Origin of the sequence: Sphaerisporangium aureirubrum (assembly GCF_042658925.1) — a bacterium.
GTDB lineage: Bacteria > Actinomycetota > Actinomycetes > Streptosporangiales > Streptosporangiaceae > Sphaerisporangium > Sphaerisporangium aureirubrum.
The window spans coordinates 1-56602 of the sequence record NZ_JBHSRF010000061.1; the positions used below are offsets into that span (position 1 = coordinate 1).

At 71.1% G+C, this 56602-nt stretch carries 53 protein-coding genes and 2 riboswitches; of the genes, 18 read left to right on the top strand and 35 right to left on the bottom strand.

What is annotated here, in order from left to right:
- Window positions 1–375 precede the first annotated feature (375 nt).
- The 14 genes from ACFP1K_RS29690 to ACFP1K_RS29755 all read right to left on the bottom strand — a co-directional run bounded on the left by ACFP1K_RS29690 (window position 376) and on the right by ACFP1K_RS29755 (window position 12190).
- Entirely contained in the window at window positions 376–699 is a 324-nt protein-coding gene (locus ACFP1K_RS29690) for a DUF2469 domain-containing protein (protein WP_030511723.1), read from the bottom strand.
- A gap of 39 nt (window positions 700–738) precedes the next feature.
- The gene (locus ACFP1K_RS29695; protein ID WP_380759433.1) at window positions 739–1434 is read right to left on the bottom strand and encodes a ribonuclease HII; all 696 of its coding nucleotides are present in this window, start codon (window positions 1432–1434) and stop codon (window positions 739–741) included.
- A 234-nt stretch (window positions 1435–1668) separates the two neighbouring features.
- Window positions 1669–2358, bottom strand: a complete 690-nt coding sequence (gene lepB / locus ACFP1K_RS29700; RefSeq protein ID WP_380759435.1) for a signal peptidase I — start codon at window positions 2356–2358, stop codon at window positions 1669–1671.
- Window positions 2355–3188 (bottom strand): signal peptidase I, encoded by an 834-nt coding sequence (gene lepB, locus ACFP1K_RS29705; protein WP_380759437.1) that lies wholly within the window; start codon window positions 3186–3188, stop codon window positions 2355–2357. Before lepB (ACFP1K_RS29705) ends, lepB (ACFP1K_RS29700) begins: the two co-directional genes overlap by 4 nt.
- Window positions 3189–3376: 188 nt before the next feature.
- Entirely contained in the window at window positions 3377–3742 is a 366-nt protein-coding gene (gene rplS, locus ACFP1K_RS29710; protein ID WP_380759439.1) for a 50S ribosomal protein L19, read from the bottom strand.
- Window positions 3743–3907: 165 nt separating this feature from the next.
- The gene (gene trmD, locus ACFP1K_RS29715; RefSeq protein ID WP_380759441.1) at window positions 3908–4693 is read right to left on the bottom strand and encodes a tRNA (guanosine(37)-N1)-methyltransferase TrmD; all 786 of its coding nucleotides are present in this window, start codon (window positions 4691–4693) and stop codon (window positions 3908–3910) included.
- A 14-nt stretch (window positions 4694–4707) separates the two neighbouring features.
- Window positions 4708–5223: a ribosome maturation factor RimM gene (gene rimM / locus ACFP1K_RS29720; protein ID WP_380759444.1), complete on the bottom strand. Its 516-nt coding sequence runs from the start codon at window positions 5221–5223 to the stop codon at window positions 4708–4710.
- Window positions 5224–5328: 105 nt separating this feature from the next.
- Window positions 5329–5571 carry an RNA-binding protein gene (locus ACFP1K_RS29725; protein WP_380759447.1) on the bottom strand — a complete coding sequence of 81 codons (243 nt, stop codon included), beginning with the start codon at window positions 5569–5571 and terminating at the stop codon, window positions 5329–5331.
- Window position 5572: 1 nt separating this feature from the next.
- Window positions 5573–6040, bottom strand: a complete 468-nt coding sequence (gene rpsP, locus ACFP1K_RS29730; protein ID WP_380759449.1) for a 30S ribosomal protein S16 — start codon at window positions 6038–6040, stop codon at window positions 5573–5575.
- A gap of 193 nt (window positions 6041–6233) precedes the next feature.
- Window positions 6234–7790 carry a signal recognition particle protein gene (gene ffh / locus ACFP1K_RS29735; RefSeq protein WP_380759451.1) on the bottom strand — a complete coding sequence of 519 codons (1557 nt, stop codon included), beginning with the start codon at window positions 7788–7790 and terminating at the stop codon, window positions 6234–6236.
- Window positions 7791–7904: 114 nt separating this feature from the next.
- On the bottom strand, window positions 7905–8465 hold the full coding sequence (locus tag ACFP1K_RS29740; RefSeq protein ID WP_380759453.1) for a GTP-binding protein: 561 nt from the start codon (window positions 8463–8465) through the stop codon (window positions 7905–7907).
- 10 nt (window positions 8466–8475) lie between these two features.
- Window positions 8476–8862: a DUF742 domain-containing protein gene (locus ACFP1K_RS29745; protein WP_380759538.1), complete on the bottom strand. Its 387-nt coding sequence runs from the start codon at window positions 8860–8862 to the stop codon at window positions 8476–8478.
- A 5-nt stretch (window positions 8863–8867) separates the two neighbouring features.
- Window positions 8868–9290, bottom strand: a complete 423-nt coding sequence (locus ACFP1K_RS29750; protein WP_380759455.1) for a roadblock/LC7 domain-containing protein — start codon at window positions 9288–9290, stop codon at window positions 8868–8870.
- Entirely contained in the window at window positions 9287–12190 is a 2904-nt protein-coding gene (locus tag ACFP1K_RS29755; RefSeq protein ID WP_380759457.1) for a sensor histidine kinase, read from the bottom strand. Before ACFP1K_RS29755 ends, ACFP1K_RS29750 begins: the two co-directional genes overlap by 4 nt.
- A 545-nt stretch (window positions 12191–12735) precedes the next feature.
- Between ACFP1K_RS29755 and ACFP1K_RS29760 the strand changes: the two genes are divergently transcribed.
- The 5 genes from ACFP1K_RS29760 (at window position 12736) to ACFP1K_RS29780 (ending at window position 17283) form a co-directional block, all read left to right on the top strand.
- Complete coding sequence (locus ACFP1K_RS29760) at window positions 12736–13731, top strand: ABC transporter substrate-binding protein (protein ID WP_380759459.1); 996 nt, start codon at window positions 12736–12738, stop codon at window positions 13729–13731.
- Window positions 13728–14501 carry an ABC transporter permease gene (locus ACFP1K_RS29765; protein WP_380759461.1) on the top strand — a complete coding sequence of 258 codons (774 nt, stop codon included), beginning with the start codon at window positions 13728–13730 and terminating at the stop codon, window positions 14499–14501. Before ACFP1K_RS29760 ends, ACFP1K_RS29765 begins: the two co-directional genes overlap by 4 nt.
- Window positions 14498–15355, top strand: a complete 858-nt coding sequence (locus ACFP1K_RS29770; RefSeq protein WP_380759463.1) for an ABC transporter permease — start codon at window positions 14498–14500, stop codon at window positions 15353–15355. Before ACFP1K_RS29765 ends, ACFP1K_RS29770 begins: the two co-directional genes overlap by 4 nt.
- A gap of 52 nt (window positions 15356–15407) precedes the next feature.
- The gene (locus ACFP1K_RS29775; protein WP_380759466.1) at window positions 15408–16178 is read left to right on the top strand and encodes an ABC transporter ATP-binding protein; all 771 of its coding nucleotides are present in this window, start codon (window positions 15408–15410) and stop codon (window positions 16176–16178) included.
- 100 nt (window positions 16179–16278) lie between these two features.
- Window positions 16279–17283: a methyltransferase gene (locus ACFP1K_RS29780; protein WP_380759468.1), complete on the top strand. Its 1005-nt coding sequence runs from the start codon at window positions 16279–16281 to the stop codon at window positions 17281–17283.
- 94 nt (window positions 17284–17377) lie between these two features.
- On the opposite strand, the gene ACFP1K_RS29785 is transcribed toward ACFP1K_RS29780, so the two are convergent.
- The 5 genes from ACFP1K_RS29785 to ACFP1K_RS29805 all read right to left on the bottom strand — a co-directional run bounded on the left by ACFP1K_RS29785 (window position 17378) and on the right by ACFP1K_RS29805 (window position 23883).
- Window positions 17378–17974, bottom strand: a complete 597-nt coding sequence (locus ACFP1K_RS29785) for a GTP-binding protein (protein ID WP_347628651.1) — start codon at window positions 17972–17974, stop codon at window positions 17378–17380.
- Window positions 17955–18422, bottom strand: coding sequence for a DUF742 domain-containing protein (locus ACFP1K_RS29790; RefSeq protein ID WP_380759470.1), 468 nt, complete (start codon window positions 18420–18422; stop codon window positions 17955–17957). Before ACFP1K_RS29790 ends, ACFP1K_RS29785 begins: the two co-directional genes overlap by 20 nt.
- Window positions 18423–18445: 23 nt before the next feature.
- Window positions 18446–18868, bottom strand: coding sequence for a roadblock/LC7 domain-containing protein (locus tag ACFP1K_RS29795; protein ID WP_449329163.1), 423 nt, complete (start codon window positions 18866–18868; stop codon window positions 18446–18448).
- Complete coding sequence (locus ACFP1K_RS29800; RefSeq protein ID WP_380759472.1) at window positions 18865–22164, bottom strand: sensor histidine kinase; 3300 nt, start codon at window positions 22162–22164, stop codon at window positions 18865–18867. The genes ACFP1K_RS29795 and ACFP1K_RS29800 overlap by 4 nt, the downstream gene beginning before the upstream one ends.
- A 444-nt stretch (window positions 22165–22608) precedes the next feature.
- Window positions 22609–23883, bottom strand: coding sequence for a glycosyltransferase (locus tag ACFP1K_RS29805; protein WP_380759474.1), 1275 nt, complete (start codon window positions 23881–23883; stop codon window positions 22609–22611).
- 132 nt (window positions 23884–24015) lie between these two features.
- Here ACFP1K_RS29805 and ACFP1K_RS29810 point away from each other — a divergent pair, with 132 nt between their 5' ends.
- Window positions 24016–24627, top strand: a complete 612-nt coding sequence (locus ACFP1K_RS29810) for a TetR/AcrR family transcriptional regulator (protein ID WP_380759476.1) — start codon at window positions 24016–24018, stop codon at window positions 24625–24627.
- A gap of 2 nt (window positions 24628–24629) precedes the next feature.
- On the opposite strand, the gene ACFP1K_RS29815 is transcribed toward ACFP1K_RS29810, so the two are convergent.
- The 4 genes from ACFP1K_RS29815 to ACFP1K_RS29830 are packed head-to-tail and all read right to left on the bottom strand — an operon-like array spanning window position 24630 to window position 28554.
- Entirely contained in the window at window positions 24630–25703 is a 1074-nt protein-coding gene (locus ACFP1K_RS29815; RefSeq protein ID WP_380759478.1) for an ABC transporter ATP-binding protein, read from the bottom strand.
- A complete protein-coding gene (locus ACFP1K_RS29820) occupies window positions 25700–26473 on the bottom strand; it encodes an ABC transporter permease (protein WP_380759480.1) in 774 nt (257 codons plus the stop codon). Before ACFP1K_RS29820 ends, ACFP1K_RS29815 begins: the two co-directional genes overlap by 4 nt.
- Window positions 26466–27392 carry an ABC transporter permease gene (locus ACFP1K_RS29825; protein ID WP_380759482.1) on the bottom strand — a complete coding sequence of 309 codons (927 nt, stop codon included), beginning with the start codon at window positions 27390–27392 and terminating at the stop codon, window positions 26466–26468. Before ACFP1K_RS29825 ends, ACFP1K_RS29820 begins: the two co-directional genes overlap by 8 nt.
- 22 nt (window positions 27393–27414) lie before the next feature.
- Window positions 27415–28554 carry a polyamine ABC transporter substrate-binding protein gene (locus tag ACFP1K_RS29830; protein WP_380759484.1) on the bottom strand — a complete coding sequence of 380 codons (1140 nt, stop codon included), beginning with the start codon at window positions 28552–28554 and terminating at the stop codon, window positions 27415–27417.
- Window positions 28555–28836: 282 nt separating this feature from the next.
- Here ACFP1K_RS29830 and ACFP1K_RS29835 point away from each other — a divergent pair, with 282 nt between their 5' ends.
- Both ACFP1K_RS29835 and ACFP1K_RS29840 read left to right on the top strand, forming a co-directional pair.
- Window positions 28837–29847: a hypothetical protein gene (locus ACFP1K_RS29835; protein WP_380759486.1), complete on the top strand. Its 1011-nt coding sequence runs from the start codon at window positions 28837–28839 to the stop codon at window positions 29845–29847.
- Between the two features lie 37 nt (window positions 29848–29884).
- Complete coding sequence (locus ACFP1K_RS29840) at window positions 29885–30841, top strand: SIS domain-containing protein (protein ID WP_380759488.1); 957 nt, start codon at window positions 29885–29887, stop codon at window positions 30839–30841.
- Window positions 30842–30871: 30 nt separating this feature from the next.
- Here the strand turns inward: ACFP1K_RS29840 and ACFP1K_RS29845 are convergent, their stop codons facing one another.
- The 10 genes from ACFP1K_RS29845 to pafA form a co-directional block, all read right to left on the bottom strand.
- Window positions 30872–31429, bottom strand: a complete 558-nt coding sequence (locus tag ACFP1K_RS29845) for a GTP-binding protein (protein WP_380759542.1) — start codon at window positions 31427–31429, stop codon at window positions 30872–30874.
- A gap of 13 nt (window positions 31430–31442) precedes the next feature.
- The gene (locus ACFP1K_RS29850; RefSeq protein ID WP_380759491.1) at window positions 31443–31802 is read right to left on the bottom strand and encodes a DUF742 domain-containing protein; all 360 of its coding nucleotides are present in this window, start codon (window positions 31800–31802) and stop codon (window positions 31443–31445) included.
- Complete coding sequence (locus ACFP1K_RS29855; protein WP_380759494.1) at window positions 31802–32224, bottom strand: roadblock/LC7 domain-containing protein; 423 nt, start codon at window positions 32222–32224, stop codon at window positions 31802–31804. Before ACFP1K_RS29855 ends, ACFP1K_RS29850 begins: the two co-directional genes overlap by 1 nt.
- Before the next feature lie 81 nt (window positions 32225–32305).
- A complete protein-coding gene (locus tag ACFP1K_RS29860; RefSeq protein ID WP_380759496.1) occupies window positions 32306–35377 on the bottom strand; it encodes a sensor histidine kinase in 3072 nt (1023 codons plus the stop codon).
- A 566-nt stretch (window positions 35378–35943) separates the two neighbouring features.
- Window positions 35944–38307 carry a [protein-PII] uridylyltransferase gene (locus tag ACFP1K_RS29865; protein WP_380759498.1) on the bottom strand — a complete coding sequence of 788 codons (2364 nt, stop codon included), beginning with the start codon at window positions 38305–38307 and terminating at the stop codon, window positions 35944–35946.
- A gap of 4 nt (window positions 38308–38311) precedes the next feature.
- On the bottom strand, window positions 38312–38650 hold the full coding sequence (locus tag ACFP1K_RS29870) for a P-II family nitrogen regulator (protein ID WP_380759500.1): 339 nt from the start codon (window positions 38648–38650) through the stop codon (window positions 38312–38314).
- On the bottom strand, window positions 38647–39957 hold the full coding sequence (locus tag ACFP1K_RS29875) for an ammonium transporter (RefSeq protein ID WP_380759502.1): 1311 nt from the start codon (window positions 39955–39957) through the stop codon (window positions 38647–38649). Before ACFP1K_RS29875 ends, ACFP1K_RS29870 begins: the two co-directional genes overlap by 4 nt.
- A 356-nt stretch (window positions 39958–40313) precedes the next feature.
- The gene (locus ACFP1K_RS29880) at window positions 40314–41255 is read right to left on the bottom strand and encodes a sigma-70 family RNA polymerase sigma factor (RefSeq protein ID WP_380759504.1); all 942 of its coding nucleotides are present in this window, start codon (window positions 41253–41255) and stop codon (window positions 40314–40316) included.
- A 283-nt stretch (window positions 41256–41538) separates the two neighbouring features.
- The gene (locus ACFP1K_RS29885) at window positions 41539–42234 is read right to left on the bottom strand and encodes an SDR family oxidoreductase (RefSeq protein ID WP_380759506.1); all 696 of its coding nucleotides are present in this window, start codon (window positions 42232–42234) and stop codon (window positions 41539–41541) included.
- A gap of 38 nt (window positions 42235–42272) precedes the next feature.
- The gene (pafA, locus tag ACFP1K_RS29890) at window positions 42273–43631 is read right to left on the bottom strand and encodes a Pup--protein ligase (protein WP_380759508.1); all 1359 of its coding nucleotides are present in this window, start codon (window positions 43629–43631) and stop codon (window positions 42273–42275) included.
- A 158-nt stretch (window positions 43632–43789) separates the two neighbouring features.
- Between pafA and ACFP1K_RS29895 the strand changes: the two genes are divergently transcribed.
- The 6 genes from ACFP1K_RS29895 to ACFP1K_RS29920 all read left to right on the top strand — a co-directional run bounded on the left by ACFP1K_RS29895 (window position 43790) and on the right by ACFP1K_RS29920 (window position 50991).
- Window positions 43790–44320: a PadR family transcriptional regulator gene (locus ACFP1K_RS29895; RefSeq protein WP_380759510.1), complete on the top strand. Its 531-nt coding sequence runs from the start codon at window positions 43790–43792 to the stop codon at window positions 44318–44320.
- A 70-nt stretch (window positions 44321–44390) separates the two neighbouring features.
- Window positions 44391–45410 (top strand): ATP-binding cassette domain-containing protein, encoded by a 1020-nt coding sequence (locus tag ACFP1K_RS29900; RefSeq protein WP_380759513.1) that lies wholly within the window; start codon window positions 44391–44393, stop codon window positions 45408–45410.
- Window positions 45411–45456: 46 nt separating this feature from the next.
- Window positions 45457–46215, top strand: a complete 759-nt coding sequence (locus ACFP1K_RS29905; protein ID WP_380759515.1) for an ABC transporter permease — start codon at window positions 45457–45459, stop codon at window positions 46213–46215.
- 217 nt (window positions 46216–46432) lie between these two features.
- On the top strand, window positions 46433–47824 hold the full coding sequence (locus tag ACFP1K_RS29910; RefSeq protein WP_380759517.1) for a DUF4331 domain-containing protein: 1392 nt from the start codon (window positions 46433–46435) through the stop codon (window positions 47822–47824).
- A 150-nt stretch (window positions 47825–47974) separates the two neighbouring features.
- Complete coding sequence (locus tag ACFP1K_RS29915; RefSeq protein WP_380759519.1) at window positions 47975–49501, top strand: tetratricopeptide repeat protein; 1527 nt, start codon at window positions 47975–47977, stop codon at window positions 49499–49501.
- On the top strand, window positions 49498–50991 hold the full coding sequence (locus ACFP1K_RS29920) for a nickel/cobalt transporter (RefSeq protein WP_380759520.1): 1494 nt from the start codon (window positions 49498–49500) through the stop codon (window positions 50989–50991). Before ACFP1K_RS29915 ends, ACFP1K_RS29920 begins: the two co-directional genes overlap by 4 nt.
- A gap of 44 nt (window positions 50992–51035) precedes the next feature.
- Here the strand turns inward: ACFP1K_RS29920 and ACFP1K_RS29925 are convergent, their stop codons facing one another.
- Both ACFP1K_RS29925 and ACFP1K_RS29930 read right to left on the bottom strand, forming a co-directional pair.
- A complete protein-coding gene (locus ACFP1K_RS29925; RefSeq protein ID WP_380759522.1) occupies window positions 51036–51221 on the bottom strand; it encodes a hypothetical protein in 186 nt (61 codons plus the stop codon).
- Window positions 51222–51307: 86 nt separating this feature from the next.
- Window positions 51308–52030, bottom strand: coding sequence for a FadR/GntR family transcriptional regulator (locus tag ACFP1K_RS29930; RefSeq protein WP_380759524.1), 723 nt, complete (start codon window positions 52028–52030; stop codon window positions 51308–51310).
- Between the two features lie 144 nt (window positions 52031–52174).
- On the opposite strand from ACFP1K_RS29930, the gene ACFP1K_RS29935 reads away from it, so the two are divergent.
- Genes ACFP1K_RS29935 through ACFP1K_RS29950 form a run of 4 tightly spaced genes read left to right on the top strand, consistent with a single transcriptional unit; the run spans window position 52175 to window position 56367 of the window.
- The gene (locus ACFP1K_RS29935) at window positions 52175–53521 is read left to right on the top strand and encodes a glutamine synthetase family protein (protein ID WP_380759526.1); all 1347 of its coding nucleotides are present in this window, start codon (window positions 52175–52177) and stop codon (window positions 53519–53521) included.
- A 1-nt stretch (window position 53522) separates the two neighbouring features.
- Complete coding sequence (locus ACFP1K_RS29940) at window positions 53523–54866, top strand: aldehyde dehydrogenase family protein (RefSeq protein ID WP_380759528.1); 1344 nt, start codon at window positions 53523–53525, stop codon at window positions 54864–54866.
- Between the two features lie 21 nt (window positions 54867–54887).
- Complete coding sequence (locus ACFP1K_RS29945; protein ID WP_380759530.1) at window positions 54888–55652, top strand: 3-oxoacyl-ACP reductase; 765 nt, start codon at window positions 54888–54890, stop codon at window positions 55650–55652.
- Window position 55653: 1 nt separating this feature from the next.
- Complete coding sequence (locus ACFP1K_RS29950) at window positions 55654–56367, top strand: gamma-glutamyl-gamma-aminobutyrate hydrolase family protein (protein ID WP_380759532.1); 714 nt, start codon at window positions 55654–55656, stop codon at window positions 56365–56367.
- Window positions 56368–56385: 18 nt separating this feature from the next.
- A riboswitch (glycine riboswitch) is annotated at window positions 56386–56482 on the top strand.
- Window positions 56483–56588, top strand: a riboswitch (glycine riboswitch).
- Window positions 56589–56602 lie beyond the last annotated feature (14 nt).

The following is a 56602-nucleotide window of genomic DNA, read 5'->3' on the forward strand; positions in this document are numbered from 1 at the left end:
ATTGAGCCCTTCCCCTCGACCGTCACACGATGGCTCACTTTGTGCTAGCCGTCGATCGCTGATCGTCACCACTTACACCACTCGGCGGGACGTCACCGTGGAGCACCGTGGGCCCGGCAGGCTCGGGGGTGTCCCTCGCGTGAGAACGGACCTTGCGGGTTTCGCGCGGAGCGCGACCTGTGCGAGGACCGTTTCATCGCTGCCGCACACACCACGGGTTGTCCGCCGTAGGACGGCGCTGAATTCGCCACACTACGTCCCGCCGTACCGGCGCCGGGACGGGTAAGCCACGGCCATGCGCGAGTGCCGGGCGGTTAGTGACGTGCGGCGGCGCGTTGGAGGAGGGGGGGTGAGGCGGGAGGGGTGTGGTGGGGGTTAGGAGGAGAAGCCTTCCTTGGGCATTTCTAGGTCGGGTTTGGCTAGTTCTTCTACGTTTACGTCCTTGAAGGTGACTACTCGGACGTTTTTTACGAATCTGGCGGGGCGGTACATGTCCCAGACCCAGGCGTCTTGCATCTTGACGTCGAAGAAGACGTCGCCGTTTTCGGCGGTGCGGACGTCTAGGTCTACCGAGTTCGTGAGGTAGAAGCGGCGTTCGGTCTCTACGACGTAGGTGAACAGGCCGACCACATCGCGGTACTCCCGGTAGAGCTGCAACTCCATCTCGGTCTCGTATTTCTCGAGATCCTCCGCGCTCATCCCGGCCCTCCCCTTCCTGCTTGCCCCGGTGCGGCCTGGTCAGGCGACACCGGCCCCCACACCATTGTCGCCTATCTCGATGCCCGCTCCCGACCGCATCACCGAGTTCACGGTCACAAAGGAGAACCGATGATGCGGGGTGGGACCGTGGGACGCCAGTGCTTGGCGGTGTGCGGCGGTGACGTACCCCTTGTGCTCGGCGAAGCCGTACTGGGGGTACCGCTCGTCCAGCGAGGTCATCATGCGATCCCTGCTCACTTTGGCGACGATGGACGCCGCGGCCACGCACGCCGAGACCTGGTCGCCCTTCCAGACGGCCAGTGACGGGGCGGGCAGGCCCGGCACCGGGAACCCGTCGATCAGAACGTACCCGAGATCGCAGCCGAGACCCGCGACGGCCCGCCGCATACCGGCGATGTTGCATTTGTGCAGGCCACGGCGGTCGATCTCGTCGGAAGGGATGACGACGACGCTGACGGCCCGGGCACGGGCGACGATCTCGTCGTGCAGGACCTCGCGGCGGGCCGGGGTGAGCAGCTTGGAGTCGGCCAGGCCCTCGATGACGGGGCCGAGCACCACGGCGGCGATCACCAGCGGGCCCGCGCAGGCGCCGCGGCCGGCCTCGTCGACGCCCGCGATCGGGGAGAAACCCCGCCGGGCGAGCGCGCGTTCGTATCCGTAGAGGCCCGAGTCGCGCCGGACGACGCTCGGGCGCGGGCGGTAGAGAACGCTCATAAGGCGGGCGGCTCGGCACCCCGCCGCAAGGGAACCTGCCCGCGTGCGGGCCGGGCCTCGATGCCGTCGGACGACGATTCGAGCACGACCATGCGGCCAAGCCTACGCCCGAATGGCCCCGAGGGGTACGGCTATCGGTACCGGCGCGATGCCTGTGGAGTTCACCGGGTGTCCACCTCGCGGCGGCCTGCCGGGACGGCGCCCTGCCGCCCGCGTACGGCGCCAGGAGAGGGGTCAGGGGATCTTGGAGAAGGCCTCTGGGACCGGGAGGGTGGTCAGGCGGGAGAAGGGCCAGTAGCGGGCGAAGGCCCGGCCCACCACGGCGCTGGTGGCGATGGTGCCCTTGTGGGGGTCGTCCATGTAGGCGCGGGAGTCCTCGGAGGCGGCGCGGTGGTCGCCCATCAGCCACAGGCGGCCGGGGGGCACGGTCACGTCGAACTTGCTCTGGGAGGGGAAGTCCTGGGGGTGGAGGTAGGCGTCCTCGATCAGGGGTGTGCCGTTCACGGAGATGCGGCCCTGCGGGTCGCAGCACTTCACGTGGTCCCCGGCTATGCCTATGACGCGCTTGATGGTGGGGGTGTCGTCCCAGCCCTTGAAGACGACGATCTCGCCGCGGCCGACGTCGCCGGACAGTTTGTTGACGATCACCCGGTCGTTGATCTGCAGGGTCTGTTCCATGGACTCGGACGGGATCCAGAACGAGTCGAGCACGAACAGATGGACCAGGAGGGCGGCGATGACGCCGCTCGCGATCAGCAGGACCGACTCTCGCCAGCCGGACCGGCGTGGCCGGGCGGGCGGGGAGCCGGCGTCCTGAGGGGCCTCCGGCGGGCCCGCGGTCGCCTCGGGCGACGGCGCGGGGGCGCCGGAGGTGGCCTCCGCCGAAGGGGTGGGGTCGTCGGAGGAAGAGTCTGTGACGGTCATTTCTTGGTGTGAGAGAGCTTCTGCTTGACGCTGAAGGGGGCGGGGCGGCGGCGCAGGGCCATCAACGGGAAGGCGCCGGCGAAGCCGAGGAGCAGGGGGGCCGCGTCGCCGGTGGCGGCGGCGGCGTGCAGGGCGGGCTGGGCGAAGGTGTCGGGGATGGAGATGATCGCGGCGCGGGAGAACGGCCAGACGATGACGAAGGCGCGGCCGACGACCTTGTCCATCGGGATGGCGCCGCCTCCGGGGTCGCCCTGGTGGGACCGGGAGTCCAGGGACACCGAGCGGTGGTCGCCCATCACCCACAGGCGGTCCTTGGGCACCTTGATCTCGAAGAACTTCTGGGACGGCTCGTCGTCGGGGTACAGATAGGCCTTCTCGTTCAGCGGCACGCCGTTGACGGTGATGCGGCCCTGCGCGTCGCAGCACTTCACGACGTCGCCTGGCAGGCCGATGACCCTCTTGATGTAGTCCTTCTCGCCGGGCACCACCCCGAAGGCCGTGCCGACCCAGCGGAAGAAGCCCGCCACAGGGTTGGACGGCTCGGGCACCTCGACCTCGGCGGCCCAGGAGTCGACGCCGGAGAACACGACGACGTCGCCGCGCTCGATGTTCCGTGTGTGGTACACGAGTTTGTTGACCAGCACCCGGTCGTTGACCAGCAGAGTCGGCTCCATCGACTCCGATGGGATGTAGAACGCCTGCACCACGAAGCTCTTGATGATCAGCGCCAGGACCAGCGCCACCACCACGAGGACGGGCAGCTCACGCCAGAAGGAGCCTTTTTTTTCCTTGCCGCCCTTGGCTGACGGCTTGGTGTCTTCCGCGACCACGCTCTACCTCGTCTTCGACAGGGCGGCGCGGCCCGCCGTCCCCCGGTCATAGCAAGTCATCGCTGTCGAGCCTAAATGATGTCTCCCGCCCGGCGGGTCGCCGACTCGGCATAGCGGTCAAAGAAACCGTTCCGCCCGTGCAGCAGAATGGCCCGCATCCCAGCTGGGTGCGGGCCACATGCCGGAGCCTACTTGCTCGCGGGCAGTGCGTCGCGCTTCTCGCGGATACGGGCGGCCTTCCCGCGGAGTTCGCGCATGTAGTAAAGCTTGGCGCGACGGACATCGCCGCGGGTCACGACCACGATCTTCTCGATGACCGGGCTGTGCACCGGGAACGTGCGCTCGACGCCGACGCCGTAACTCACCTTGCGGACGGTGAAGGTTTCACGCAGGCCACCGCCCTGGCGGCGCAGCACGAAGCCCTTGAAGACCTGGACACGGGACCGGTTGCCTTCGACGACGCGCACGTGAACCTCAAGCGTGTCACCCGGGCGGAAGGTCGGGATGTCACTGCGAAGGGAGGCTTTCTCAAGCTCCTGGATCTGCGTGTGCATGACGGCGTTCCTCGATTTTGAAAGCGAGCACCCGGAGGTCCGCCCGGCCACGCTCTGGGCATGGCGGCGAGGAAGACGCGGGCACTGGGCTGAATACGTCTCGGCGGCCGGGGCCAGCGGGCCCGGTCCGGCCGCGCCGACCGCAGGGCAGTCGGCAACAGCGATTCAGTCTGCCATATCTTTGGGCGTGAAGCGAAACGAAGCGTCCCGGAGCACCTCGTGATCGTGCTTGTCCAGCGCCCGCGGGTCGAGCCGCTCGGCGAGCTCGGGCCGGTTGGCGACGGTGCGGCGCAGCGCCTCGTCCCTGCGCCAGCGGGCGATCGCGCCGTGGTTGCCGGACAGCAGGATCGGCGGGACCTCGTGCCCGCGCCACACCGGCGGCTTGGTGTAGACGGGGCCTTCGAGCAGGCCGGACATCGCGCCGGGCGCGAAGGAGTCGTCGGAGGCCGAGTGGGCGTTGCCGAGCACGCCGGGCAGCAGACGCCCCACGGCCTCGACGATGACGAGCACCGCGGCCTCTCCCCCGGCCAGCACGTAGTCGCCGATGCCGACCTCGTCGACGCGCAGCCTGGAGCCGTACTCGGCCATGACCCGCGAGTCGATGCCCTCGTAGCGAGCGGGGGCGAACAGCAGCCACGGCTCCTTGGCGTACTCCAGGGCGGTCTCCTGGGTGAACGGCCGCCCGCTCGGCGTCGGGACGATCAGCCGGGGCGGGGTGGCGGCGTCGCCGACGACGGCGTCCAGGGCCTCACCCCAGGGTTCGGGTTTCATCACCATGCCGGGGCCGCCGCCGTACGGCGTGTCGTCCACGGTGCGGTGGATGTCGTGGGTCCAGTCGCGCAGCTGGTGCACCCGGATGTCGAGCAGCCCCTTGGCGCGCGCCTTGCCGATCAGCGACACGTCCAGGGGTGCGAAGTACTCGGGAAAGATCGTGACGATGTCCACGCGCATGTGCCCACCCCCCGTCACTGCGCCTCGTCCGGGTCGAGCAGCCCGGGCGGCGCGTCGACCACCAGACGCCCGCCGGCCAGGTCGACCTCGGGCACCAGCGCCTTGACGAACGGCACGAGCACCTCGCCGGCGCCGCGCCTGATCACCAGGAGGTCCTGGCCGTGGTGGCGGACCTCGACGACCTCGCCCACGGGATCCCCCCGCACGGTCTCCACGGCGAGACCGATGAGCTGGTGGTCGTGGAACTCGTCGGGGTCGCCGGTCGGCGGCACGTCGGCGGAGTCGATGACCAGCATGACGCCGCGGAGTTCCTCGGCGCCCTCGCGCCCGGCCACCCCGGCGAAGCGCAGCAGCAGGATGCTCTTGTGCCAGCGAGCGCCCTCGATGGTCAGCGGCCCGGCCTGCGGCGGGTCGGTGGCGAGCGACGTCCCCGGGCCGAACCGCGCCTCGGGGTCGTCGGTGCGCACCTCCACGGTGACCTCACCGTGGACGCCGTGCGGACGGCCGATGCGGCCGACGACGAGCTGCACGTCGCTCTTCCTCCATGAGTTCTCGGGCGGGCCGGAGAAACCACGACAGGGGACCGCCCGGCTGCCGGGGGTCCCCTGTCGCGAGGGTCTCGCGTCGTCGCCGCGTTACCGGGCTTCGTTCAGGTCGAGCAGGTCGACCCGGACGTATTTGCCGTCGCCGAGGGCGTTCACGACGGTGCGCAACGCCTTGGCGGTGCGGCCGCCACGGCCGATGACCTTGCCGAGGTCCTCCGGGTGAACCCGGACCTCGAGGACGCGGCCGCTGCGGATGCGGCGACCGCGAACCAGGACGTCGTCGGGATGCTCGACGATGCCCTTGACCAGGTGCTCGAGGGCCTCCTCAAGCACGTCAGGCCTCGACTTCCGGCTTCTCCTCCGCGGCCGGCGCGGCCGGGGTCGCGGTGGTGTCGTCGGCCTTCGGAGCGGCCTTCCTGCTCTTGCGCTGGGTGGTGGCGTTGTTGCCGCCGGAGTCGGCGGACAGCGTCTCCTTGGCGGCGGCCTCGTAGGCCGCGTGGCGGTCGGACTTGGGCGCGGCCATCAGGAGCGGCGCCGGAGCGGGCTCGCCCTTGAACTTCTGCCAGTCACCGGTGAGCTTGAACAGCTTGAGCACCGGGTCGGTCGGCTGCGCGCCGACGCCCAGCCAGTACTGTGCCCGCTCGGAGTTCACCTGGATCAGGGAAGGGTTCTCCTTGGGGTGGTACAGGCCGATCTCTTCGATCGCACGGCCGTCACGCTTGGTGCGGCTGTCCGCCACCACGATGCGGTACTGCGGGTTGCGGATCATGCCGAGCCGCTTGAGCTTGATCTTGACTGCCACGGGTGTGGTCTCTCCTGGGCTTTGAAAGGGTGAGCGGGCGACTCGCCGAGTGGGGCACGGCGGGAAGACCGCCCGAGGGACAGTCCGTGACGCGCGGAGGTGAGAGGGCATCCACGGCCACGGTGTTCCAACGTGTCATTCTGCCAGAGATCCGGCGTAGCTCCGAATCGACGCCCCGTCTGGCGGCGGGGACCTACTTCTGGCCGGGCAGCTTCAGCTTGGACGGGTCGAAACCGGGAGGAAGCTCCAGGCCGGGAGGCAGTTTGCCCGCGCCGAGCGCGCCGAGGCCGGGAGGCAGGCGGGGCGGGTCGTCGGCGCCGGCGGAAGCCGCGGGAGCGGCCTTGCCGAGTGCGGCCTTGCGCGGGTCGCCGCTGACGCGACGTCCTTTTTTGGCCTTCTTTTGCGCGGCCTTGCCCTTGCGCCCACCCGGCATGCCGGGAATGCCCATGCCGCCGGCCATCTGGCGCATCATCTTCTGCGCCTCGAAGAAGCGGACCACGAGGTTGGCGACCTCGGTGACGGTGACGCCGGAGCCGCGGGCGATGCGGGCTCGCCGGGAGCCGTTGATGAGCTTGGGCTCGGCCCGCTCCCCCGGGGTCATGGAGCGGATGATGGCGGCGACGCGGTCGAGGTCGCGCTCGTCGACCTGGTTGAGCTGGTCGCGCATCTGGCCCATGCCCGGCATCATGCCGAGGAGGTTCTTGATGGGGCCCATCTTGCGGACCATCATCATCTGCTCGAGGAAGTCGTCGAGCGTGAAGCCGTCGCCGGAGACGAGCTTGCCCGCCATCCGGGCGGCCTCTTGCTCGTCGAAGGTGCGCTGGGCCTGCTCGATCAGGGTGAGGATGTCACCCATGTCGAGGATGCGGGACGCCATGCGGTCGGGGTGGAAGGCGTCGAAGTCCTCGAGCTTCTCACCGGTCGACGCGAACATGATGGGGCGGCCGGTGATGTGGCGCACCGACAGGGCCGCGCCGCCGCGGGCGTCGCCGTCGAGCTTGGTGAGCACCACGCCGTCGAAGCCGACGCCCTCCATGAAGGCCTGCGCGGTGGTGACGGCGTCCTGGCCGATCATGGCGTCGACGACGAACAGGACCTCGTCCGGCTGGACCGCGTCGCGGATGTCCGCGGCCTGCTTCATGAGCTCCTGGTCGATGCCGAGGCGGCCGGCGGTGTCGATGATCACGATGTCGTGCTGCAGGCGGCGGGCCTGCTCGACCGAGCCCCTGGCCACCTGGACCGGGTCCCCGACGCCGTTGCCCGGCTCGGGCGCGTGCACGGCGACCCCGGCGCGCTCGCCGACCACCTGGAGCTGCTGAACGGCGTTCGGCCGCTGGAGGTCGGCGGCGACGAGCAGCGGCGCGTGGCCCTGCTCGCGCAGCCAGAGGGCGAGCTTGCCCGCCAGGGTGGTCTTGCCGGCGCCCTGGAGACCGGCGAGCATGATGACGGTCGGCGGGTTCTTGGCGAACCGCAGCCGCCGGGTCTCGCCGCCGAGGATGGTGACCAGCTCGTCATTGACGATCTTGACGACCTGCTGGGCGGGGTTGAGCGCCTGGGAGACCTCGGTGCCGCGGGCGCGCTCCCGGACGTGGGACACGAAGTCCCTGACCACGGGCAGCGCGACGTCCGCTTCGAGTAGTGCGATGCGGATCTCTCGACAGGTCGCGTCGATGTCGGCGTCGGACAGCCTCCCCTTGGACCTCAGGGAGGAGAAGACCGATGTCAGCCGGTCGGAAAGCGTCTCGAACACGTGATTGGCCAGCCTCTGCGCTACGGGTCGTCCGGGGTCGTGCGGTGTGCGACTCGACCTCCCAGCCTAGCCGCTTCCCGGGCCGGTCACGCGTGAGAAAGGTCGGTCACGGCCTCAGCCGCGCCACCCCGGCACGCTCACGCGCATGGTCAGCGCGTGCTCGACCAGGGAGATCAGCGTGCTCTTCACCAGTTCCCGCTGCCGGGCGTCGGTGCGCACGATGGGGATGTGCGCCGCCAGGGTGAGCGCGTCGCGCACCTCTTCCTCCTGGTAGGTGTGCTGGCCGTCCCATCCGTTGAGCCCGATGACGAACGGCAGCTTCGCCTCCTCGAAGTAGTCGATGGCCGGGAAGCTGTCGGCGAGCCGCCGGGTGTCGACCAGCACGACGGCGCCGATGGCGCCGCGCACCAGGTCGTCCCACATGAACCAGAAACGGTGCTGGCCCGGCGTGCCGAACAGGTAGAGGATCAGGTCGCTCTCCAGCGACACCCGGCCGAAGTCCATGGCCACGGTGGTCGTGGTCTTGTGCGGGGTGAGTCCCAGGTCGTCGATGCCGGCGCTGGCGTCGGTCATCACGGCCTCGGTGGTGAGGGGGACGATCTCCGACACGGCGCCGACGAAGGTCGTCTTGCCCACGCCGAAGCCCCCGGCGACGACGATCTTCGTCGAGGTCAACCCGTTACGGTTAGAGCCTGCGAAGTCCACTGAGAACCCTTTCGAGCAAGTTGAGGTCCGGCTTTCCGGCGTCCAGTTGCGGGTGGTGCAACTGGACGAGATTCTCGGCGGCCATGTCCGATATCAGGACTCGGGCCACGCCGAGCGGCACCCGCAGCAGCGCGGATATCTCAGCCACCGAGCGCACCTGGCGGCATAAGGAGCAGATCGCCTGGTACTCGGGAATCAGTCCGGAGAGGTCGTGGTAAGCCGGAATTGTGGAGTGAACCAGCGTCTCCATGGCCAGGTGCGTCCGCGGCGCCGACCGGCCACCGGTGACGGTGAAGGGCCGCACCGGCGAGGAGGGTTCCGGCTGGTACGGCCGTAATCCGTCCTCCCAGCCGGGACCGCCGCCCATGGAGCTCACCGCGGCGACGACGCCTGAAGCTCGGCGCGCACGGCCGGGGTCAGCACTTGACCGGCACGCTCGACCATCAGCGTCATCTGGTACGCGACCAGCCCCATGTCGGAGTCCGGGGCGGCCAGCACTGCGAGACACGACCCGTCGCTGATCGACATGATCAGCAACAACCCGCGTTGCATCTCCACCACGGTCTGCGTCACCGCGCCTCCCTCGAACACCCGGGAGGCACCCTGCGTCAAACTGATCAACCCCGCGGCCACCGCCGCCAACTGATCGGCCCGATCCTTCGGAAAGCCCTCCGAGTACGCCAGAGGCAGTCCATCGGAGGAGACGACCACCGTGTGCGCCACTCCCGGGACGCCGCGGACGAAGTCGGTGATCAACCAGTTGATCCCGCGGGCGGCCTGGCTAAGCTCCCTCACTGCTCTTCCTCCTGCATGCGACGCAGCTCTGATTTGTACGCCACTTCGTCCTCGCTCAGCTCACCGCGGGCGACCGCGCGGCCCTGTCTGATGCCCTGCTGGAAGCTGGACAGGCGGTTGCGCGCCCGTTCCGGGGACAGCGGCGGCATGGCCGGCGCCGGTGACTGCCCCTGCTCGGCGGCGGCCGCCGTGCCGGGGACGAGATTGGCCTTCGGCACCCGCTTGGGCAGGCCGGCCGAGGTGGTGCCGTCCCGCACCGGCTCCTGGACGACGGCGGCGGCCTGCCACCCGGCGTCCGCCGTGGCCTCCTGCCAGCCCCCGGTCACGGGCGCGTCCTGCTCCTGCGGGTCCGCGCGCCGGAACCAGGCCGACTCCACTGCCGCGAAGATCGGCAGATACTCCTCTTCCTGCTCCATGGGGGAGCTGCGCACGACGGGAAGCGGGCCGGTGGCGGCGTCCTGGTCGGGGGACTCGTAGCGGCGCGGCCGCAGCCGGACCGGCAGCTCACCGGGCCCCGTCGGTGGACCGGCCGGGGGGCCTGTTGGAGGGCCGTAATGGCCGGGACCCGTGGCCGGACCCCCGAACCTCGCGGGGCCGCTCGGCGGGCCGTACTGCCCCGGGCCGCCGAACTGGCCGGTCGAGACGGGGCCGTACTGCCCGGGGCCGGTGACGGGACCGCTGAACGAGCCGCCCCCGGACTGCGGTCCGCCGTAACCGCCGTAGCCGCCGTACCCTCCGGGGCCGGACGGCGGGCCGCCGTACCCGGGGAAGCCGCCGCCGGTGGTCGGCCCCATCGGGCCGAGGCCGCTCCCGTTCGTCCCGCCGTTGGCCGCGCCGTAGGGGCCGGTCGAGCCGAACGACGAGGGGCCGTGCGAGGAGTCGAAGGGGTTGGTGTGCGGGGCCGGGGTGAAAAGGCCCCCGGGCTGCCCGGCCGCGGACCAGGCGGGGGCCCCGCTGGTGGCGGGCACGCCGGCCATGTGCGTGGGCACGCCCATCAGCGACTCCGGCAGCAGCACCATCGCGGTGAGGCCGCCGCCGTCGTGCCGCCGCAGCTGCACGCGGATCCCGTTGCGCAGCGCGAGGCGGCCGACCACGAACAGGCCCATCCGGCGGGACACCGACACGTCCACCATCGGCGGGTTGGCCAGGCGCCAGTTGGTCTGGGCGAGCTCCTCGTCGGTCATCCCGATGCCGGCGTCGGTGATCGAGATCATCACGCCGCCGCCGTCGATGCGGTTGGCCGACACCGTGACCCGGGTCTCGCGCGGCGAGAAGGAGATGGCGTTCTCCACCAGCTCGGCCAGCAGGTGGATGACGTCGTTGACCGCCTGGCCCATGATGGACACCCCGGTCGGGACGTGCATCGCCACCCGCTCGTAGTTCTCCACCTCCGACAGCGAGGCGCGGGAGACGTCCAGCAGCGGCACCGGCTGGCTCCACCGGCGCGCGGGCTCCTGCCCGGCGAGGACCAGCAGGTTCTCACTGTTGCGGCGCATGCGGGTGGCCAGGTGGTCCAGGCGGAACAGGTCGCCGAGGCGGCTGTCGTCCTGCTCGCCCTGCTCCAGACCGTCGATCAGGCTGATCTGCCGCTCGACCAGGGTCTGGGTGCGCCGGGAGAGGTTGACGAACATGGCGCTGACGTTGCTGCGCAGCTGCGCCTCGTCGCTCGCGAGGCGGATCGCCTCGCGGTGGACCTCGTCGAACGCCCGGGCGACCTCGCCGACCTCGTCGCTGGACATCACACCGATCGGCCGCACGTCGGGCGGGCCCTCGGAGGAGTCGGACTCACGCAGCTTCTGCACCAGCTCGGGCAGGCGGCGGCCCGCGATCTCCAGCGCCTCGCGGCGCAGCCGCCGCAGCGGGGTGACCAGGGAGCGCGCCACGATGGTGGTGACGATGAGGACCAGGATGAGCAGCAGCGCGAGCACGCCGATGTCCACGGCCGCCTGGCTCTGGTCGGACCTGGCGAACTCCGCCGCCTGGTCGACGACGTTGCGGCCGAGGGCCCGCTGCACCACCTGCATGCGGTCCAGGCCGTCGCTGACCGCCTCGAACCAGTAGTCCACGTCGCTGCCCGCGCCGCCGCTGAGGCCGCGCAGCTCGGCCCGGTCCCTGGACAGCGACAGCACGCGGTCCACCGCGCCCGCGGCGCGGTCGATCAGCGGGCCGGAGACGGTGTCGGAGTAGCGCTGGCGTTCGGCGGCGCCGGCGCGGAACAGGAACTGGCTCAGCTCGCTGGCCTGCTGGGCGCGGGCCGCGGTGAACGCCTCCAGCCCCGCCTGGTCGAACGCGTGGAAGGTGAGCGCGATGGACATGAGGCCGCGCTGGCGGGACGACTGCTCCGCGGCGCGGGCGAGCGAGGCGAGGGCCGCGGCCCGTGAGTTCAGCGCCTCGTCGCCGCCGCCTCGGCCCGCCTCGTCGAACAGCACGAGGATGTCGTCGATGACCAGGTTGTACTTCAGCATCGAGGGCAGCGGCGGGAGCTCGGACTCGCCGACGGTCTCCCGCAGCGTGCGCAGCTCGGCGAGCCGGCCGAGCACCCGGTTGTACGCCTGACGGCCGATGCCGCTGAGCGCGGGCTCCACCGAGCTTCTGCGGTCGATCACGATCTGCGCGGCGGTGTCGACGGCGTTCTGCTGGTCGCGGATCAGCAGGCGTGCCTGGTTGCCGCGGCGGCCGTTGGAGACGAAGCGCACCAGAAGGTCGCGCTCCAGATCGAGTTCGTGGATCAGATCGGACAGGTTGATCACGAACTCGGACACCGTCCGGATGCGTTCGTACTCGGACGCGCTCTGGATGGAACCTGCCACGCGGAGACCGCCGAGCAGGACGGCCACCAGCGTGGGCACCAGGATGAGCGCGATGAGACGGGTTCGCACCCGCCAGTTGCGCAGGGCCACGGACCTTCTGGCCGGCTGTCCGGGGGGAGCGGCCGGCCCGCCCGGGTCGGAGTAAGGCTGGGCTGCGTCCGGCGTGTCGCGGCGACCGCTCTCGATTGTTGCTGTCCTCACTGGTCGCAACCTCTCGCGGCTGGTCTGCGGTGGGGGGAAATCCATGTGTTTGGTGTGACACATGGCTAGTCAGGGGGCAATTGGAGCATATGGGCGGGAGTTCGACCAAGCACTATGGGTTTTTAGAACGCTCCAAATCATTATTCCGTCAGTCCTGACCGCCGTTCGACCAGGTGTGCGAGTTCATCGTCACTCTCAGTGGGTACCTAAGCGTGATATGCCGTGAATCCACCTTTACTTCGTTCCAAGACCCCAGAAGTCCTCATAGCCTCACATAGCCCACAAAATGGACTTTTTTACGAGTTTTATGACATAGGCGGCCTGGCGGTGTAAAGCCGGATTGCCTCGCGCTAGGCTTCACGCTCGCCAACTCGGCGTCCCCATAGGCACCTGTAGTCACACACCCCCCACGCTTCCCAAATAAGGACACCTCAATGAGACGATTTAGGGGTCGTACCTTCTTCATCGGCATCGGCACGGCGATGAGCCTGGCGCTCACGGCGTGCGGCGGCGGGTCCACCCCGGCGCCGGCCCCCTCTGGTGGCGGGGAGGGGCCGGAGAAAACCACGATCACGATCGGTGCGCTGCCGATTCCCGACGCCGCGGCGATCCACATCGCCAAGGCCAAGGGCTTCTTCGCTGCCGAAGGCTTGAAGGTCAACATCACGCAACTCCAGAGCAGCGCGATCGCGGTGCCCAACCTCCTCGGCGGCAGCCTGGACGTGATCCTCGGAAACTACTTCGCGATTATCAACATCCAGGCGAAGAAGGGTGGCGACTTCCGGCTCATCGCCGACGCCTTCCAGTCCAAGCCCGACACCTTCGGCATCGTCGCCCCCAAGGACTCCAAGATCACGACGGCCAAGGACCTCAAGGGCGCCACCATCGCCATTCCCGCGGTGAACAGCATCGGCGAGCTCGCGGTCGGCTCCGCCCTGCGCACGGTAGGCCTGGACCGGCTGAAGGACGTCAAGTTCGTGCAGTACGCGTTCCCCGACATGCCCGGCGCCCTCGCCACCGGCAAGGTGGACGCGGCGTTCATCGCCGAGCCGTTCCTGACCGGTGTGCAGAAGAACAGCGGGGCCAAGAAGGTCGTCGACCCGATGAGCGGTGCGATGGCCGACTTCCCGATGTCCGGCTGGACCGTTACCAAGAAGTGGGCCGAGGCCAACCCGAAGACCGTGGCCGCCTTCCAGCGCGCGGTCCTCAAGGCGCAGCAGCTCGCCGCGGCCGACCGCAAGGAGATCGAGCAGATTCTTCCCTCCTACACGAAGATCAGCCCGCAGGACGCCTCGGTCATCGCCCTTGGCGCGTTCCCGACCACGCTCAGCGCCACCCGGATCCAGCGCGTCGCCGACCTGATGCAGGAGTACGGCTACCTCACCGAGAAGCTGGACGTCACCCCGCTCCTGGTACCGCTGCCTCAATGATCGGACAACGCGTGGCCCGCGGCGCCATCGGCGTCGCGGGCCTGCTGATCGCGGCGGAGGCCGCCGGCGCCTCCGGGCTGATCGACCCGACGCTTCTGCCGCGGATGTCGACGGTCCTGGTGGAGGCCGTGCGGCTGCCCGCCGACCCGGACTTCCCCCCCGACCTGCTCTCGACGCTGCGGGTCTGGGCCATGGGGCTGCTCATCGCCGTCCTCGGGGCGGTCCCGCTCGGGCTGGTGCTCGGCAACATCCGGCGGGCGGAGGTGGCCTCCCGCCCGCTGGTGGAGTTCCTCCGGCCGATCCCCTCGATCGCCCTCATCCCCCTGGTGACCCTGCTGGTCCCGTCCACCGAGGTCGTGAAGATCATCGCGGTGGTGTACGCCTCGGCCTGGCCCCTGCTGATCAACACCATGTACGGGCTCAAGGACGTGGACCCGATGGCCAAGGACACGCTGCGCAGCTTCGGCTTCGGCCGGTTCGCCGTCCTGCGCCGGGTCTCGCTGCCGAGCGCCGCGCCGTTCGTGATGACGGGTGTGCGGCTCGCGTCGTCGGTGGCGTTCGTCGTCACGGTCAGCACCGAGCTGCTGGCCGGCGGCGTCAGCGGCATCGGCGTCTACATGCTGCGCGCGGCGTCCGGCATGCGCACCGACCTCGTCCTCGCGTGCGTGCTCTGGACGGGCGTGCTCGGACTTGTGGCCAACATCCTGTTCGTCCGCCTGCAACGGCGCGCGTTCCGATGGCACGCCGTGGGGGCGGTGGGCGAGACGTGAGCGTCACCACCGGGACCCGCCCCCCTGTGCCGGCGCCTGCGCCGTCCCCGTCCCCCCGGGGGCGCGGCACACTGACGGCGCTGGCCGGTCGCGTGTGGCTCGTGCCGGTCGCCATCGGCGCCTGGGAGGTCGGCACCCGCCAGGCCGAGTCCGTCTATTTCCCCCCGCCGTCGCAGATCGCGGTCCGCATGTACGAGGCGTGGCTGACCGGGCCCGCGCACCGGCTGTTCCTCACCGACGCGGCGCTGGACACGTTCGGCCCGAGCCTCGGGCGGCTGTTCGGCGGGTGGCTGCTGGCCTGCCTGGTCGGCGTCGCGCTCGGCGTGGCGGTCGGCCGCTCCCGCGTACTGGCCGACTACATCGACCCCGTCATCGAGTTCTGCCGGGCCGTGCCGCCCGCCGCACTGATCCCGCTGTTCATCGTGCTGTTCAAGACGAGCACGCAGATGCAGGTGGCCACCATCGTGTACGGGGTCATCTGGCCGATCCTCATCAACACCATCGACGGAGCGCGGTACGTCGACCGCGGTCACACCGACAGCGCCCAGGTGTTCGGGGTGCGCGGCGCCCGGCGGCTCGTGCGTGTCGTCCTTCCGTCGGCCGCACCGAAGATCTTCGCGGGGCTCCGTCTCAGCCTGTCGCTCGCCGTCGTCCTGATGGTCGTGTCCGAGCTGGTCGCCTCCTCCGACGGCATCGGCTACCAGCTCATGTACACGCAGCAGACGTTCGACATGTCCGCGATGTGGGGCTCGATCGTCGTGCTGGCCATCCTCGGCTACGCCCTGAACACATTCTTCCTGTTCGCCGAGAAGCACATCCTCTCCTGGCACAGGCGGGCCCGGCAGACGACCTAGGGGTCACCGTGCCGGGCGGCCCGAGCCAATTCCAGCGACCCGAGGAAACACCGTGCTCGATGTCGTCAACCTCACCCACACCTACGGAACCGGCCCGACCGCCCACCAGGCCCTCGGCGGGATCGACCTGAAGGTCGCCGAGGGCGAGCTGGTCTGCGTGGTCGGCCCGTCCGGCTGCGGCAAGTCCACCCTGCTGCGATCCATCGCCGGGCTCATCCAGCCGACCGACGGCCACATCCGGGTCAGGGACGCCGCGGTGTCCGACAAGCCGGGTGACCTCGCCGTGGTCTTCCAGGACTACAGCAGGTCGCTGTTCCCCTGGATGACGGTCGGCGACAACGTGGCCCTGCCGCTGCGCCGCCGCGGCATGGACCGCCGGGCGCGGCGGCGGGTGTCCGCCGAGGCGCTGGAGGAGGTGGGGCTCCCGAACGCGACGGACAAGTACCCCTGGGAGCTGTCCGGGGGTATGCAGCAGCGCGTCGCCATCGCCCGCGCCCTCGCGTACCGTCCCGCCCTGCTGCTGATGGACGAGCCGTTCGGCTCGGTCGACGCGCAGACCCGTGAGGACCTGGAGGATCTGGTCCTCAAGGTGCGCGCGCACCACAGGATGACCGTCCTGCTCATCACCCACGACATCGACGAGAGCGTCTACGTCGGCGACCGGGTGGTGGTGCTGACCGGCGCCCCGGCCCGGGTGGCCGCGGAGCTGCCGGTGCGTCTGCCGTTCCCCCGTGACCAGATCGCCACCCGGGAGCTGCCGGCGTTCGTGCACCTGCGCGCCGAGGTCGGGCGGCTGGTGCGCGCCAAGGACCGGCGGGCCTGAGCGGACGGCCGCGCCCCCGCGTGGGGCGGGTGCCGACCGCACGACCCGCCTGGCCGCACGACCTGTGCGGCTTGTACCACCTGTACGACTGGAGGAAGACATGACCGATCCGGCGAGCCCCATCTGGGACGTGCTTCGCAGCACCTGGAGGGCCGCGGCGATGCGGACCATGGCCGAACTGCGCTGCGCCGACCATCTGGCGGACGGACCGCTCACCGTGGCCGAGCTGGCCGCGCGGTGCGACGCGCACGCCCCCTCGCTCGGCCGGCTGATGCGCACGATGGCGTCGGTGGGCCTGGTGGAGACGGTCGGCGAGGACCGGTACGCCCTCACCGAGACGGGTGCCCTGCTGCGCACCGACACACCGTTCTCGCTGCACAGCGGCGTGCTGTTCAACACCGACCCCACCATGGCGCCCGCCCTGGCCGGGCTGACGAGCACCGTGCGCAGCGGCCGCTCCAACTGGGTGGAGACCAAGGGCGTCCTGTACGACTACATGGCGAGCGACCCCGACCTTCTCGCGCTGTTCAACGACTTCATGACCAACCGCGCGGTGCCCATGGCGGCGGGCGTGGCGGAGCGGTACGACTTCTCCGGGGTCCGCACGCTGGTGGACGTCGGCGGCGGGCGCGGGCACTTCACGGCGGCGATCCTGCGCGCCAACCCGGAGATTCGCGGCACGCTGCTGGAACTGGCGCAGGTGCTGCCGGCCGCGCGGGAGGCGCTGGAGTCCTGGGACCTCGGCGACCGGTGCGAGCTGGTGGCCGGCGACTTCTTCGACGCGGTACCCCCCGGGGCGGACGCGTACCTGCTCGGGAGCGTCGTGCACAACTGGGACGACGCCGCCGCGCTGCACATCCTCGGCTCCGTGCGGGAGGCGATGCCGGAGGACGGCCGTCTGCTGCTGGTGGAGATCGTGCTGCCGGACGACGACCAGCCGCACTTCGGCAAGGACCTCGACATCCGCATGCTGTGCATCTTCGGGCAGGGACGCGAGCGCAGCAGGTCGGAGTACACCGTGCTGCTGGAGAAGGCAGGGTTCACGATGACGGACGTCGTCGAGCTGCCGTTCAACGCGAGCCTCATCGAGGCCAGGCCCGTCTAGCCCATCTGGCCCGTCAGGGGTCGTCAGGCCCGTCGGCGGGCGGGAGGACGACCTGACCGGCGGGGCCGCCGGTGGCGGTTCCCGGCCGGGAGGCTCAGCGGCCTCCCCAGCCGGGGACCGCCACCCGCATGGTGAGCGCGTGCTCGACCAGGGCGATCAGGGTGGACTTCACCGAGTCGCGCGAGCGCGCGTCGGTGCGGACCAGCGGGATGTGCGGCGCGAGGGTCAGCGCCTCGCGCACCTCCTCGTCGGCGTGGGCGTAGTGCCCGTCCCAGCCGTTGATGCCGACCACGAACGGGAGCTGCGCCTCCTCGAAGTAGTCGATCGCCGGGAAGCAGTCGGCGAGCCGCCGCGTGTCGACCAGCACCACCGCGCCGATGGCGCCGCGCACCAGGTCGTCCCACATGAACCAGAAACGGTGCTGGCCCGGCGTGCCGAACAGGTACAGGATCAGGTCGCGGTCCAGGGACACCCGGCCGAAGTCCATGGCGACGGTGGTCGTGGTCTTGTTGGGAGTCAGACCGAGGTCGTCGATGCCCGCGCTGGCGTCGGTCATCACGGCCTCGGTGGTGAGGGGGACGATCTCCGACACGGCGCCGACGAAGGTCGTCTTGCCCACGCCGAAACCCCCGGCGACGACGATCTTCGTCGACGTCAGCGCCGGGGCGCGGCTAGAGCCTGCGAAGTCCACTGAGAACCCTTTCGAGCAGGTTGAGATCAGGCTTACCCGTGTCCAGTTGCGGCTGGTGCACCTGGACAAGGCCCTCTGCCGCCATGTCGGCGATCACCACACGGGCCACCCCGAGGGGCACGCGAAGCAGGGCGGCGATCTCGGCGACCGACCGTACCTGGCGGCACAGCGTGCTGATCGCTTGTTTCTCCGGGGTAAGGGTCGAGAGGTCTTGGTGCGTCGACAACAAGGAGGAGACCAGCGCTTCCAGGGCGAGCGCGGTCCGGGGGGCCGTACGGCCCCCCGTCATGGCGTAGGGACGGACCAGCGAGCTCTGCTCCACCGGCCCGGGGCCTGGCCCGGGTTGGGCCGGCGCGTCGCCGGGATACCGGCGCGCGTCGTTGATCGACGGATAGGACGGTGGCCCGCTCAGCGGGTCACCGTCATCCGTCCAGCCGCGGGGTGCCACAGCCTTCTCCTCTCATCGGCGTCTCATCTTGGTTGAGACGCCTGGAGTTCTGCACGCACCTGCGGGGTCAGGACCTGACCGGCGCGTTCCACCAGCAATGTCATCTGGTACGCGACCAGTCCCATGTCACAGTCCGGGGCGGCCAGCACCGCGAGACACGACCCGTCGCTGATCGACATGATCAGCAACAACCCGCGCTGCATCTCCACCACGGTCTGCGTCACCGCGCCTCCCTCGAACACCCGGGAAGCACCCTGCGTCAAACTGATCAACCCCGCGGCCACCGCCGCCAACTGATCGGCCCGATCCTTCGGAAAGCCCTCCGAGAACGCCAGAGGCAGCCCGTCGGAGGAGACGACCACCGTGTGGGCGACCCCAGGAACGTTGTTCACGAAGTCGGTGATCAACCAGTTGACTCCGCGAGCGGCCTGGCTCAGCTCCCTCACGAGTCCTCCTTGTTCCGTTCACTGTTTCTCATGGATGAAGAAGAGTCCTCGTCGAGATATTCGCCCCTGGCCGCTGCCCGGCCCTTGCGGACGCCCTGCTGGAAGCTCGACAGGCGACTGCGCACCCGGTCGGGCGAGAGCGAGGGCTGCGGGCTGAACACCGAGGGCCCTGGATCGGCGGAGCCGGGTACCAGGTTGGCCTTCGGCACCCGCTTGGGCAGGCCGGAGGAGGTGATGCCGCCGAGGCTGGGGTCGCTCGCCGCCTGGGCGGCCTGCCAGCCGGCGTCCCCGGGGGACGACCAGGCCCTGGACTCGCCCGCGCGCACGCGCTCGTCGGCCGGCTCGGCGGCGGGCGCCGCCGGGTAGACCGGCTGCTGCTCCTCCTGCACGACGACCTCTGGCTCGCTCGGCTTCGGGGGGGCGGCGTCGCTGCGGCGGAACCAGTCCGACTCCACCGCGGCGAAGATGGGCAGGAACTCCTCGGCCCCACCGTCCAGCGCGGAGCTGTGCACGGTGGGCAGCGGCCCGGTGTGGTCCAGGTCGGGCGTGGCGCCGAAGCGGCTCGACCGGCCCAGCGGGCCGGTGGACGGCCCGGTGACCACCGGGCCCGTGGACGGGCCGCCCCTGGAGCCCCCGGTGGGGGGGCCGCCGTAGGACGAGCCGCCGCTCGGCGGGCCGTTGTAACCGCCGCCGCTGGGCGGGCCGTTGTAGCCACCACCGCTGGGCGGGCCGTTGTAACCGCCACCGCTCGGCGGGCCGTAGGGCGAGCCGCCGCTGGGCGGGCCCTGGACGCCGCCGGGCACGGCGGGCCACGACGCGGTGTCCTGGTCGGCCAGGCCGGGCCAGTTGGTGTTCGGCCCGCTGCCGGGGGCGGGGACGTCCGCGGGCCACGGGGTGTCCAGCGGCGGGTTGGGGTTGAAGTATTTGTCGAACGGGTCCTGGTCCTCCCGCTCGAACGGATTGTCTCCGGGACGGGGGCCCGGTGGCGGGCTCTCGAACATGTTGCGCGGGGCGGCCGGGCGTTCGAAGGCCGCGCGGCCTCCCGCGGCCGGGCGCTCGAACGGGTCGCGCTCGAACCGCTCGAAGGGGTCGCGCTCGAACGGGCCGCGCTGGAACGAGCCCTGGCCGCCGGGCGGGGTGGCCGCGGCGGGGTCGTCGGCGCCGAACACCGGGGGCCGCGAGCCGCGCGTCCCGGCCGGCTCGAAGCCGCCGCCGGGACCGCCGCCGAACGACGTGCCGCCGCCGAACGACGGCGCCTGCGGGGCGCCGTACTGGCCGCCGGTCATCGGGCCGGTGGCCTCGACCGGCATGCCCGCGAACTGCGGGGCGCCGGTCACCGACAGCAGGGCGTCCGGCAGGAGCACCATGGCGTTCAGGCCGCCGGCGTCCTGCTGGCGCAGCTGCACCCGGATGCTGTGGCGCAGCGCGAGGCGGCCGACCACGAACAGGCCCATGCGGCGGGACACCGACACGTCCACCACCGGCGGGTTGGCGAGCCGCCAGTTGGCCTCGGCCAGCTCGTCGGCCGTCATCCCGATGCCGCTGTCGCTCACCGAGATCATCACGCCGCCGCCGTCGATGCGGTTGCTGGACACGAGGACCTTGGTCTCGCGGGGCGAGAAGGAGATGGCGTTCTCCACCAGCTCGGCCACCAGGTGGACGACGTCGTTCACGGCCTGGCCGATGACGGAGGTGCCGGACTGGACGCGCACGTCCACCCGCTCGTAGCTCTCGACCTCCGACAGCGAGGCGCGGACGATGTCGACCAGGGGCACCGGCTGGCTCCACCGGCGCGCGGGCTCCTGCCCGGCGAGGACCAGGAGGTTCTCGCTGTTGCGGCGCATGCGGGTCGCCAGGTGGTCCAGCTTGAACAGGTTGGACAGACGGTTCTCGTCCTGCTCGCCCTGCTCCAGGCCGTCGATCAGGCTGAGCTGCCGTTCCACGAGGGTCTGGCTGCGGCGGGAGAGGTTGACGAACATCGCGTTGACGTTGCTTCGCAGACGGGCCTCGTCACCCGCCAGGCGGATCGCCTCGCGGTGGACCTCGTCGAAGGCCCGCGCGACTTCACCCATCTCGTCCCTGGAGGACACGCCGATCGGAATGACCTCGGCCGAGGGGGTGCTGTCGCTGCTCTCCCGCAGGCGCTGGACGGTCTCGGGGAGCCGGACGCCCGCGATCTCCAGCGCCTCGGCGCGCAGGCGGCGCAGGGGGCGGGTCAGCGAGCTGGCCACCACGGCGGTGATCACGAGGACCAGGAGCAGGAGCACCAGGATGAGCGCACCGGAGATCAGGGCCTGCCGCTGGGCCTCGTCGCGCAGCGCCTGGCTCTGCTGGACGACCGAGCCGACCAGCCGCTCCTCGACCTGCCGCATGCGGTCGACCACCGCGGAGGTGGAGGCGTACCACAGGGACGTGTCGTCGCGGCGCAGGGGGTCGAGGTCCTGGATCTCCTTGTACTGCCGCAGCTGGGCCAGCGCCAGGGCGCGCATCCAGTCGGCCTTGTCGACCTGCTGCCCGCGGACGGTCTCGTTGTAGAACTTCACGTCGGCGGGCGCCGCCTCGGCGAGGAACGTCGCGATCTGGCTCTCCTGCCGGCTCCAGGAGCCGGGGAAGTCGACGAAGTCGTCGTAGTCGAAGCCGCCGCCGGTGGTGCCGAGGGAGGTCAGGCCGACCGTCATGAGGCCTCGCTGGCGGGCCACTTCCTCCTTGGCCTGGCTCAGCGCGTTGAGGGCGATGCTGTCGCCGAGGAGGCGCTGGTCGGCGCCGGAGGTGCCGAGCTCGCCCTGCATCGACTGGAGCACGCCGATCAGCGCGGAGTACATGCCGAGCGCGGCTCGGGGGGGCACGGAGGGTTCGGCGATACGTTCACGCAGACCGGGGAGGCCCTCCAGCCAGCGGCGGATCTCGTCGGCCTCGGCGCGGACACGCGCGGTGTGGGAGGAGTCCATGTCGGAGACCATGGTCAGGACCGGTTCCCTGGCCTGGTCGACCGCGTCCTGCTGCTCCCGGACCTTCTTGAAGCGAGCCTGGCGGCGTCCCTCGGCGATGTACCACGCGGTGAGGTCGCGCTCCTTGTCCACCTCGTGGATGAGGACGTCGATCTTCTCGACCAGGGCGGACACCTCGGTGAGGCGGCCGTACTCGGCGGAGGTCGCCACGGCGGTGGTGAGCTGCACGGCGCCGAGGATCACCCCCACGATGGTCGGGATGATGATCAGGGCGATGAGGCGTGATCGCACACGCCAGTTGCGCAGCCGGAGCCAGCTGCCGCCTCCACCCTTCTGCGTTCGTGGCATGGCGGGCGCGGACCGCTCCACGCGGCCACTACGACCTGGGTTGCCCCGAGGGTCCTGTGTGCTCACTGGATTACGCAACCTCTCACCGAGCCTGGCGTGTAGGGGGGTACGTCACGCGCGGGGCGCATGAGACGTCCGAGACATCCATCAGGCGAGGGTAATTGCAGCACACCTGTCCCAGATCGGCCAACCGCACATTGATTGACAAATGTCACCAAACACCCATCTAAGCGGATAAATCCCCCTTCTCTCTTCCGTAACTATGCGGAGTGGAGAGCGTCAGGGGGCCGGGCCCACGCGTGTTCCTGACCCGGCGGCGGATCGACTGACATCGCCCATCATGGACCAATCACGCCCGATCCGGCGCCGGTTCCGGCCCGGCGCCGGGGTCTCCCGGGAGTGGCAGAAAGTGACACAAGTGGTACGGGGGGCCCGTCCCGCCACTCAGGCCGGCGCCGCGGCGCCCTCGATCAGGTCGGCGGCCTTGCGCAGTCCGTCCCGGCGGCGGATCTCCGCGCCGGCCTCGGCCAGGCGCTCCCGCAGACCGGTGTCGGCCAGCAGCCGCTCCACCGCGCCGGTCAGCTCCTCGTCGGCGAAGGTGTACGTCGAAAGCCGCACGCCGTAGCCGAGCTCGTGCACACGCTGGGCGTTGTCGTACTGGTCCCAGAACAGCGGCAGCAGGACCATCGGCTTGCCGAAGTGCAGCGCCTCGGTGGTGGTGTTGTTGCCGCCGTGCGTGATGACCAGGTCGACCAGCGGGAGGATCTTGGTCTGCGGCACGATCTCCGCGCCCCACATGTTGCCCGCCAGCTTGATCTCCTCGTGCAGCGGGCCCTTGGAGACGATGTAACGGTGCGGCGTCGTGCCGAGCAGGTCGATCACCCGCTGCATCAGCTCGACGTCGGCCGAGCCGAGCGAGCCGAGGGAGAAGTAGACCAGCGAGCCCTCGCCGCCCGCCAGGGATTCGGGCAGCTCGAATTCCACGTCCGTCTCCCGCACCGAGGAGTCCAGCCGGTGCCAGGACGGCCCGAGCGGCCGGGCGTCGGTGTAGTCGACGATCTCGGGGTACACGTAGAGGTTCAGGTCGCCCTCGTGGATGAACTCCAGGTCGGGCAGCGGGGGCGCGCCCTGCTCGGTCACCCAGGCGTTGAAGGCCTCCCAGATCTCCCGGTGGGTGCGGTCGTACTCGGCGCGGAAGGCGTCCCACCCGGAGGCGTCCTCGGCGGGCAGGCCGCTGAACACCGGCGCGACGCCGTCACCCTTCACCTCCAGCGGGTTGCACGAGACGATGCGCACGAACGGCTTGCCTGCGGTGAGCAGCGCGGGGAACGCGATGACGTTGTCCTCGACGACGACGTCCGGCCGCACCCGCTCCATGATCGCCTTCAGCTGCGGCTCGCAGTACTTGGACCCGTCGATCAGCGCGTCCCAGATCGGCTTGGTGACCGTCTCCAGCTGCTCCAGGGTGGACTTGCGGTACTCGGGGGCGGTGTCGCGGATGAAGTCCTTCCAGAACTGGCCCGCGTCCTGCTCCTCCTCGGACGGCGGAGCGAGGTCGACCAGGTCCTCCTCGAAGCCGAGCGCGGTGAGCTTGCCCTTCCACGACGCCTCGGCGGCGAACACCACGCGGTGGCCCCGCTGACGCAGGATGTCGGCGATGCCGATGCAGTTGTTCGTCGGCCCGTAGGCGCTTTCCGGCATGAACAGAATGGTGGCCATCGGCCCTCCGTTAGTTGAAGATGGGTTCAAAAAGTGCGGATGGGGTAGACGAGTATGCAGCTATGAGTGGCTTGAAGCGGAGACGTCACTTTAGACTCCAGCTTCAACATCGGGGCATACGGGGAGGGCGGCATGAGCGCGCGCAAAAGCCGGGCGGACCGGCGGGTGGACCTCATCGAGGCCGCGCGGCGGGCCATCCTGCGCCACGGCAGCCAGGGCGTCCATCTCAACCACGTCGCCGAGGAGGCCGGGCTGACGTCGGGCGCGGTGCTCTACCACTACCCCGACCTCAGTGAGCTGCTGCTCGAGGCCCACCACGCCGGCATGGAACGGTTCTACGAGCTGCGCGTCAAGCGGGTGACGGGACTGAACGACCCGGTGGAGAAGCTCGTGGTCACGGTCCGCTCGGGGCTGCCGGCGGGGCCGGACGACCCCGGGGTGCGCCTGCTCAACGAGCTCGGCGGGGCCGCCCCCCGCAACCGTGTGTACGCCGTGCTGCTCACCACGCTGTACGACCGGCAGGTCGCGCTGTACCAGTCGATCCTGGACACCGGCTCGGCGCTCGGGGTGTTCACTCTCACCGGCGACTCGCTGGTGATCGCCCGCAACCTGGTCGCGCTGGAGGACGCCTACGGCTACCGCATCACGGCCAGGCACCCGGTGATCGGCCCGGCCGAGGCGGCCGAGCTCATCCTCAGCTACGCACGCGCCGTCACCGGCAACACGCTGAAGGGCGGCGACTGACCTCACCGCGAGATCAGCACCGCGTCGGCGGGCCGCCAGTCCAGGCCGACCTCCGCGCCCGCGCCGACCCGCGCGGGGCCCTGCGCGGCGACCAGCACCGGCCGTTCACGGCCGGCCACCCGCACCGCGATGTGCGACACCCCGCCGTAGAAGCTGACGTCGGCCACGACGCCCTTCAGCACCCCGCCCTGCGTGAGGCGCACCGACTCGGGACGCACGCCGAGCAGCGCGGGCGCGCCCGCGGCGAACCCGCCGGCGGCGGGCAGCGTGCCGAGGCCGGGCACCAGCAGGCCGTCGCCGGCCGCCGTGCCCTCGAACAGGTTGTTGTCCCCGATGAAGCCGGCGACGAACGGCGTGGCGGGCCGCTCGTACAGCCGTACGGGGGCGTCCACCTGCTCCACCCGGCCCGTGTCCATCACCGCGATCCGGTCGGCCAGCGACATGGCCTCCTCCTGGTCGTGGGTGACCACGACGAAGGTGATGCCGACCTCGTGCTGCAACCGCTTGAGCTCCAGCTGCATCTCGGCCCGCACCTTCTTGTCCAGCGCGGACAGCGGCTCGTCCAGCAGCAGCAGCCGGGGCCGTTTGACGATGGCGCGGGCGAGCGCGACGCGCTGGCGCTGGCCGCCGGACAGCTGGTGCGGGCGGCGCCCCGCCTGCTGGGTGAGGCCCACGGTCTCCAGCACCTCGGCGACCCGGGCGCGCACCTCGGCGCGCGGCAGCCCTTCGCGCTCCAGGCCGTAGGCGACGTTCCTGACCACGGTCATGTGCGGGAACAGCGCGTACGACTGGAACATCAGGTTGACCGGGCGGCGGTGCGCCGGGCGCGCCAGCAGGTCGGCGCCGTCCAGGGTGACCGCGCCGGAGTCGGGGTCCTCGAAGCCGGCCAGGATGCGCAGCAGCGTCGTCTTGCCGCAGCCGCTCGGGCCGAGCAGGGCGAAGAACTCCCCCTGCCGGATGTCCAGGGTGACGTCGTCCAGGGCGACCACGTCCCCGAACCTCCGCGAGACCCGCTCGATGCCCACCAGCGTCTGGGACGCGGCGGGCGCCTGGGCGGCCGGTGAAACAGCGGTCATCGGAACGACTCCGTCAGTCGGGTCATGCGCTGGGCCACGATGACCACGGTGAAGCTCACCGCGAGCAGCAGCGTCGCCAGCGCGTTGATCTCTGGTGTGACGCCGAAGCGCACCATCGAGTAGATGACGATGGGCAGCGTCGGCTCGGTCGGCGCGGCGGTGAAGAACGCCAGCACGAACTCGTCGATGGACAGCGTGAACGCCAGCAGCGCCCCCGCCGCGATGCCGGGCGCCAGGGTGGGCAGCGTGATGCGGGCGAACGTCGCCACCGGGGTCGCCCCGAGGTCGCGGGACGCCTCCTCCAGGGAGGTGTCGGCGTGCGAGAGCCGCGTGCGCACCACGGCGGCGACGAACGCCATGCCGAACACCACGTGCGCCAGCATGATCGAGTGCAGGCCGAGCGTCATCCGGATCGCCGAGTAGAACACCAGCAACCCGATCGCGAGGGCCAGGTCCGGCATCACGGCGGGCAGCAGGCCGAGGGCGTCCAGCAGCCGTGACCTGACGTAGCGGGCCATGCCCACCGCGAGCAGCGTGCCGAGCACCGTGGACAGCACCGTCGCCCCCAGGGCCACGATCAGGGTGTTGACCAGGCCCTGGCGCACGGTGTCGTCGCCGGCCAGCTCGGCGAACCACTTCAGGCTGAAGCCCTCGTAGACGTACGGCGACTTGCCGGAGTTGAACGACATCACGACGAGCACGAGGATCGGCGCGTACAGGAAGACGTACGCCGCCCAGAAGGGGAAATAGATCAGGCGCGGTCTACGCACGTCGCTCGCCTCCGTACAGCCGCGACGCCCAGGCCTGCAGGAACAGCAGCACGATCAGCGCCGCGATCACCGCCAGCTGGAGGGTGGAGCCGAACGGCCAGTCGCGGGCCTTGAGGAACTGGTCCCTGATCAGGTTGCCGACCATGATGGACCGGCCGCCGCCGAGGAGCTCGGGGATGACGAAGTTGCCGAGGCACGGCACGAAGACGAACACGCACCCGGTGAGCACGCCCGGCGTGGTCAGCGGCAGCGTGACCGACCAGAACGTGCGGGCCGGGCGGGCGCCGAGGTTGGCCGAGGCCTCGCCGAGCACGGGGTCCAGCCGCTCGATGGCGGCGTACAGCGGAAGGATCATGAGCGGGAGGTAGGAGTACAGCAGGCCGACGACGATGGCGCCCTCGTTGTACAGCAGCTTCAGCGGCTCGTCGATCAGCCCGAAGCCGGTGAGCACCTTGTTCACCAGGCCGGGCCCGCTGAGCAGGATCACCCAGGCGTAGACCCGGATGATGAAGTTGGTCCAGAACGGCAGCACGATCGCGACCAGCGCGATGGTCTTCCACTTCCGCGGCAGCCGGGCGATGACGTACGCCGTCGGGTACCCGATCAGCAGCGCCAGCAGCGTCGTCAGCGCGGCGATCTTGACGGAGTTCAGAACGATGTCGAAGTACAGCGGATCGACCAGGCGGGCGAAGTTCTCCCCGGTCGCCTCGTACACCACGCCGCCGAACCTGCCCCTGCGGAAGATCGTGTAGCTCAGCACGAGGGCGAGCGGCACGATCAGCAGCACGATCAGGTAGGTGAGGCCCGGCCCGAGGAAGGCCAGGCGCGCGGCGGCGAGCCCGAGCGCGCGGGCCCGGCGCGGCGGGCGGCCCGGGACGGGGCCGGCCGCCGCGCCGGGGCGCGCGACTTCGTGTTGCATGGTCAACGTGAGACCGTCACCGTCACTGACTGGCCGACACTTCGGTCGACAGGCGCGTGTACTTGGTGGACGCCTCGCCGAGGTCGACGATCGACTCGCCCTTGAGCAGGTCGGCCGGGGTCATCTGCAGCGGCAGGTTGGCCTCGAGCAGCTTCTTGTTGTTGGCGGCGAGCAGGTCCATGGCGGCCTTGTTCGGCACCTTGTACAGGATGTTCTCACCCACCCAGCTGTGCACCGCCGGGTCCAGGATGAAGTTGATGAAGGCGTGCGCCGCCTCCTTGTTCTTGGACGACTTCATGATCACCATGGTGTCGGACCAGAGGTCGCTGCCCTCCTTGGGCACCTCGAACTTGATCTTCGGGTTGGTGGTCGGGCACCAGCCGTCCCACGCCTCCACCATGGCCGCCTCACCCTTCTCCAGCCTGGCGCCGAAGGTGGTGTCGTCGTAGGCGAGCAGCGACTGCTTGGCCTTGAGCAGCAGGTCCTTGGCCTGGGCCAGCTGCTTGTCGTCGGTGGTGTTGATGGAGTACCCGAGGGCCTTCAGCGCGGGCAGCGCGAGCCAGCGCTCGGTGGTCATCATGGTGACCTTGCCCTTGAGCTCCGCCGGGGGGTTGAGGATGTCGTTCCAGCTCGTCGGCTTGGTCTTCACCAGGTCGGTGCGGTAGCAGATGCCCGTGGTGCCCCAGGTGTAGGGAACCGAGAACTTGTTGCCCTTGTCGAAGGACATCTGGGAGGCCTCGGGGTAGAGGTTCGCCAGGTTCGGGATCAGCTCGGGGTGAAGAGGCTCCAGCAGGCCCTGCTCGTTGAGCGCCTGGGCGTACTGGCCGGAGACGAACGCGACGTCGATGCCGCTGTCGGCGCTGGCGGTGAGCTTGGCCATCGCCGTCTCGTTGGTGTCGTGGATGGCCACCTTGACGTCGAAGCCGAGCTTCTGCTTGACCTGCTGGGGCAGGTCCTTGGGGCTGTAGCCGTCCCAGATCGTGATCGTGAGGCTCTGCTTCGCCAGATCCGCGTTCGGGTTGAGCTGTTCGGCGGCCGCGGTGGGCGCCGCGCCGTCCGCACTCGTCGGGGATTCGCCACCGCCGCACGCCGCGAGGGCGAGAGCGAGACCGGCGGCGACGGCCGCGGCCGGAAGACGACGGGTGTACCGGATTCGGGACACGACCGCTACTCCTTAGGTTCTGAAGCTTCTGAGGTTCGCTTATGACCGCAGTGCTTGACCTTCGCACGGCAGACCAAGGCAGGAGTGTTGCAGCACATATCAACATGAGCAAGACTTTTCGGTACATTGTTAGCTCGTAGTTTGGGAGTCGAGTTGAATCTGAGTTCAACAGCGGGCGGGGGACCGTCCGGTCTCCCGCTCCGGCCAACCGCAGGCGACGGAAGCAGTAGTCGCCTGGTCGCCGCGCTTTCCTCCGGTGCCGCGCCACCGGGCGATTACAGCGTGCTTCAGTTCCACCCGCTGCCCGCGGTGGGGGCCGGCGCGGCAGAGCGGGCGATCGAGGCCGACCAGACCAACCTCTCGGTCATCGTGGACGAGCGGCTGGTCGTCAAGTGGCTCACGCCGCCCGTACCGCTCCCCCAGCCCGCCCCGGAGTTCTTCGCCCACCTGACCGCCGTCGGCTTCACCGAGACCGCCCGGCCGTACGCCGCGCTGACCTCCCGCGGCGCCGACGGCACCGGCACGCTGGTCGCGCTGGTGACCGCGTACCTGCCGGAGGCCACCGACGGCTTCGACTGGTGCGTGACCGAGGCGGCGAACGGGCGCACCGCCTTCGCCGCCGACCTCGGGCGCCTGGCCGCCGACCTGCACCTGGCGCTGGCCACCCCCTCCCCCACGTTCCCCGAGCCGGTGCGGAACGGCGACCCCGAGGGCCGGTGGGGCACCAGGGCGGCGACCGCGCTGGCGGAGGCGCTGGAGCTCACCGGCGGCGCGGACGGCGAGTGGCTGGCCAGGCTCGCCGAACGGCTGCGCGGGCTCGTCGAGCCGCTCGGCCGGGCCGGCCGCACGCCCCTGATCAGGGTGCACGGGGACCTGCACGTCGGGCAGACGCTACGCTGGCGCGACGGTTACGCCGTCATCGACTTCGACGGCAACCCCACGGTGCGTGAGCAGGACCCCTACCAGCCCGCCGCCCGCGACGTCGCCCAACTGGCGACCAGCCTGGAGCACGTCGCGCAGGTGGCGATCAAGCGCAGGGGCGCGGACCCCGCCGCGTCCGTCGCCTGGGCCGCGCGGGCCCGCGCGGCCCTGCTGACGGCCTACCGCGCCCGGCTCGCCGAGGCCGGTAAGGCGTGGCTGCTGGAGGAGTCGCTGCTCGCGCCGTTCGAGATCGAGCAGGAGTGCCGCGAGCTGATCTACGCCGCCCGCCATCTGCCCCGCTGGCGCTACGCCCCCATGGGTGTGCTGCGCGCCCGCTTCGGCGGCACGCCCGCCACAGGAGATACCGCGTGAGCGCCGGCCCCGGCGTTCCCGCCACCGAGGAGACCATGTGAACCCCGATCTGTACCTGGCCGACCTGGAGGCCAAGCCCGCGGCGCTGGAGACGCTCGCCCGCGCGCTGGAGGCGGCCGACCCGTTCGACGGGCTCGGTGAGGGCGTGCGCCGGGTGGTGTTCCTCGGCATGGGCAGCTCCCGGTACGCGGCCCGGGTGGTGGCGCCGCGCCTGCGCGCGGCGGGGGTCGACGCGGTGGCCGAGTACGCCTCGGCCGCGCTCGGGCAGCCGCCCGCGCCGGACACGCTCGTGGTCGCGATCTCGGCCACCGGGGGCAGCCGCGAGACGCTGGACGCGCTGGAGCGGCACGCCGGGACGTCCCGCGTGCTCGCGCTCACCAACGCGCCCGGCTCGCCGGTCACCCGGGACGCGGACCTGGTGGTGGAGATGACCGCGGGCGAGGAGCGCGGCGGGGTGTCCTGCCGCACGTTCCAGCACACCCTCGCGCTGCTGCTCGCCCTTGCGTCCCGGCTCACCGGGGTCAAGGCCGACGTGCCCGGCCTGGTGCGGCGCGCGGCGGACGCCACCGCCGACCTGCTGGACCGGCGCGGCACCTGGCTCGCCGACGCCCTGGCGCTCCTGGACGGCCCGCACGGCGTCTACACGATCGCTCCCGCCGAGCGGATCTCGTCCGCCGAGCAGTCGGCCCTGATGGTCCGCGAGGGCCCCCGGCGGCCCGCCGTCGCCTGCGAGACCGGCGACTGGGCGCACGTGGACGTCTACCTGACCAAGACGCTGGACTACCGGGCCATCCTGTTCCCCGGCTCGCGCTACGACGAGCAGGCGATGGACTGGATCCGGCAGCGCGGCTCCACCGTCCTCGCCGTCGGCGCCGAGGTGGCGGGCGCGCACGCGGTCAGGTACGCCGGGGACGAGGACCCGGAGGTCGCCCTGCTCACCGAGACGCTGGTGGCCGAGCTGGTCGCCGCCCACTGGTGGGCGAACGCCTCCTGACCGCCGGCAGCCGCGCCGCGGCGGCCGGGCTCAGGCCAGCCGGCCGTACGCGGCGCGGATGGTCAGGACGTACTCGACCAGCGTGATCAGCGTGAGCTTCACCGCTTCCCTGGAGCGGGCGTCGGTGCGCACGATCGGGATGTGCGGGGCCAGGGTCAGCGCCTCCCGCACCTCCTGCTCGACGTGCGGGAAGTGCCCGTCCCAGCCGTTGACCGCCACCACGAAGGGCAGCCCGGCCTCTTCGAAGTAGTCGATGGCCGGGAAGCAGTCGGCGAGCCGCCGCGTGTCGACCAGCACCACCGCGCCGATGGCGCCGCGCACCAGGTCGTCCCACATGAACCAGAAACGGTGCTGGCCCGGCGTGCCGAACAGATACAGGATCAGGTCCTGGTCCAGTGATAACCGGCCGAAGTCCATCGCCACGGTGGTCGTGGTCTTGTTCGGGGTCAGCCCGAGGTCGTCGATGCCGGCGCTGGCGTCCGTCATCACGGCCTCGGTGGTCAGGGGAAGGATCTCCGACACCGCGCCGACGAACGTGGTCTTCCCGACGCCGAAGCCGCCCGCGACGACGATCTTCGTCGACGTCAGCGCCGCGCTCCGGCTAGAGCCTGCGAAGTCCACTGAGAACCCTTTCGAGCAGGTTGAGGTCTGGCTGTCCCTGGTCGAGCCGCGGCAGGTGCAGGCGTACCAGACCTTCGTCGGCCATGTCGGCGACCAGCACACGGGCCACGCCGAGCGGGACCCGCAGGAGCGCGGAGATCTCCGCGACCGAATGGACGGAGTGGCAAAGCATGATGATCGCCTCTTGCTCCGGGGTGAGCAAGGACAAATCATCGCTCATTATCGGGGCCGACGAGACAAGTGTCTCCATCGCGAGATGGTAGTTCGGCTCGGCACGGCCCCCGGTGACGGCGTAGGGACGGAAGAGCGGCTCGTCCTCGGTCCCGTCACCCCCCTGCATCACCGGATCCTGGAGGTCTGCAACTCGGCGCGCAGGGCCGGCGTGAGCACCTGCCCGACCCGCTCGACGAGCAACGTCATCTGGTAGGCCACCAGGCCCATGTCGCACTCCGGCGAGGCCAGGACGGCGAGGCACGACCCGTCGCTGATGGCCATCACCAGCATGATCCCGCGCTCCATCTCGACCACCGTCTGCGTCACCGGGCCGCCCTCGAAGACGCGGGACGCGCCGACGGTGAGGCTCAGCAACCCCGCGGCGACCGCGGCGAGCTGGTCGGCCCGGTCGGGGGGAAAGCCCTCAGAGTTGGCCAGGCGGAGGCCGTCGGCCGAGACGACGACGGCGTGCGCCACGCCAGGTGTCCCGCTGACGAACTCCGTGATCAGCCAGTCGAACCTGCGTGCCTCGTGACTCAGGTCGATCACGAGCCCCTCCTCATCAAGGTCATCGGGTACGGCGAGTCCGGCGATGCGCCGCCGGTGCCGGTGGGAACGGCAGAGCCATGGTCAGTCACCGCGTGGCCCGTCGGGGTCGCCCTGACGGGACGAGGACCCGGAGATGTCGGCACGGCCGCGCCGGATGCCCTGCTGGAAGCGCGACATCCGGGCGCGGACCAGGTCGGCGGACGCCTCGGTGCGGACCGGGGGCGGCGGCGCCGGGGCGGCGGGGGCCGCGTTCACCGAGCCGGGCACGAGGTTGGCCTTCGGGGTGCGCTTCGGGAGCCCCGCGGCGGTGATGCCGCCGAGCGAGGGGTCCTTGACCGCGTCCGCGGCCTGCCATCCCTGGTCGGCGCCGGAGCTCCAGCCGCCGGGGGCGGGTGCCTCGGCGTCCGGCTCGCGCCGGTCCGGCGTGGCGGGCCCGTCGGGCGTGTTCCCGGCCTCGGGGCCGTCCGGCCGCCGGAACCACGCCGACTCCACCGACGCGAAGATCGGAAGGTACTCGTCTCCCCGCTCCAGCGGCGCCTCGCCCGGCCCGGTACGCGGCCCGAGCGGCCCGCCGTTGCCCGGCACGTCGAACGACCCGGTGGGGGCGTCCCGCGTGAACTGACCGGCGACCGGCGACGCGAACGGGCCGGTGGCCGGTCCGCGGTCCGGCGGGGGCGCGAACGGGCCGGAGGCGGGGCCCCGGTCCGGCGGGGGCGCGAACGGACCGGAGGCGGGGCCGCGGGGGTCGGCGGGCGTCGCGAACGGGCCTGTCGCCGGGCCACGGTCCGGCGGGGGCGCGAACGGGCCGTTCGCGCCGCCTCGCTGGTCGGACAGCGGGCCGAAGGTGCCGTCGGCGCGGGTCACGAACGCGCCGCTGTCGCCGGGTGAGGTGTAGGGACCGGACAGTGGGCTCGGCGGGCCCCCGGGACCGGTGCGCGGGCCGGCCGGGCCGGACGCCGGGCCCGCGGCGGTGCCGGGGACCAGCGGGCCTGTGCCGGGGCCGCCGGGGCCACCCTGGGGCGGCGGGGCCTGGCGGGGCACCTGCGGCGGCTCGGCGGGCGGGCGCCAGGGGTCGGCGGGGGGCGTCGTCACCGGGTCGCCGAACGCGGAGCGCGGGCCGGTGCCCGGCGCGCCGGGACCGGCGAACGGGGCGAAGGCGCCGGTGCCGCCGAACGGCGACGAGCCGTTGCCGCCGGTCACGGGGCCGGTGGGCGTGCCCTGGTCCGCGCGCAGGCCCGGCTGGGCGAGCGCGGGGCCGCGTCCGGCGTCCACCGTCATGAGCTGCGGCGGGAAGAGCACCATGGCGATCAGGCCCGCGTTGTCGCCCCGGCGCAGCTGCACCCGGATGCCGTGGCGCAGCGCCAGGCGGCCGACCACGAACAGGCCCATGCGGCGGGACACCGACACGTCCACCACCGGCGGGTCGGCCAGCCGGCGGTTGACCTCGCCGACCTCCTCGGCCGTCATGCCGATGCCCGCGTCGCTGATCGCCAGCAGCGCGCCGCCGCCCTCGATCATGCTGCTGGACACCACGACCCTGGTGGTGCCCGGCGAGAACGACAGGGCGTTCTCGACCAGCTCGGCGATGAGGTGGACCACGTCGTTGGCGGCGTGCCCGGCGATGGCCGAGCCCCGGTGGACCTTCACGGTCACCCGCTGGTAGTCCTCGACCTCCGACAGCGAGGCGCGTACCACGTCCACCAGCTTGGCGGGCTGGCTGCGCTTGCGCGCCGCCTCGTGCCCCGCCAGGACCAGCAGGTTCTCACTGTTGCGGCGCATGCGGGTCGCCAGGTGGTCCAGCTTGAACAGGTCCGCCAGGCGGCCGCCGTCCTGCTCGCCGCGCTCCAGGCCGTCGATCAGCGAGATCTGCCGCTCGACCAGGGTCTGGATGCGCCGCGACAGGTTGACGAACATCGAGTTGACGTTGCCGCGCAGCTGCGACTCCTCGGCGGCCAGGCGCAGGGCCTGGCGGTGCACCTCGTCGAACGCGGTGGCGACCTCACCGATCTCGTCGGAGGTGCCGACCAGGATCGGCTGGACGTCCGGCGCCTGCGCGGCGTCCGGGGTCTCGCGCATGCGGCGCACCACGGCGGGCAGACGGTAGCCCGCGATCTCCAGGGCCTCCGAGCGCAGCCTGCGCAGCGGGCGGACCATGGAGCGGGCGATCAGCACGGTGGTGGTCAGCACCAGCAGGATCAGCGCGAGGATCAGCACGGCGGCGGTGATGGCGTTGCGCCGCTCGGTGGACTCCAGGGCGGCGCTGCGGGCGCCGACCGAGGTGGCGATGCGCTTCTCCACCTGGTTCAGCAGGTCGATGGTCTTGGTGCTGTCGTCGAACCACTGCTTGATCGCGGTGACCCGCCCGGCGGCGTCCCGGATGGGCAGGTTGCGGCTGGCCAGCGCGATGGCCCACGACTTGGTCAGCTCGGCGCGGATGAACTGCGTGCCCTGCACCGTCTGGGCGAGGAGGCGGCCGTTGTCGGCGCCGGCCTCGCCGTTGAAGGAGTCCATCTCGGCGCGCTGCCGGGACCGCGAGGCGATGAACGCCTCCAGCGTGTCCGGGGTGAAGTGCTGACCCCTGGCCAGGGTGCCGAGGAGCGTGCCGCGCTGCTGGGACGCCTCCTCCTTGGCGTGCGCGAGGGCCACCAGGCCGCGGGCGCCGCTGACGAGCTGCGTGTCCTCGCTGTGCTGGAGGATCTCGTCGTGCAGGCGGAGCAGGGCGGAGATCACGTTGCCGTACGCGGCGGGCTGGCCGCCCTTGCGGATCACGGGCAGCGTGCCGAGGCGGGTGCCCACCTGGCGCGCGGCCTCGACGGCGCGCGAACCGTAGTCGACGTCGATCGCGCCGAGGTCGGTGCGGACCTTGGCCACGGCGGCGTCCACGACCTCGCGCTGCGCGGCCAGCGGGGTGCGCTGCTGGCGGGAGACCTGTGACCAGATGGATCTGTCGCGTTCCAGTCCGAGGGCCGCGGCCAGGGTGCGCAGATCGCCCGCGATCCCCGCCTCCACTGCGTTGCGCTGGTACGCCCCCACGCTCTCGATCGAGGAGACGACGCGCAGTCCCGCCAGGAGGACGCCGACGATGGTGGGGACGAGGATCAGTGCCGTCAGGCGGGCGGAGACGCGCCAGTTGCGCAGTGACAACCGGGACATCCGGGCCCGGCCGTGCTGCCCATGGTGCGCGTGTTGCCCCTGTTGCCCGTGCTGTCCGTGTTGGCCCTGACCTGCGCCTTCAGCGGCCTTCGCCCCTGAGCGTCGCCCTCCCCGTTCGCGGCGTTCCAGCTCGCCCCCGGGCGCTCCCGGGTGGCCGCCGGCCGCTCCTCCGGCTCCGCCGGAACCCTCCGGCCCCTCGTTTTCGGTCATCCGCACCGCGCCACCCCCCACGATCTTCCATGCATGGATGACGGCATGGCCGATAAGTACATAAGCGGGCACAATTCGACCACAAGGTCACCTATACCGACGCCAGAACGGCCCAGCTGAGCATAATTGTTATGATTCATCGCGCAAAGCCCCAGGTAGGGACAGGTAGCACCCCACCGTACCGACCACCGAAGCAGGCCTGAAGGGGACGCCGGTAGATCTTCGTCCCAAGATCCCCCGGCCCGCCCCCGCGTCAGGGCACGGGGCGTCCACCGCAGGCCGGGGTCATATTCGTCCCGACCACATCTCAGCGCCGCGGCGCCGAAAAGACTCCGCGCGCCCCGGGCGGCGGTGGGTCAGCGGAGGGCCGAAAGGACGTGCTCCCGGACCTGGGTGCGCTGGGCGGGGTCGGTTATGGGGCGGCCGGAGCGGTCTACGACGTAGAAGACGTCCACGGCCTCGGCGCCCAGGGTTTCCACCCGGGCGGCGCGGACGTCCAGGTTGCACTCGCCGAAGGCCCGGCCGATGCGCCAGAGCAGGCCTGGACGGTCGTGGGCGCGGACCTCGACGACGGTGGCCGTCTGGGAGGCGTCGTCCACCAGGCTCACCCGGGGCGGGGCGACGGGGACCCGGGCGGGGCGCAGGGAGCGGGTGCGGCGGGCCAGGCGTTGCTCGATGTCCAGGCGGCCTGCCAGCACCAGGCGGAGGTCGGCCTCCAGGGTGGCGGGGTCCGGCGGGGTGCCGTACTCGGGGACCACGGAGAACTCGATGACGGCGGTGGACGAGGCGGACGCGGCCGAGGCCGAGCGGACCACCATGCGGTGGGCCGCGAGGACGCCCGCGGCGCGCCACAGCAGGCCGGGGCGATCAGGAGCCACCACGGTGACGGCGCCGCCGTTGATGCGGACCGCGCCTCCGCCGTGCCTGGCCAGCGACGCCTGCTGGGACGACAGGCTGGGCGCGGGCGCGGGAGGGCTGCCCGACAGCACCGAGCGGACCCGGCGCACCAGCTCGGAGACCAGCGACGCCTTCCAGGTGTTCCACGCCGCGGGTCCGGTGGCGTGGCCGTCGGCCACCGCGAGCGCGGCCAGCAGCTCCAGCACCAGCCGGGACCCGACCGCCTCGGCGACCCGCGAGATCGTGACCGGGTCGTCCAGGTCGCGCCGGGTCGCGGTCTCGGGCAGCAGCAGATGGTGGCGGACCACGGTGGCGAGGATCTCGACGTCCGCGGCGGGCAGGCCCATCCGGGCCCCGATGTCCCGGGCGACGACCTCGCCGGTGGTGGAGTGGTCGCCCGGCCAGCCCTTGCCCACGTCGTGCAGCAGGGCGGAGATCAGCAGCAGGTCGGGCCTGGCCACCTCGCGGGTGAACGACGCGGCCCCGGCCGCGGTCTCGATGAGGTGGCGGTCGACGGTGAATCGATGGACGGGGTTGCGCTGGGGCCGGTGCCGCACGCGCTCCCAGTCGGGGATCAGCCGCACGATGACGCCGGCCTGGTCGAGCTCCTCCCACACCGGGACGGCGGCCCGCCCGGCGCCGAGCAGCGCCACCAGCGCGTCGCGGGCCTCGTCGGGCCACGGCACGGGCATCTGCGGGGACTGCGCGGCGAGCAGCGTCACCGTGGCGGGCGCGATCGGCAGCCCGGCCTCGGCCGCGGCGGCGGCCGCCCGCAGGATCAGCACGGGATCGTCCTTGGGGTTCACGCCGCGCGCGAGCACCACTTCGCCGCCGTGCTCGACCACGCCGTCGGCCAGCGGGCGGCGTCCGCGCGGCGCCGGCCCGGACAGCAGGCGGTCCACGGTGCGCCACGTCGCGTCGAAGGCGTGGGAGATGGTGCGGCCGGCCTCGGCGAGACGGCGCATCAGCGCCTCGGCGTCCAGCAGGCCGAGCGCCCCGGCCACGGCGTCCTGCTCCTGGAGCACCAGGCGGTCGGCGCCGCGCGCGGTGACAAGGTGCAGCCCGTGCCGGACGTCCAGCAGGAATTCGTACGCCTCGCGGACCCGGGGGCCGGGCGCCGAGGCGACCCAGGCGGCGGCGACCGCCTGCATGGCCTGCACGTCGCGCAGCCCGCCGCGGGAGTCCTGCAGGTCGGGTTCGAGGAGGAAGGCCAGCTCTCCCGAGGATTCGGCGCGTTTGTCCGCGGCCTCCCGCAGCTCGGCGAGCCTGCGGCGCGAATCGGCGCGCCATTCGGCGAGCACCGCCTCGCGTGCCGCCCTCGTCAGCTCGGGGTCACCGGTCACGTGCCGGGCCTGGATCAGGCCGAGGACCGCCTTGAGGTCCTCCCTGGCCACCTTGGTGACCTCGTCGACCGTGCGCACCGAGTGGTCCAGCCCGAGGCCGGAGTCCCAGATGGGGTACCAGATGCGGTCCGCGATGCGGGCCACGTCGTCCTGACCGTTGTGGATGAGGACCAGGTCCAGATCACTGCCGGGGGCGAGCTCCCCTCGCCCCAGACTGCCGACCGCGACCAGGGACACCCCGGTGCCCGCGAACGGTGTGCCGCCCCCGGCGGGGGCGGCACCGGCGCCCGGTGAATGAACACCTGCGCCACGTTCGTCTCCGGTCGCGAACCCGCTCTTCGTCCCCCCGGGCCAGGCCCGGCCTTCCCGTCCGTACGGCTGTGGGTTCGCCGTGCGGAAGAGGTCGGCCAGCCAGCGATCGATGTCCGCGGCCCGCTCCTTGCGGACCCCGGCATATGAGCGAGCGTCGCCTCTCATCATCCGGTTAGAGGGCTTCCGGTCCGCGTTCTCCCGTGCGCACCCGGACGATCGTCTCGACCGGCACGGACCAGACCTTCCCGTCGCCGATCTTGCCGGTCTGCGACGCCTTGACGATGACGTCGATCACGTCCTCGGCGTCCTCTTCCTCGGTGAGGACCTCCACCCGGACCTTGGGCACCAGGTCGACCTGGTACTCGGCGCCGCGGTAGACCTCGGTGTGGCCGCGCTGACGGCCGTAGCCGCTGGCCTCGCTGACCGTCATTCCCTTGACGCCGAACTGCTCCAGCGCCGCCTTCACGTCGTCCAGCTTGAAGGGCTTGATCACCGCTGTGATGAGCCTCATGCTTCTACCTTCTTCGCCACTGATGGGACAGGACCGTTCACGGACGAGACGCCCGAAGCGTGAACGGAGCCGAGGTCGTAGCCGGTCTCGGCGTGGGTCGTGATGTCGATGCCGGTGACCTCTTCCTCTTCGGGGATGCGGAAGCCCATCGTCTTGTCGATGATCTTGCCGATGATCCACGCGAGGACGAAGGAGTAGAGCCCGACGACGACCGGCCCGAGGATCTGGCGTCCGAGCTGGGTGAGACCGCCGCCGTAGAACAAGCCCGTGGCCTGCGGGTCCAGGAAGGGGTAGGCCGCGAAGAAGCCGAGGGAGATGGCTCCGAGCGCGCCGCCCACCAGGTGGACGCCGACCACGTCGAGCGAGTCGTCATACCCCATCTTGTACTTCAGGCCGACCGCGTACGCGCACACCGCACCGGCGAGCGCGCCGATCACGATCGCGGCCCACGGGTCGACGAAACCACAGGCGGGGGTGATGGCGACCAGACCGGCGACCGCACCGGAGGCGACACCGAGGGTGGTGGAGTGGCCGTCGCGAAGCTTCTCGACCAGGATCCAGGCGCCGGCGGCCACGGCCGTGGCGATCTGGGTGTTCATGAACGCCAGGCCGGCGGTGCCGTCCACGGCGAGTTCGGAGCCTGCGTTGAAGCCGAACCAGCCGAACCACAGCAGGCCGACGCCGAGCAGGACCAGGGTCAGGTTGTGCGGGCGCATGGGGTCCTTGCGCCAGCCGGTGCGCTTGCCGAGCACGAACGCGAGCGCGAGACCCGCCGCACCGGCATTGACGTGCACCACCGTCCCACCGGCGAAGTCCTCGATGCCGAGCTGGGTGAGCCAGCCGCCGCCCCACACCCAGTGCGCGACGGGGAAGTAGACCAGGGTGGCCCAGACGACCGAGAAGACGACCCACGCGCCGAACTTCGCACGGTCGGCGATGGCGCCGCTGATCAGGGCGACGGTGATGATGGCGAACGTGAGCTGGAAGGCGGAGAACACCAGGGACGGCATGCCCGTGCCGTCGTCCTTGGTGGCCGTGTCGACCAGGCTCTGCAGGCCGATCGCGTCGAGCCCGCCGATGAACTTGTTGAGGAACTCGTTGCCGTTGGTGCCGAAGGCGAATGAGTGACCGTAGATCGTCCAGGCGATGGTTACGGTGATGATGCTGACGAACGACATCATCATCATGTTCAGGACACTCTTGGCCCTGGTCATGCCTCCGTAGAAGAACGCAAGGCCCGGAGTCATGAGCAGCACCAGTGCGGTGGCCGCGAGCATCCAGGCTGTGGTGCCGCTATCGATCTTCATCCGATGCGACCCTCCTTACAAAATGGCGTGTGGCCGATTTCTCCCGCAGTGGGCGCTCCAGGGCTTCATTGACCGGCTGCGCACTGACGTTGGCCGAAAGCGTGTTCTTCCGCCGTTTCAGGTCCTTACCTGGTGTGTTTCACGTAGGTGAAACTCGCGGAGAGAGTGTTTCGGGCATGTTTCGGAGAGTCCGCCACCCCTTATCGGACCGTCTCTATCTCGACGCCCGGGTCGGGTGACCGGTAGCGGGGGTGAGCCGAACGGCCCGCTGACCTGCGTACCGACGCGGTCCGGCACGCCACCGGACCGCCATAAAAGGGGAATATGTCGCGAAAATCGCAACCGTTGGAACGCTGTTACGCCGCGGTCTGCGCCAGCTTCCGCAAGCGTGCCAGCGCGTCGCGCTCCATGCGTCGCGCGCGGTCACGGCCGATGCCGTAGCGCTCGCCCACCTCGGTGAGGGTGTGCTCACGACCGTCGACCAGACCGTAACGCCACCGCAACATTTCCCGGATCTGTCCCTCCAGCCCGAGCAGCCATACCTCCAGCCGCTCGCGGTCGAGGGTGTCCATCGCCTGCTGCTCGGGATCGGCCCAGGTGTCGTCGGCGATCATGTCGCCGAGCTCGGTCTCGTCCTCGTCGCCCACGCCGAGCTGGAGGGAAACCGGGTCGGACGCCCAGCGCCGCAGCTCACGCACCCGCTCGATCGGCAGGTCGAGCACGGCCGCGAGGTCGTCGTCGGTCGGCTCGGCGTCGAACTCGGCCATCATGTCGCGGCGGACCCGCATGAGCCGGGTCATCTGCTCGCCCGCGTGGGTGGGCAGCCGCACCGGGCGCGCCTGCTCGTGGATGGCGCGGCCGACGGACTGGCGGATCCACCACGTGGCGTAGGTGGAGAACTTGTACCCCCGGCTGTAGTCGAACTTCTCCACGGCCCTGACCAGGCCGAGGTTCCCCTCCTGCACCAGGTCGATCAGCGGCATCCCCCGCCCGGAGTACTTCCGGGCGACCGCGACGACCAGCCGCAGGTTGGCCTGGATGAACTCGTCCTTGGCCCGCTGCCCCGACACCGCGAGCCTCTCGAGTTCCTCGTCCGTGGCGTCCGACGCCTTCGGCTCCGGTTCCCCCCCGTCCAGGAGCTGCTCGGCGAACAGGCCCGCCTCGATGCGCTTGGCGAGCTCGACCTCCTGCTCCGCGCTCAGTAGCGGCACCCGGCCAATCTCTGCCAGATATGTGCCGAGCAGGTCCTTGTCCGCGACCTGCTGCTCTTGCGCCCGATTCCCCGTCGGCCTTGCCATGCGATGGCACCTCGTCTCGCCGCGCCCGCCGTGTGAGCGGGTGGAGCAGGGCCAGCCTCGGCGCCATGCTCTCCCCCTACTTGCCCCCAACAACGAACAGTTCACGGCAAAGATTCCCTAAAGAGATAGGACCGGAGAATGGTTTCCGGTGTCCTCCTCAGGTATGAGCCGAGCGGCCATATGGACGAGAAACGCGCCGGGAAAGACCACGAAACACCGGGAAATTCCGGCTGGAGTCCCGCCGGGCCTCACGCGTCCCCGCAGGTAGAGTGAGCGGCCGTGATCAGGTGAGCGGGCCCGCGGCGGGGCGCACGGTGATCTCGGTGAGGTGGGCCTCCTCGCCGGCCCGCAGGGCGGCCAGCACGGCGCGGGCCACCGACTCCGGCCGGAGGTATTTGCCGGGCTCGTACTCCCCGTCCTCCTGCTCGCGCACGGACCGCTGCATGTCGGTGTCGATCCGGCCGGGGTAGACGGTGGTGACGCGCAGGCCCTCGCCCTCCTCCTCCAGCCGCAGCGCGTCGGCCAGGGCGCGCAGCGCGAACTTGCTGGCCGCGTAGGCGCCCCACCCGGCCGCGGCGCGCTGCCCGGAGCCGGAGTTGATCATCACAACGTGCCCGCGTGCGGCGCGCAGCGCGGGCAGCAGCCGCCGGGTCAGGCCGGCCACGGCGGTGACGTTCACCTCGAACATCTCGCGCCACGCGGAGACCGGCAGCTCGGCGACCGTGCCGAGCCGCGCCACGCCCGCGCTGTGCACCAGCACGTCGAGCCGCTCCACGCCGGCCGCGGCCTCGGCGACGGCCCGCTCGTCGGTCAGCTCCACCGGCCACGGGCGGGCGCCGAGCTCCGTGCAGATCTGCTGGAGCGCCGTGCTCTCGCGCCCGCCGAGCAGCAGGTCGTACTCGGGGGCGAGGGCGCGGGCGATCGACGCGCCCACGCCGCGCGAGCCCCCGGTGATCAGGGCGACGGGTCGTCCGGCCATGGTCCTCACCCTAGGGCCTGTGTGCGGACGAGAGGGCGTCACATGCCGGCGATGAGCTTGTCCACCCGCTCGTCGACGCTGCGGAACGGGTCCTTGCAGAGCACGGTGCGCTGCGCCTGGTCGTTCAGCTTCAGGTGCACCCAGTCGACGGTGAAGTCGCGCCGCTTCTCCTGGGCCTTGCGGATGAACTCGCCGCGCAGCCGCGCGCGGGTGGTCTGCGGCGGCACCGACTTCGCTTCGAAGATCTTGATGTCGGACGCCACCCGCTCCACCGCCCCGCGCCGCTGCAGCAGGTAGAACAGCCCGCGCCTGCGATGCACGTCGTGGTACGCCAGGTCGAGCTGGGCCACCCGCGGCGAGGACAGCGGAAGGTCGTACTTCTTGCGATAGCGCTCGATGAGCTGATATTTCGTAACCCAGTCGATCTCACGGGACACCAGGTCCAGGTCCTCGGTCTCCACCGCGCGCAGCGTGCGCTCCCAGAGCTCCAGCACCCGCTTGGCGATCACGTCACCGCCGCGCCGGTCCACGAAATCCCTTGCCTTGCCGAGATACTCCTGCTGGATCTCCAGCGAGGACGCCTCCCGCCCGTTGGCGAGCCGGACCCGTCGCCGGCCGGTCATGTCGTGGGAGACCTCGCGGATGGCCCGGATCGGATTCTCCAGGCTCAGGTCGCGCATCACGATCCCGGCCTCGACCATCCGCAGCACCAGATCGGTCGCCCCGACCTTGAGCAGCGTCGTGGTCTCGCTCATGTTGGAGTCGCCGACGATCACGTGCAGCCGGCGGAACCGCTCGGCGTCGCCGTGCGGCTCGTCCCGGGTGTTGATGATCGGGCGGGACCGGGTCGTCGCCGACGACACCCCCTCCCAGATGTGCTCGGCGCGCTGCGAGACGCAGTACACCGCGCCGCGCGGGGTCTGCAGCACCTTCCCCGCCCCGCAGATGATCTGACGGGTGACCAGGAACGGGATCAGCACGTCGGCCAGCCGCCCGAACTCGCCCTGCCGGCTCACACAGTAGTTCTCGTGGCAGCCGTAGGAGTTGCCGGCCGAGTCGGTGTTGTTCTTGAACAGGTAGATGTCCCCGGCGATGCCCTCCTCGCGGAGCCGCTTCTCGGCGTCGACGAGCAGGCCCTCCAAGATGCGCTCGCCCGCCTTGTCGTGCGTGACCAGCTCGGCGACGTTGTCACACTCGGGCGTGGCGTACTCGGGATGACTGCCCACGTCCAGATACAGGCGCGCGCCGTTGCGCAGGAACACGTTGCTCGACCGGCCCCAGGACACGACCCGCCGGAACAGGTACCGGGCCACCTCGTCCGGCGACAGCCTGCGCTGCCCCCGGAACGTACACGTGACGCCGTACTCGTTCTCCAGGCCGAAGATGCGACGCTCCATGGCCTCACGCTACTTTCCCCACGCTCGCAGCGGGAAAGATCTTGAATCGGGGCCGGCGTGACCGCGGGTACCACGTGCCGCGCGGGGGCCCGGGGGGCGGGACCCGTCGTCCACGCGGCCGATTGACGTTCTACTCAAACTTGTATAAAAGATTGTGCATGTCCGCCACGCGAACCCTCATCCTCGGCGTCCTGCTGGACGGCCCCGTGCACGGCTACAAGGTTCGGCAGACCCTCGAACTTTGGGGCGCGGACCACTGGGCCAACGTCGCGTTCGGCTCGATCTATCACGGGCTCGCCCAGATGGCGAAGGAAGGCCTGCTGGAGGTGGTGGAGGGGGGCAGGGGCGGCCAGACCGTGTACGCCGTCACCGGCGCCGGGCGCCAGGAGTTCCAGCGGCTGCTCAACGACTTCTGGTGGGACTACAGGCCCATCGTGGACCCCTTCCTGGTGGCCCTCACCTTCATGGACCGCATGGACCCCGGCGACCTGACGGCCGCGCTCGCCGCGCGCAGGGACCGGTTGCGGGCCGAGCTGCTCATGTACGAGCGCGGCCTGGCGGGCAAGCGATCCCACGGCGCGCCCCGCCACGTCGGCGAGACCGTGATCCTGTCCGGTCTGCACGTGCGTAGCCAGCTGGAATGGGTCGAGCAGGCCATCAAGAAGATCGCTGAGGGCGAATTGCCCTGAGAGGTAAATCGGTTGACCCTCCACCTACTCGAGGGCCAAGAATCGACCGCCGACGCGAGAGGAAATAAATGTGATCATCACGGCAGAAGGACTGAAAAAGACGTTCACCACCAGAAGCCGTAAGGGGAGCCAGACGGTCGAGGCCGTCAAGGGCATCGACCTTCAGGTCGAGACCGGCGAGATCTTCGGCGTGCTGGGCCCGAACGGCGCCGGCAAGACCACCACCATGCGCATGCTGTCCACCCTCATCGCCCCGACCAGCGGCACCGCCCGGGTCGCCGGGCACGACCTGACCGGCGAGGCGTCCCAGATCCGCCGCAAGATCGGCTACGTCAGCCAGGCGGGCGGCGTGGACGACAACAACGGCGCCCGCGCCAACCTCATGCTCGCCGCCCGCATCAACGGGCTCGGCAGGGCCCAGGCCGCCGAGCGGGTCGACGCGATGCTGAGCGCGTTCGAGCTCGCCGAGTTCGCCGACCGCCCCGGGCGCACGCTGTCCGGCGGGCAGAAGCGCCGGGTCGCCATCGCGCTCGGCCTGGTGCACCAGCCGCCGCTGCTGTTCCTGGACGAGCCGACCACCGGCCTCGACCCGCAGAACCGCGCCAACCTCTGGGACCAGATCCGGCTGCTGCGCAGCTCGGGCACCACCGTCCTGCTCTCCACCCACTACCTGGACGAGGCCGACGCGCTGTGCGACCGGCTCGCCATCGTCGACCACGGCGTGATCGTGGCCGAGGGCACCGCCGCCGCGCTGAAGCGCGAGGTGGCCAGCGACGTGGTCACCCTGCGAATCGGCTCCGGCGACGCGGCGGGCTCCGCGCGGGCCGGCTCCGGCGACGTGGCCGACGCCGTCGAGGGCGTGCCCGCCGAGGTCGCCAAGCTGCTGGAGGTCCAGCCGTACACCAAGGAGGTCCGGGTGGACGGCGACGTCCTGCGGATCTACCTCGACGACGGCGAGCACGCCCTGCCCGGCCTGCTGCGCGTGCTGGAGGAGGCCGGCGTCGTCCTGCGCTCGATCGCCCTGGACCGCGCCACGCTCGACGACGTCTTCCTGCACAAGACCGGCCGCTCGCTGCGGGACGCCGGCTGAAGCCCCCGGCGCCTCGCGGCCCCCTCATCGACTTGGAGAACCCCCCGTGCCCAATGTGCTGAAGCACACCGCGCTCTTCCTCGCCTACGAGCTCAGGAACACGGCGCGCAACCCCATCTGGCCGTTGTTCGGCATCCTGCAACCGTTGCTCTACATGTTGATGTTCGCCCCCCTGCTGGCGAAGCTCACCCCGGGCGTGCCCGAGGCCGAGACCCTGAAGCAGTTCACGCCCGGCATGATGATCATGATCGCGTTGTTCGGCTCGCTGTTCGTGGGCTTCGGCATGATCATGGAGATCCGCTCGGGCGTCCTGGAGAGGCTGGCGGTCAGCCCGGTCAGCCGCCCGGCCATCGTGCTCGGCCGCACCGTTCGCGACGTGCTCATCCTGGTGATCCAGGCGCTGCTCATCGTGCTGATCGGCCTGCTGATGGGCATGCGCCCGAGCCCGGCCGGCCTGGCCGCGTTCATCGGCCTGATGGCGGTGACCGGCCTGTTCGCCTCCGGCCTGTCGTACGGCCTGGCGCTCGCCCTGCGCGACGAGAACGGCATGTCGCAGATCCTGCAGTTCTTCGCGCTGCCGCTGATCCTGCTGACCGGCATCCTGCTGCCGATCTCGCTGGCCCCGCAGTGGATGCAGGTCGTCGCCAAGTTCAATCCGCTCTACCACGCGGTCGAAGCCGGCCGCGCGCTGTTCGACGGGAACCTGGCCGACGGCTCGGTCGCCCTGGCGTTCGGGCTGATGGCGGTCTTCGCGGTGATCACCGTCTGGTGGTCGGTGACGTCCATGCGGCGGCTCGCAGGCTGAGCCCCCCGGTTCCACTCGTGCCGCCGGTCGCACCGGCCGGGCGCGGAGACGGGCCGCGGTACGCGGAAAAGCCGATCGGAACTTCTTCGGAGAAGACACCAATCCGATCTCGCGACAGCCGCGTATACGCGGGTGAGGATCCCGGCCGGACCTCTCCCTCTTCCGAAAGCAACGCCCGGTCGCATGGCGACCGGCGGCCCGAAAGGACCCGAGCGAGATGGAACTCCGGATCAACCGGCGATCCCTGATCGTACTGGCGGCCGTGGGGGCCCTGTCGGCCTCCTCCTTCGCCGTGCTGCGCCCCGAGCCCGGCGGCGCCTCCTCCCACCGCGAGGCGCCGATGATCGCCGGCGACCCGCGCAACGACAACACCGACGTCTACGGTTTCGTCAGCCCTGACAAGCCCGACACCGTCACCCTCATCGCCAACTGGCTCCCGTTCGAGGAGCCCGTCGGCGGGCCGAACTTCTACACCTTCGACACCAAGTCCCGCTACAACATCAAGATCGACAACAACGGCAACGGCCGCCCCGACGTCACCTACCAGTGGACGTTCCGCGACCAGGACAAGCGCGGCAACAGCACCTTCCTCTACAACAACGGGCCGGTCACCTCGCTGGACGACCCGAACCTGCTCTTCCGCCAGCGCTACACCCTGAAGAAGTACGACGCGAAGCACGGCTGGACCACCCTGATCAAGGACGGCATCGTCGCGCCGAGCAACGTCGGCCCCGCCTCGATGCCCGACTACGCCAAGCTGCGCGCCCAGTCGCTGCACAAGATCCCCGGCGGCGGCCAGACCTTCGCCGGCCAGGCCGACGAGGCGTTCTTCCTCGACCTTCGCGTCTTCGACCTGCTGTACGGCGGCGACCTGTCCGAGGTCGGCCAGGACTCCACCAAGGGCTACAACGTGCACAGCGTGGCCATCCAGGTCCCGAAGGACGAGCTCGCGGTCAAGGGCGACGCCAAGCGCAACCCCGTCATCGGCATCTGGTCCACCACGGAGAAGTGGAGCCCCACCGGCTACAAGCAGGTGTCGCGTCTCGGCAACCCGCTGGTCAACGAGGTCGTCGTGCCCGCCGGGCTCAAGGACACCTTCAACTCCCTCAGCCCCGACAAGGACGCGGGCATCCCCGCGGTGGTCAAGCGGGTCACCGACCCCGAGCTGCCCAAGCTGATCGAGGGCATCTACAAGATCCCCGCACCGAAGACGCCGCGCAACGACCTGGTCGAGATCTTCCTGACCGGCATCGCCAAGGCCAACGGCCCGATCAAGGCCGACCTGAACTCGCAGATCCTGAACAAGGACGTCGACCCCAAGACGTTCCGCCCGTCGGAGATGCTGCGGCTCAACATGTCCATCCCGCCCGCCGCCAAGCCCAACCGGCTCGGTGTGCTCGCGGGTGACCTGCAGGGCTTCCCGAACGGCCGCCGCCTCGGCGACGACGTGGTGGACATCTCGCTGCAGGCCGTCGAGGGCGCCGCGCAGACCGGCAAGCTGGTCGACGCGCTCGCCGCCGGCGACAAGGTCGACGCCAACGACCGCCCGTTCCAGGACAAGTTCCCGTACATCCCGCTCCCCAGCGCGGCCGCGGTCAACACCCGCTGATCCCCCCGCTGCGCGTCGCGGCGGCGGCCGGCTCGCACCCGGCCGCCGGCACCGGCTCGGCTCCCGCCGGCAGCGTGGCGGGAGCCGGGGCGCCGCCGGTCCACCCCGGCGGCGCCATCCCCATCCGGGCCCCCTTCAGGAGAGTTCACCATGCGCGACACCCTGCGCCCGCACGACCCGCACCCCCACGACCCCCAGGGCCGCCGCACCCAGGACTCTTCTTCCTCCGGCCCGCACACCGAGACCACCCCGTCCTCCCCCGGCCAGCACACCGAGACCTCCCCCGGCCCGCACACCCAGACCTCGTCCGGCCCCCGCACCGAGACAACCTCCGGCCCGTCCTCCGAGGGCCGCCGTGCCCGGGGCTCCCGCGCCCGGCGCCCGCTGGGCAGGGTCCGGACGGCCGCCGGGACCGTGGCGGGGGTGCTCGCCATCGCGGTGGCCGTCACGGCGGGGGCCTCGCTGTTCCCCGGCGGTGAGCCGCAGGCCGCGCCCGTGCTGACCACCGCCGCCCTGCCCGGCGCCGGGATCTACGGACCGGCCGGTGGGCCCGGGTCGGTGAAAGCCCTCCAGGACCGGCTGCGGCGGCTGCCCAAGGACCACCAGGCGTGGGCGGCGCTCGGCGCGGCGTACGTCCAGCAGGCGCGGATCACCGCCGACCCCACCTACTACACCAAGGCCGAGCAGGCCCTCGACCGCGCCGCCCGCCTGGCCCCCGGGGACTTCGCCGTGCTGACCGGCCAGGCCGCGCTCGCCGCGGGGCGGCACGAGTTCGCCGACGCCGTACGGCTCGCCCGCCGCGCCGCCGAGGCCAACCCCTACGGGCCCGCCGCGTACGGCGTGCTCGCCGACGCCCACACCCAGCTCGGCGACTACCCCGAGGCGAGCGAGGCCGTGCGCCGCATGATGGACCTGCGGCCCGGCGTCTCGTCCTTCACCCGCGCCTCCTACGACGCCGAGCTGCACGGCGACACCGCCAAGGCCCGCGAGCTCATGGAGGCGGCCCTCGCGGACGCCTTCACCCCCGAGGACGCCGCCTACTGCCGCTACTACCTCGGCGAGCTGGCGCTGCGCGCGGGCGACCTCGCCACGGCCGGGCGGATGTACCGCGAGGCCCTGCGCACCTCCCCCGGCTTCCTGCCCGCGCTCGCCGGGCAGGCCCGCGCCGCCGCCCTGAGCGGCGACCTGGAGCGGGCCGCCACCGGCTACGCGGCCGTGGTCGGGCGGGTGCCGCTCGCGCAGTACGTCACCGAGTACGGCGAGGTGCTGGAGAAGCTCGGCCGCGACCCCTCGGCGCAGTGGGCTCTGCTGCGGGCGCAGAAGGACCTGATGGCCGCGAGCGGCGTGCGGGACGACATCACCTGGGCGGAGTTCGAGGCCGACCACGGGTCGCCCGCCGCGGCCGTCCGCCACGCCGAGGCCGAGTACGCGCGCAACCCCAACGTGGTCGCCGCCGACGCGCTGGCGTGGGCCCTGCACAAGGCGGGCCGCTCGCGCGAGGCGCTGCCGTACACGAAGAAGGCCACGGCGCTCGGCTGGCGCAACGCGCTGTCCGCCCACCACCGCGCGGTCATCGAGAAGGCCTCCGGGCGGGACGCCAACCTCTTCTCCTCGCTGACCACCGAGTACAACCCCGAATTCGACCCGACTCTCCCCTCTCTGGCGAGGTTCACATGATCGCCCTGGTCGTGGCCGCCGTCGTGGCCGTCCACCCGCTCGGCAACTTCACCGTCAACCACCACAACGGCCTCGAACTGCGGCCCGGCCAGGTGCGCAACACCGCGGTCGTCGACTACGCCGAGCTGCCCACGCTGCAGTCGGCGCCGGTCGTGGACGCCGACGGCTCGGGCGCGGCGTCCGGCGAGGAGCGGGCCGCGTACGCGCGGGTCACCTGCGCCGAGCTGGCGCGGGCCCAGCGGCTGGTCGTGGACGGCGCGCCGGTGCCGTGGCGGACCGGCCCGGCCTCGTTCGAGTACCTGCCCGGCCAGGGCGGGCTGCGCACCGGGCGCCTGACCTGCGAGCTGTCCGCTCCGGTCGCCGCGGCGTCCTCGGTGGCGTTCACCGACGCCTTCCTCGGCGACAAGCTCGGCTGGCGGGAGATCACCGCCGCGGGCTCCGGGGTCGGCCTGGCGCCGTCCGGCGTCCCGGCCACCAGCCCCACCGGCGTGCTGCGCCGCTATCCCGACGATCTGCTCGCCGACCCGCTCGACCAGCGCTCGGTCACCCTGCGGGTGGCCGGCGCGCCGTCCTCGGGGACCGCCCCCGACGGGGGTCTCGCCGGGCCGGGCGGGATCTCCACGGCCGGCGGGTTCGGTCTCCCGGGTCCTCTCGGGGACGGGCTCGCGGCGCTGGACCGCACCTTCACCGGCCTGGTCGGCGGCTCCTCGCTGACGGTGCCGCTCGGCCTGCTCGCCGTGCTGCTCGCGGTGGTGCTGGGGGCCGGGCACGCCTTGATCCCCGGCCACGGTAAGACGATCATGGCCGCCTATCTGGCGGGGCGGCGCGGACGGCCGCGGGACGCGTTCGTCGTGGGCGCCACCGTGACCGCCACCCACACCCTGGGTGTGCTCGTGGTGGGCCTGCTGATCAGCGTGTTCTCGTCGCTCGCCGGGGAGTCGGTGCTGTCCTGGCTCGGCCTGGCCAGCGGCGTCCTGATCGCCGTCATCGGCACCCGCCTCTTCGTCTCGGCCCTCCGCAACCGCGCCAACCCCGTCGCCTTCGGGCACGGTCACGGACATGGGCACGGTCACGGGCATGGCCACGGACACGGTCACGGGCATGGCCACGGACACGGTCACGGGCATGGCCACGGACACGGTCACGGGCATGACGACGCCCGGCCGGGACGGGCGGGGTTGCTCGGGCTCGGGGTGGCGGGGGGCCTGGTGCCGAGTCCGTCGGCGCTGATCGTGCTGCTCGGGGCGGCGGCGCTCGGCCGTACGTGGTTCGGCGTCGCCCTGGTCGTGGCCTACGGCCTCGGCATGGCGGCCACGCTCACCGCGACCGGCCTGCTGCTCGTGAAGCTGGCCTCACGGCTGGACCGCCTGGCGTCCGCCCGCCAGGGCCTCGCCGCCAAGATCGCCGGGTTCACCCCGATGGGTACCGCGACGATGATCGTCGTGCTCGGCGGCGGCCTGGCCCTGCGCAGCCTCACGGCGGCCTTCTGACACCTCCGGTGCCCCGGGCCCCACCGGGGCACCGGAGGGACGGGTCAGCGGCGGCCGCCGTACTCGCGGCGGATCTCCTTGGCGGTCTCCATGATCTCGTCCTTGGTCCGCAGCAGCTTGGCCTCGGCCTCCTCGGTGCGGGCCTCGGCGGCCATCGTCCGGTTGCCGGTGCTCGATCCGAACCGGCGCTTGGCCCGGGCCTTCAGTTCGCGCAATCTCAACCTGTCCATGAGACCCATCGGACTCCGCCTTTCATAGAGTGCCCCTCCCCACTCCCCCGGAGAACGGGAACCATGCGCAGGACGGTGAACGGGTGTCAGGCGAGGAAGGCGCGCAGCAGCGAGGCGGTGGCGTCCAGGTGCTCCACCACGGCGCGCCGGGCGGCCTCGGGATCCCCGGCCAGGATGGCGTCCACCATCGCGACGTGCTGCGCGGCGGCGTGGTCGATGTTGGGCCCGAGCACCGGGATCGCGTTCAGCAGGTCGGTGACGCGCAACCGTGCGTCCGCCGCGGCGGCGGCCAGCAGCGAAGACCCCGTCAGCTCGGCGATGGCCAGGTGGAACGCGGTGTCCAGCCGCCGGTAGTCCCCCGGGGCGGCCTCGTTGACGTCGGTCAGCCGCCGCCGCAGCAGGTCCCGCTGATCGGGGGTCAGCGCGGTGGTGGCCAGCACCTGCGCCGCGCCGCACTCGATGGCCATCCGGAACGTCAGCGCGTCGGCCAGCTCCCCCGCCCCCATCTCGATGACGGCCCTGCGCAGGTCGCCGTGCCCCGGCCGGGGCGTCTCGTAGACGACGAACGCCCCGCCGTACCGTCCGCGCCGCACGTCGAGGTAGCCGGCGTCCTGGAGGGCGCGGATGGCCTCGCGCAGGGTGACGCGGCTGATGCCGAGCTGGGCGGCGAGCTCACGCTCGGGGGGAAGTTTCTGGCCCGGCGCGACCACGCCGAGCTTGATGGCCTGTAACAGCCGCTCGACGGTCTCCTCGAAGGCGTTGCCGGCCCGGACCGGCCCGAGAAGCGCGACGAGCTGCGGTTCGCTCATCACGTCCCCCTCGCACCCGATGCCAATGGTTCGAGATTAGTCCTTTTCGTCCCTGGAACGCGCCGGACCGTTGACGCGGGGGCACTGCTGGTGCTTGCATGCCGCCAATGGTCTGTTTCCAGACTTTTGACGGAAGGGAGCGCCGTGCTCACCCTCGACGAACTGCGTGACGATGTGGCCGCCGGACGGGTGGACAGCGTGCTGCTGGCGATCGTCGACATGCAGGGACGCCTCCAGGGCAAGCGGCTGTCCGCGCGGTACTTCCTTGCGGAGGTGCTGGAGCACGCCGCCGAGGGGTGCGACTACCTCCTCGCCGTGGACATCGACATGAACACGGTCGGTGGTTACAGCATGTCGTCCTGGGACCGGGGGTACGGCGACTTCGTCATGCGACCCGACCTGGACACGCTGCGCCGGGTGCCCTGGCAGGAGGGCACCGCCATGCTGATGGCCGACGTGGTGTGGGAGAACGGCACGGGGGTGCCCGTCTCGCCGCGCCAGATCCTGCGCGGGCAGATCGCCCGGCTCACCGAGCGCGGCCTGGCGGCGTACGTCGGGACCGAGCTGGAGTTCGTCGTGTACAACGACAGCTACGAGAGCGCCTGGGGCAAGGCCTACCGCGACCTGTCCCCCGCCAACCTGTACAACGTCGACTACTCCCTGCTCGGCGGCGCCCGCGTGGAGCCGTTGCTGCGCCGCATCCGGCTCGGCATGGAGGGGGCGGGCATGTACGTCGAGTCCGCCAAGGGCGAGTGCAACCTCGGGCAGCACGAGATCGCGTTCCGGTACGCCGAGGCGCTGACCACGTGCGACAACCACACGATCTACAAGAACGGCGCCAAGGAGATCGCGGCCCAGCAGGGCATGTCGATCACGTTCATGGCCAAGCCGAACCAGCGGGAGGGCAACTCCTGCCACATCCACATCTCGCTGCGCGACACCGGCGGCGGGCCGGTGATGGCGGGCGACGGGCCGCACGGGCTGTCCAAGACCGGGGAGCACTTCATCGCGGGACAGCTGGCCGCGCTGCGCGAGCTGACGCTGATGTACGCGCCCAACATCAACTCCTACAAGCGGTACGTCGAGGGCAGCTTCGCCCCGACGGCCGTCAAGTGGGGCGTGGACAACCGGACCTGCTCGATGCGGCTGGTCGGGCACGGGCACTCGCTGCGGGTGGAGAACCGCGTGCCCGGCGGCGACGTCAACCCTTATCTGGCGGTGTCGGCCCTGATCGCCGCCGGCCTGCACGGCGTGGACAACGAGCTGCCGCTGGAGGAGCCGTACGGCGGCAACGCCTACTCCTCCGGCGCGGACCGCGTGCCCGGTACGCTGCGGGACGCCCTGGCGTTGTGGCAGGGCTCGAAGATCGCCAAGGCCGCGCTCGGCGAGGAGGTCGTCGAGCACTACGCCAACAACGCCCGGGTCGAGCTGGCCGCCTTCGACGCGGCGGTCACCGACTGGGAGCTTTTCCGGGGATTCGAGCGGATGTGAGATGAGGATCGTCAATCCGGCCACCGAGGACGTGCTGGCCGACGTCGAGCTCGCCGACGTGGCCGAGACCGACCGCGCGGTGGAACGGGCCAAAGCCGCGTTCCCCGCCTGGCGGGACGTGGCGCCCGGCGACCGCGCGCGGCTGCTGCGGCGCTTCGCCGACCTGGTCGACCGGCACGCGGACGAGCTGGCCGAGCTGGAGCTGGCCAACGCCGGGCACACCGTGGGCAACGCGCGGTGGGAGGCGGGCAACGTCCGCGACGTGCTGCACTTCTACGCGGGGGCGCCCGAGCGCAACCACGGCAAGCAGATCCCGGTGCCCGGCGGGGTGGACATCACGTTCCACGAGCCGCTCGGCGTGGTCGGGGTGATCGTGCCGTGGAACTTCCCCATGGTGATCATGACCTGGGGCGCCGCGCCCGCGCTCGCCGCGGGCAACACCGTCATCGTCAAGCCCGCCGAGTGGACGCCGCTGACGGCCCTGCGGCTCGCCGAGCTCGCCCTGGAGGCCGGCCTCCCCGAGGGGGTGCTCCAGGTGCTGCCTGGGGCAGGGGAGGTCGCCGGGGCCAGGCTCGCCGGCCACCCGGACGTCGCCAAGATCGTGTTCACCGGTTCCACCGAGGTGGGCAAGCAGATCGCGGCCGCGGCGGCGGCCACCGTCAAGCGGGTCACCCTGGAGCTCGGCGGCAAGAGCGCCAACATCGTGTTCGCCGACGCCGACCTGGAACTGGCCGCGGCCTCCGCGCCGGGGGCGGTCTTCGACAACAGCGGGCAGGACTGCTGCGCGCGGTCCCGGGTGCTCGTCCAGCGGCCGGTGTACGAGGAGTTCCTGGAGCGGCTGGAACGGGCCGTGACCGCCGTCATCGTGGGCGACCCGCGCGACCCCGGCACCGGCATGGGACCGCTGATCAGCGCCGAGCACCGGGACCGGGTGGCGTCGTACGTGACCGGCACGCCGCGCTTCCAGGGCACCTGCCCGGCGGGCAAGGGGTTCTGGTTCCCGCCGACCGTGCTGACGCACGACTCGCTGGACGAGCGGGCGTTCACCGAGGAGATCTTCGGGCCGGTGGTCAGCGTGGTGCCGTTCGACGACGAGGGGCACGCCGTGCGGATCGCCAACGACACCCGGTACGGTCTGTCGGGTTCCATCTGGACCCGGGACGTCGGGCGAGCGCTGCGGGTGGCCCGGGCCGTCGAGGCGGGGAACCTCTCCGTCAACTCCCACTCCTCGGTGCGGTACTGGACGCCGTTCGGCGGCTACAAGGAGTCGGGGCTCGGCCGCGAGCTCGGGCCGGACGCACTGGCCGCCTTCACCGAGACCAAGAACGTCTTCATCGCTCACTGAGATCTAGGAGATGGATCCGATATGCAACGTCTGCTGGACCGCGTCGCCGTGATCACCGGCGCGGCTGGGGGCATCGGGCTCGCCACCGCGCGCCGCTTCGCCGAGGAGGGCGCCAAGGTCGTGTGCGCCGACCTCGACGAGGAGGGCGGCGCCAAGATCGCCGACGAGGTCGGCGGCCTGTTCGTCCGGGCGGACGTCACCAGCGAGGAGGACGTCGCCCGCCTGTTCGAGATCGCCGCCGACACCTACGGCAGCCTGGACATCGCGTTCAACAACGCGGGCATCTCCCCGCCCGACGACGACTCCATCCTCACCACCGGCATCGAGGCGTGGCGCCGGGTGCAGGAGGTCAACCTCACCAGCGTGTACCTCTGCTGCAAGCACGCCATCCCGTACATGCGGCGGCAGGGCAAGGGCTCGATCATCAACACCGCGTCGTTCGTCGCGGTGATGGGCTCGGCCACGTCCCAGATCTCCTACACCGCGTCCAAGGGCGGCGTGCTGTCCATGACCCGCGAGCTCGGCGTGCAGTTCGCCCGCGAGGGCATCCGGGTCAACGCGCTGTGCCCGGGGCCGGTCGACACCCCGCTGCTGCGCGAGCTGTTCGCCAAGGACCCCGAGCGGGCGCAGCGGCGGCTGGTGCACGTGCCGATGGGCCGGTTCGCCGAGGCGTCCGAGATCGCGGCGGCCGTCGCGTTCCTCGCCTCGGACGACGCCAGCTTCATCACCGGGGCCGAGTTCCTGGTGGACGGCGGCATCTCCGGCGCCTACGTCACCCCGGTCTGACGTGGGCGCCTACCGGCCGATCATCGGCATCACGTGCTACGTCGAACCCGCCGCTTTCACGGTGTGGCAGATGACCACCGCGCTGCTGCCGTACAACTACGTCGAGCGGGTCGCCGCGGCGGGCGGCCAGCCGGTCATCGTGCCGCCGGCGGGCGACCCCGCGCCGCTGGTGGAACGGCTGGACGGCCTGATCGTCGCCGGGGGCGGCGACCTGGACCCCGGCCGGTACGGCGCGGAGGCGCACGACAAGACCGGCTACGTGCGCGAGTTCCGCGACGAGGCGGAGTTCGCGCTGGTCGGCGCGGCGCTGGCGGCCGGGCTGCCGCTGCTCGGCATCTGCCGGGGCATGCAGGTGCTCAACGTCCACCTCGGCGGCACCCTGCACCAGCACCTGCCCGAGGTCGTCGGCCACGGGGGCCACGCGCCCGCGCCCGGCGAGTTCGGGAACATGCCGGTGCGGGTGACGCCCGGCAGCACGCTCGCCGACGTACTCGGCGGCGGCACGTCCGACGCCGCGCACTACCACCACCAGGCGGTGGACCGGCTCGGCGACGGGCTGACGGTGTCGGCGACCGCCGAGGACGGCACGGTGGAGGCCGTCGAGCTGGCCGGGCACCCGTTCGCGCTCGGCGTGCAGTGGCACCCCGAGACCGGCCCCGACGGCCCCCTGTTCGAGGCCCTCGTGGCCTCGGCGGCGCCCGCCCGGCATTGGTAAGGTGGGCCGGAACACCGGTGACCCCGTGCGGGAGAGTGCCCTGACATCCGGTCAGGGCCCCTGAAGGAGCAAGTCCTCCCACGAACCTCACAAGGCAAAGGACCGCGCGGGTCAGGTGGCCTCTGGAAAGTGGGTCCCCGCTGCGCGTGGGACCTCGCCGAAGGTGAAAGTCCGGCAAAACCCGGGCGAAACTCTCAGGCACCGATGACAGAGGGGGAGGATGCTGTCATCCAAC

Excerpts from the sequence above, each read along its gene's own strand:
- ACFP1K_RS29690 (WP_030511723.1), bottom strand. The coding sequence starts at position 699 with ATGAGCGCGGAGGATCTCGAGAAATACGAGACCGAGATGGAGTTGCAG.
- ACFP1K_RS29695 (WP_380759433.1), bottom strand. The coding sequence starts at position 1,434 with ATGAGCGTTCTCTACCGCCCGCGCCCGAGCGTCGTCCGGCGCGACTCG.
- lepB (WP_380759435.1), bottom strand. The coding sequence starts at position 2,358 with ATGACCGTCACAGACTCTTCCTCCGACGACCCCACCCCTTCGGCGGAG.
- rplS (WP_380759439.1), bottom strand. The coding sequence starts at position 3,742 with ATGCACACGCAGATCCAGGAGCTTGAGAAAGCCTCCCTTCGCAGTGAC.
- trmD (WP_380759441.1), bottom strand. The coding sequence starts at position 4,693 with ATGCGCGTGGACATCGTCACGATCTTTCCCGAGTACTTCGCACCCCTG.
- ACFP1K_RS29745 (WP_380759538.1), bottom strand. The coding sequence starts at position 8,862 with ATGGGCGGCGGTCCCGGCTGGGAGGACGGATTACGGCCGTACCAGCCG.
- ACFP1K_RS29760 (WP_380759459.1), top strand. The coding sequence starts at position 12,736 with ATGAGACGATTTAGGGGTCGTACCTTCTTCATCGGCATCGGCACGGCG.
- ACFP1K_RS29765 (WP_380759461.1), top strand. The coding sequence starts at position 13,728 with ATGATCGGACAACGCGTGGCCCGCGGCGCCATCGGCGTCGCGGGCCTG.
- ACFP1K_RS29780 (WP_380759468.1), top strand. The coding sequence starts at position 16,279 with ATGACCGATCCGGCGAGCCCCATCTGGGACGTGCTTCGCAGCACCTGG.
- ACFP1K_RS29800 (WP_380759472.1), bottom strand. The coding sequence starts at position 22,164 with ATGCCACGAACGCAGAAGGGTGGAGGCGGCAGCTGGCTCCGGCTGCGC.
- ACFP1K_RS29805 (WP_380759474.1), bottom strand. The coding sequence starts at position 23,883 with ATGGCCACCATTCTGTTCATGCCGGAAAGCGCCTACGGGCCGACGAAC.
- ACFP1K_RS29810 (WP_380759476.1), top strand. The coding sequence starts at position 24,016 with ATGAGCGCGCGCAAAAGCCGGGCGGACCGGCGGGTGGACCTCATCGAG.
- ACFP1K_RS29815 (WP_380759478.1), bottom strand. The coding sequence starts at position 25,703 with ATGACCGCTGTTTCACCGGCCGCCCAGGCGCCCGCCGCGTCCCAGACG.
- ACFP1K_RS29825 (WP_380759482.1), bottom strand. The coding sequence starts at position 27,392 with ATGCAACACGAAGTCGCGCGCCCCGGCGCGGCGGCCGGCCCCGTCCCG.
- ACFP1K_RS29850 (WP_380759491.1), bottom strand. The coding sequence starts at position 31,802 with ATGCAGGGGGGTGACGGGACCGAGGACGAGCCGCTCTTCCGTCCCTAC.
- ACFP1K_RS29860 (WP_380759496.1), bottom strand. The coding sequence starts at position 35,377 with ATGTCCCGGTTGTCACTGCGCAACTGGCGCGTCTCCGCCCGCCTGACG.
- ACFP1K_RS29865 (WP_380759498.1), bottom strand. The coding sequence starts at position 38,307 with ATGATGAGAGGCGACGCTCGCTCATATGCCGGGGTCCGCAAGGAGCGG.
- ACFP1K_RS29870 (WP_380759500.1), bottom strand. The coding sequence starts at position 38,650 with ATGAGGCTCATCACAGCGGTGATCAAGCCCTTCAAGCTGGACGACGTG.
- ACFP1K_RS29875 (WP_380759502.1), bottom strand. The coding sequence starts at position 39,957 with ATGAAGATCGATAGCGGCACCACAGCCTGGATGCTCGCGGCCACCGCA.
- ACFP1K_RS29880 (WP_380759504.1), bottom strand. The coding sequence starts at position 41,255 with ATGGCAAGGCCGACGGGGAATCGGGCGCAAGAGCAGCAGGTCGCGGAC.
- ACFP1K_RS29885 (WP_380759506.1), bottom strand. The coding sequence starts at position 42,234 with ATGGCCGGACGACCCGTCGCCCTGATCACCGGGGGCTCGCGCGGCGTG.
- pafA (WP_380759508.1), bottom strand. The coding sequence starts at position 43,631 with ATGGAGCGTCGCATCTTCGGCCTGGAGAACGAGTACGGCGTCACGTGT.
- ACFP1K_RS29895 (WP_380759510.1), top strand. The coding sequence starts at position 43,790 with ATGTCCGCCACGCGAACCCTCATCCTCGGCGTCCTGCTGGACGGCCCC.
- ACFP1K_RS29910 (WP_380759517.1), top strand. The coding sequence starts at position 46,433 with ATGGAACTCCGGATCAACCGGCGATCCCTGATCGTACTGGCGGCCGTG.
- ACFP1K_RS29915 (WP_380759519.1), top strand. The coding sequence starts at position 47,975 with ATGCGCGACACCCTGCGCCCGCACGACCCGCACCCCCACGACCCCCAG.
- ACFP1K_RS29920 (WP_380759520.1), top strand. The coding sequence starts at position 49,498 with ATGATCGCCCTGGTCGTGGCCGCCGTCGTGGCCGTCCACCCGCTCGGC.
- ACFP1K_RS29925 (WP_380759522.1), bottom strand. The coding sequence starts at position 51,221 with ATGGACAGGTTGAGATTGCGCGAACTGAAGGCCCGGGCCAAGCGCCGG.
- ACFP1K_RS29930 (WP_380759524.1), bottom strand. The coding sequence starts at position 52,030 with ATGAGCGAACCGCAGCTCGTCGCGCTTCTCGGGCCGGTCCGGGCCGGC.
- ACFP1K_RS29940 (WP_380759528.1), top strand. The coding sequence starts at position 53,523 with ATGAGGATCGTCAATCCGGCCACCGAGGACGTGCTGGCCGACGTCGAG.
- ACFP1K_RS29945 (WP_380759530.1), top strand. The coding sequence starts at position 54,888 with ATGCAACGTCTGCTGGACCGCGTCGCCGTGATCACCGGCGCGGCTGGG.